Consider the following 57671-nt stretch of genomic DNA (forward strand, 5'->3'; position numbering starts at 1 on the left):
TGTTCTAGCAGTTACTTCAGCCGTGAAAAACTCTAATAGCCTTCGCTGTGCTTTTTTACTTAGTTTACAACGGGTTATCTTCATAAAAGTAGTCTAGCATAGTGCTTATCTACTACAGCCCCAAAATATTTTTCCAAAAAACAAACCAACCATAAAAAAACCGGATACCAAAAACGATAAATATGTATAAACCGTTGATGTATAAATTCTCGAACCATGCTTCTTGATCTATCAAGCCCAACGTAAACCAAGTGGTATTGGTCAAGAACCCCCACATACCAATCGCCATAAAAAATGCAAAAATAAGCGACCAAGCACAACTACGTAAAAAAGACATGACACTGTGAATATTTCTAGGATCAATCTGCTGCATTCCTAGCCATTTCAGCGGCTTCCACAATACAATCGACAATGCCGCTAAGATAGGAACAAACATCATCACTCGGATAAAGTGGTAAAACATTGCGGCATCACCAAATGGAGAAGCCAAAAATGCCCATTCATCTCCAAAATACTCTTTCAATACTGTGTCATTGTGACCATCATCGAACCATAAATTAAAAATCTGTCTGTCTTCGCTAATTGGAGGCATCGATAGGTTATTATGTACCCAACCAATGCAGGCATTGACCCAGTCAGGCTGCCACACTAGGCTCAGATCTCTTATCCAGCAGCGGGTATACAATATATCGAAGAGTATGAATGCAAATAAAAATGCCAGTGATAGCGTTTCTAGTCGGTTAGGGGGCAACTTGCCATTGCTAGTAATCTGCTTATGTACCTGCTCTTTTTGTTTAATATCCTCTATGCTGTCTAGCGTTTCATACACTTTGGCAGTGGCTTGAAACAATTGGCCATGACGCCCTTTTATCAAAAAATACCAAAATTTGGGGACGCTTAATGCGACACATAGGATTAAAAACCATACCGTATTAAATGCTAGATTTTGCAAATCGTTAAATACAGGTATGCGTATACCGATAGAAAACAAACCAACGAAAAACCAAAATAGGCAGATGAGTAAATAAAAGAAGAGATACTCTTCATGGAGACGGTTTGATGTCATCCATTCTTGGACGGATTCGTTATCGGAGAACTTTTTCATTAATTATTCTATCTATATACTTATCTAAAAATTCGGTTATATTCTACATTCTTTTAATAAACAAAATACGACTAGTTCATAATTGACTATGTACCCAATGATATTCTTTTATCAGCATAAATCACTTCCTCAGATCACCAATTTATTAGCAGGCCATGCCCTTAAAATGTTATATTAACCCTCTATTTTAATAACACTATGCTTATGGATTTACCTACTTTGCCAACCAATAGATCAGATAGCCTAGATAACGGCGACCCGTCTTCAACACTCAATGACAATGCCCAAATGTCTGGATCAAATGTCCCTGTGCCTGATAGTACTGACTTAGAGCAACTTAGTACTGAGCCTGACAATAGTACTCAAACCATCGATCCGAACGCTATCATATTAGCAGAAGCATTGACTGATAAAGCCATCAGCTGGCAGATACACAATTGTAAAATTATAAAGAAGACTGTCACGCAAGATTTGCCATTGCCTTTTTTGTATCACTATGACAGTTTAGATGATGCGATCAAACAAACGCACCCGCTCACTCCTGAGCTACTGATTCAGTTCAATACACCTATGTCGGCTCATGAAGCTACCAAATTAATTGGCATTGACGAAGAGCTGCTGACCAGTCCTTGGCATGTGAAAATTATCGGCTCGTTGGTAGTATTTAGTGAGGCATTGCAATTGGCCGTAAGGCTACATTGGACCAATACGGGTAAAGAGACGCAGCAGGTATATACCAAGGATGCTGCCGACGCTATTATTGCCGCTTTTAAAGACTGGCAGTTTTTTGGTCGTGTAGACGTCCTTTATAAAAATAATAAGCAAATATTAATTAGTATTGACGAGCAAAACCCCAATACGCAAGCACTACCTGCCGAATCATTGCTGACGATTGAAGCTAGTGGCGATTATCAACAGCTACTGGCTACTCATGCGCTTGCAGCCATTGTAAAACTAGAAGCAGACAAAGCCGATCTTCCTTGGTTTGACAAAGCCATATTAGAACGTATTGAATAGCTATTTTGAATAACTGTTTTTTCGCTCATCGCTTGTGATTATTAATTCACTGTTATTAGCATATTGTTTTTAGTTATTCATATCTAATGGTATGGTAACGAATTAGTATTATTCACTAGTACTCACTCTCTATAAAAAGCACACTATCCCTATTAAAACTGAGGGTGCACATTTTTATAACCCCGCCTATTTGTAAGGAATATCACATGGATTATCGCTCAAAAACCTCTACCGGCGGTCGTAATATGGCAGGCGCGCGCGCATTATGGCGTGCAACCGGCATGACTGACGGCGACTTTGGCAAGCCAATCATTGCGATTGCTAACTCTTTTACCCAGTTTGTACCCGGCCATGTGCATCTAAAAGACCTTGGACAACTGGTCGCCCGTGAGATTGAGCAAGCAGGCGGCGTTGCAAAAGAGTTCAATACCATTGCGGTCGATGATGGTATTGCGATGGGCCATAGCGGTATGTTGTACTCGCTACCAAGCCGTGATTTGATCGCTGATTCTGTCGAATATATGGTCAATGCTCATTGTGCAGATGCGCTAGTTTGTATTTCTAACTGTGACAAAATCACTCCGGGTATGTTGATGGCCGCCATGCGCCTTAACATACCAGTGGTTTTTATCTCAGGTGGCCCAATGGAAGCGGGCAAAATCTTAGCCAGTACCGTTGGTAAGAGCCACAATACCGATAGTAGTGACAGCAGTGCTGTTCGCAAACTTGACCTTGTCGATGCGATGATGGACGCTGCTGATGATAGCATCAGTGATGAAGACGTCGCTGCTATCGAAGCCTCAGCCTGCCCTACTTGTGGCTCATGCTCTGGTATGTTTACAGCCAACTCGATGAACTGCTTGACCGAAGCTTTAGGCTTAGCCTTACCAGGTAATGGCTCACTACTAGCTACTCATTCATTGCGCCGCGAGCTATTCTTAGAAGCGGGTCGTACGATCGTCTCATTAGCCAAGCGTCGTTATGAGCAAGATGATGACTCTGTACTACCACGCTCTATCGCTACCAAAGCTGCTTTTGAAAACGCCATGAGCTTAGATATCGCCATGGGTGGTTCTACCAATACCATCTTGCATCTACTTGCTGCGGCCAATGAAGCAGAGATTGAATTTAAGATGGCTGACATTGACCGTCTAAGTCGCGGTGTACCTTGTCTGGCAAAAGTAGCCCCTGCCTCACAGAAATACCATATGGAAGATGTGCATCGTGCTGGCGGTGTCTTTGCATTACTTGCTGAACTTGATCGCGCCGAGTTACTAAAAACTGATGTACCGACTATCCATAGCGCAACGATGAAAGAAGCGATCGGTAAGTGGGACATCATGAACCCTGACAACCATGAAGCTCGCGCACGCTTCCTTGCAGCACCTGGTGGCGTACGTACCACGGAAGCATTCTCACAATCAAAAGAGTGGTCAAACCTCGACGTCAACCGTGAGTCAGGCTGTATCCGTAGTGCCAAACACGCCTACTCTACAGATGGCGGCTTAGCCGTACTATATGGTAATATCGCTGAGCGCGGCTGTGTGGTCAAAACCGCAGGCGTCGACGAAAGCATCTTGACCTTTACTGGTCGCGCGCGTCTATTTGAATCACAAGATGATGCGGTTGCTGCGGTATTGGCTGATCAAATCGTTGCAGGCGATGTGGTCATCATTCGCTACGAAGGCCCTAAAGGCGGCCCTGGTATGCAAGAGATGCTATACCCAACGACTTATCTGAAGTCAAAAGGATTGGGTAAAGAATGCGCCCTACTGACTGATGGTCGCTTCTCTGGTGGTACATCAGGTCTATCAATTGGCCATGCTAGCCCAGAAGCTGCTGAAGGCGGGGCGATTGGTTTGGTCGAAGAAGGCGATAGTATTCATATCGATATCCCAAACCGTACCATCAACATGCAAGTGAGTGATGCAGACTTAGCCGCTCGCCGAGAAGCCATGGAAGCGCGTGGACGTGATGCATGGAAACCTGTCAACCGTGATCGTCATGTCTCGCCGGCATTACGTGCTTATGCTGCTATGACTACCAGTGCTGATACTGGTGCCGTACGTGACGTGAGCCAAGTCGAGCGCTAGTCTGTAAACTAAATGCTCCAGACATACTGATAAGAATATTAAGCCTGCGCAAAGCAGGCTTTTTTTTCACCAAAAAACAACGTAGCTGTCGTTTTGATAACTATTTTTTGCGGTAATTATTTTATTTTGACGTCATGATAAAGGGTATCAGTGACTGACTATCAACTATTGCTGTGAATTGTCATCAATATCTAAAATTATCCTCATAAAATCGACCCTTAAAATATAACGACGTGCGTAAACCTTATGATTGAAAAATATAACTTATTCTTATTAATCTGCGGGATTGCCTTTTTACTCGGGGCCTTGTTTCCTGTTATTTTTAAGCGCACCTCTATCTCTTTACCGATGCTCCAAGTCAGCTTCGGTCTGATGATGGGCTACTGGTGGACGTCTTTATCCTTTTTAGACCCACTTGATAACGGCTTACTCATCGAGAAACTGACTGAAATTGTTGTATTGGTCTCATTGGTTGGTGCTGGTATTAAAATCGATACAGAGTTGTCTTGGCGATTGTGGCGACCAACAGTAAGACTGCTACTCATTACCATGCCTATTGGTATTTTTGCGATGGCAGTCTTGGGGTATTACGCGTTTGGTTTGAGCCTTGGTGCAGCTATTTTGTTAGGTGCAGTGTTAGCGCCTACTGATCCAGTGTTAGCTTCGAGCATTCAGGTGGGACCTCCCAATACAGGAGGAGAAGACACACCACGCTTTACTTTAACGTCAGAGGCAGGATTGAACGATGGTCTGGCTTTTCCGTTTGTGTATCTAGCGATTAAAATTGCGGAAGCATTCAGTGAAGGCAAAGCCTTTACTTACGAGATGCTGTGGTCGTGGTTTACTCATGACGTCTTGTGGAAGATTGGCGCAGGTGTAGTGGTAGGTGTATTGGTTGGTAAAGTATTGGCTAAAGTCGTGTTTTCTAAACATACCCGTGAGACTACCATCTCGCAAGGCTATGTGGTTATTGCATTGACGCTACTAGCCTATGGACTTGCAGAGTATGTACACAGTTATGGCTTTATCGCTGTATTCGTGGCCGCATTTGCGTTTCGTCGCTCAGAGTGTGAGCATACTTATCATCAAAAACTGCATGATTTCGCTGAGCAATCAGAAGGCTTACTGATGTCATTGGTGCTCGTTATCTTCGGTATGTTCCTTGGTCAAGGGTTGCAGGCAGGTGTCGAGTTGACATGGCGCGTCTATATCGTCAGCTTTACCTTCTTACTACTTATACGTCCGATTGGTGGATTTATTGCCTTATCAGGATTGAACTTACCTCATACCGAAAAATATGCGATATCGGCTTTGGGTATTCGCGGTATCGGTACCCTATATTATCTTTCCTATGCGCTCAATCAAGGTTTCTTCGCGGATGAAGATGCGCTTAAATTGTGGATTGTTTGTTCGATTGTTATTTTGACTTCTATCTTTATCCATGGTCTTAGCGCATCAAGATTGCTTAAAATGACACCAAAAAAGTAGCATTAAAATTAATGCTGCTTATGTTTGAAACAGAATCAATTCGCGATTGAAGTTGGCGTTATTAAAGTATCTCTTCTACCCAGCTCAAGACGGCTTCTGTCAGCGCAAACTGACGAACGTCATTGAGCATAGTGGTATCAAAATTATGAATAAAAGCAAATGACAGTTGGCGCTCAGGGTCGCACCAAGCAACCGATCCGTTATATCCCATATGCCCAAATCCTGATAAATCAGAACTCATTCTCTTATCCGTATCATCGTTGTTAGCATACAAGCTAAATAATCTATGGTAGCCCAATCGCCATTTCATAGCCGCTGGCATAACCGCATCTAAACCCTCAACCTGCGGAGTAGATAACTGCTCAAAAGTAGCACTATCGATCAGTGTTTTCCCTTGCCATACACCGCCATTAGCAAGCATTGCATAAATCGTTGCCAGTGCTTTAGCGGAAGCGACACCATTTGCCGCTGGAATGACAGCTTGTAGCGTCTGGCGCTTATGATAATCAAGGGCATGTTTGCCAGCAGGTATCAGCGCCGCCTTATAGTTCTTTAGATTAAGCTGACTGGTATTGAAATATAAGCTATTAATACGCGCCGTATTCAAGATAGGTTGTATGCTGTCAGTATCAGGGTTATTTAGATTTTCATCAAGGCTGTTATCAAGGCTACTTTGCGTCTCAGCTGCACGCTTGTCATTTAGCATTTTCTGTTGCCAGTAATGATAACTAGGTAAGCTTGTATAAGTACGTAAAGTCTCTTGAGAGTCTACTTTTAAGGTTGGTTTTTGGCGTCTTGATTTTAATTGGGAGCTTATATCTTCTGTTTCTTCAAAATCTTTGGCCAATTTCGCCACCTGATCTACTTTGCTATCTGGCACACCAAAATAGCAGCTGTCGGCAATGCCCAGAGGCTCTGTTAGATACTGGCGCAGTGCTTCAGCGAATGATAAGTTCGTAACCGCCTCTACTAAGCCGCCCAATATCCAACCGTAGACTAATGCACTATAAGCGCTGTCATACTTGGGCGCATCTTCGGGAGAAGTAATAGGCATCGCTGCAATGTGGCGCAGCATTGTATCCCAATCAAGTACCGTCTCGCTATCGACCTCGATACTTTGGATCGAAAACAAGTCGGCCTGATGTGACATGACTTGTCGCAACGTAATTTGGTCTTTGCCGTTTGCAGCAAATTCTGGCCAATAATGGGCAATAGGTTTGTCATATTCGATCAGTTGCTGCGAAACCAGCACATGAACCAATGTTGCCAATACCCCTTTACCGGTAGAAAAATTAATAGCCAACGTATCAGGCTGCCACGACATATCAGAGCGTGCCATACCTGTACTGGCTTGTGCTATACACTGACCTGCTTGATACACGGCCACAGCCCCGCCAGCAGGTGCATCATCAAGCTGTAAATCTGTCAGTAATTGCTGTAATTTTTTTTGAAAGTCAGCGTTTATGGGTGTATTAGAATTTTCTGTATTATGATCCATTATTATTACCTTGCTCCAGTGATATAAATTATTCTAGTTTTAAGATGATAGTAATACATAAGCTATAGTCAAAGAAGTCTAAAACGCATACAAGGTAGCCGATTACAGATTGCACAAGTATTTCTTTGATTATATAAAATACTTGAACCAGTATAAATGAATTGTGAGCCAATAAAAAAGGCCACCTATTGGTCGCCTTTTTTATTATTTATTCCGATAACATTTTTAAATTTTGCTAACGTCTAAGACAGCAATAATATTCAATGCCACAAATCTAGTTAACGCGGTACTAGCAAACGATTATGAACTTCTTGTTCAAGCTTGGTCAAACCATAACTGCGACCACGTTCCATAGCCGTATCCATCTTACGTCCACGCAACCATCCTGCCCGCAGCGCTATTGCAGCTCCTACTCTATTACCCGACCCACAATGCATAGCGACTTTTTTGCCATGGTGCTGGCGCAATACATTATCAAATGCCAATATCTTAAGCTGCTTTAGCTCTTTAGCACCGCTGATAGGCAGCTGTTCGTAGTGCATACCTGCTTGCTCAACTGCTGATGCCTCATCAAAGATCAACTCGTCGTCAGGCTGCAAGTTGATGACCAGCTCGACGCCTGCTTTCGCTAAAGCCGCAACTTTTCCGTCATCTAATGCACCGCACACGATAGTGTTTGCATCTGGACGAAAATAAGGCTCAAAGATATCGGCCAAATCAATGCCATTATCGGCACTAATATGCATGTTAGCGCCGCTATCATTAGCGGCGACCGTATCGGTTGCTATCGAGCTCTCTGTTTGATCTATGGCTATCGCGTTTTCTTCTGAAGGCATGTTTTGTGAAGTCATAATAATAAATATGTACGTTAAATATGGCTGTTAAAATAGAAGCTTTATGATACTTACTCTACTTGCTGTCGCTCTTTAGGGCCATAACACCCGCTAAATGCGGTTTATTGTTTTTAGAGCTATACAGTCCAAACTCACAAGTATCATCTATGTTTGTAAGTTGGGCTACTGGCTCAGCAATCAGCTCTACTTCAGCTGGCAAAAAGATAGGCAGCTTAAATGAGACGTCAATTGTATAAGCATCAGGCAAGTCACCCATTAGAGCAAGGCACTTAGCCTTTGACCACATACCGTGTGCAATCGCTTTAGGGAAACCAAACGCGCGTGCTGATAGTGGATGCAAATGAATCAAATTAAAGTCGCCTGAGACAAAGGCATAACGACGACCGATATCTTCTGGCACTTCAAAGATGCTATGAACACCTTCTTCGTTTACTCCAGGCTTGACCATGACCGGACGCGGTGCGCTCTTTTTATCTTTACTACTAGGTTTTTTGCTACGTGATAAATAAGTCGACGTACCTTCCCAGATGACTTCATCTTCTGACTTTACGATAGTGACAAAGTCAAACTGCTGACCTTGGGCATGATCGCGCAGGTTATCAAAAGTGACCGACATTGCTACCGTTTCACGCTCTCCAATCGGACGATACTGGGTAACACTATTATCAACGTGAACAAGACCTAGCATGGCAAATGGGAATGGCTCTTTGACCATCATGTTCATCTGCAGCGTCTGTGACAATACCGAGAAGTAAGTCGCTGGCACTTTGCCATCATCAGCAAAACCGCAAATTTTGCGATAGTCGTCTAGGTTTTCTTGATCGATATGCAAGTCATCTACATAGTAAGTAGATTGTGGCAACTGGTCTCTACTGACCTTGCCACCATTACCGATAGGCAATAAGCTTTTGACAATATTGGCGTAAGTGGTGTGCGCTTTTGGCAACGCATCATAATGTTTGTCTGACATAAGTACATCCTAAGTGTGGCTTGAACCAGTTCTTTAACGTTTATAAAGACAATCTGCAGTCATTGACTAAAGCCTACTATTAAATCATCTAATAAGCATTAAATTTAATCAACCTCATGAGTATCTTTAATAGCAAAAAATAGTTTGGCTATTGGTTCTTGTGTTTTTATCATAAAAAAGCCACCCTTGGGCAGCTTTATTACACTTTATCAGAGATTATTTCGTAAGCATATGTGATACAAACGAGGAATAATAGCTCATATGATACAACTACTGTCTCTATCTGTACCTTATTTCTCACATATACCTGTCAATTAATCAACATTATGCACCAAGTAAGCTTTGACCACAGACGCGAACCGTGTTGCCATTTAGACCGCCAGACGCAGGTGACGCGAACCATGCGATAGTCTCAGCCACATCTACTGGTAAGCCGCCTTGGCTCATTGAGTTCATGCGGCGACCAGCTTCACGAATAGCAAATGGAATGGCTTCTGTCATTTGGGTTTCGATGAAACCAGGAGCGACTGCATTGATCGTCATGCCTTTAGCATTGTCTTCTAATTGCTTGGCAGTTGCGTTAACCAAACCAATTACCCCAGCTTTAGAAGTGGCATAGTTGGTCTGACCCATGTTGCCCGCGATACCTGAAATTGACGACACACATACGATACGTGCGTTTTCTTTCAGTACGTCATTGTCCAACAAGTAGCGGTTCAATCTAGCGATACTGCCTAAGTTGATATCAATGACCATGTTCCATTTTTTCTCATCCATCTTAGCCAACGTCTTATCACGAGTCACGCCAGCATTATGGATGATTGAATCTAGACCACCACGTTTTTGAGCAGCGTCAGCGATTTCTGCACCAGCGTCTTCACTAGTGATATCTACTGTCAAAGCAGAACCACTGATTTCGCTAGCAACTTTTTGTAGGTCAGCTTGCTGCTGTGGTACATCTAGACAGATAACATGAGCCCCTTCACGAGCCAATACACGAGCGATAGCTTCGCCAATACCGCGACTTGCGCCAGTCACTAGCATCGTCTTGCCGCCCAAAGGCTGGTTCCAATCAACATCGACTGAGCTGCCTTTACTGACACGTACTACTTGTCCTGATACGTAAGCTGAACGAGCTGAGGTAAAAAAGCGTAAGGTTGAATCTAGGTTTTGCTCTGCGCCTTCTTCAACATAAATCAGCTGCGCTGTGATACCGCGCTTAAACTCTTTACCCACTGACTTCACAAAACCTTCAAGCGAGCGTTGAGCCATTGCTGTTTCAATATCAGTGATGTTCTCTGGCGTACGACCAACCACAACCACACGGCCTGATTTTTCTACGCGGCGTGCAACTGTATGGAAAAACTCATAAAGCTCTTTTAGCTGTTCAGCATTGCTGATATTACTGGCATCAAAAAGCAGTACTTTGAATTGATCATCGCCGCCCGTGTTGGCTTTTGCCTCTACGCCTGCATCAGCAAGTGCGTCTTTGATATCATCGCTGCTATTTACATATACTTCGGCATGGACGTCTGACAGGATACGGGCAACAGACTCACTGACACTCTTGTCATCACCAGTAGCACGGCCAACCAATACGCTACCACGCACTAGACGCTCGCCACTTTCGAAACGATCAAGCGTCGTTGGCATTGGCAAACCTAAGTTTTTTGCTACTTTTTTGCCAATAGAAGATTGAACAAAATCACCGTAACGGTCTGACATAATATAATCCTTATAATTAATGATTCGTATAATAATAAAAAATGCAATGAATCTATTATATAGAGACATTGACATCGTAATTATTTAAATTTAGTAAATCGCCTCAAAACTAGCCTAACTATACACTTCCCTTATAAACAAGTCCAAAAACAGATAATGTCTACAACAATCTGTAAACAAGTCAGTATACAAGCCAGTCGTTTTTAGCAGCGTTAAGCGCCACTATAACATGTTAAAATCTGACCTATAGGTTATGGCATACTTAATTATTGATAACAATATATTATCAAACGTACTGTTATGCAATGCTAATATTTCTTACTAGCCAGTCTATTAGAGCGATGCGTCATGGTCATGAATCTACTACCGACCTCATACAAGCGTCACATAGTTTGCTAAAGAGATACATTAAGTGAATAAAAACGCCTTATGATAAACAGCTGTACTGCGTAATAAATGATAATATTTGCTTGTATAAAATAACTTAACTATTTTTTATTATTACCTATCACTTTTTACTTCTACCCATACTTTTTAAGGATAATATTATGAGTAATAAAAACAATCATCCAGATAGCCCTGTTGTTGAAAGTACAGTTGTTAAAGCAACGGATACAAAATCAGATACAGCAAAAAAAGAAAACGCTGCAAAAAGCACCTCGACTAAAGACACCAGCGCTAAAGATACTAGCGCTAAAGAAACTGCTAGCAAAAAAGCGGTCGATGAAAAAGTGGAAACCACTGCTGCTAAAAAACCTGCTCCAGCTAAAAAAGCCAGCGCGAGCAAACCAGCTTCAAACCTAAACCGTGTTGCTATTTTAGGTGGTAACCGTATTCCATTCGCGCGCTCAAATGGATCATACGCTGATGTTAGCAACACAGATATGCTAACAGCTGCATTGGACGGTTTAGTTGAGCGTTATAACCTGCAAGGCGAAACCGTAGGTGAAGTGGTATCTGGCGCAGTCATGAAACTTAGCCGTGATATCAACCTTACTCGTGAAGCCACATTAAATACCGCGCTAAACCCACATACGCCAACATATGATATCTCACAAGCTTGCGGTACTGGCTTACAAGCGACATTTGCTTCTGCTAACAAGATTGCACTTGGTCTGATCGATTCGGCAATCACTGGTGGTGTAGATACTACTTCTGACGCTCCTATCGCTGTCGGCGATGGCTTACGTAAAGTACTGATCAAACTTGGTGCAGCAAAAGACAATAAACAACGTCTAAAAGCGTTAATGGGTCTAAATCCAAAAGACTTAATCGATTCACCGCAAAACGGTGAGCCGCGCACTGGTTTATCAATGGGCGATCATCAAGCGATTACCACGCTTGAGTGGAATATCAGCCGTGAAGCGCAGGATGAGCTTGCATTTAACAGCCATCAAAACCTAGCACGCGCTTATGACGAAGGCTTCTTTGACGACTTGATCACGCCATACAAAGGCTTAACTCGTGATAACAACTTGCGTCCAGATACTACATTAGAAAAACTGGGTAAATTAAAGCCAGTATTTGGTAGAAAAAATGCCAATCCAACGATGACAGCTGCCAACTCTACGCCGCTTACTGACGGTGCTTCTTGTGTGCTATTGGGTACTGATGAGTGGGCAAAAGAGCACGGGCTAAAACCACTTGCTTATATTGTCCATCAAGAAACCGCAGCGGTAGACTTCATCGGTAAATCTGGCACGACAGAAGGCTTACTAATGGCACCAGCTTATGCGGTACCACGTATGCTTGAACGCGCTGGTCTGACTCTACAAGACTTTGACTTTTATGAGATTCATGAAGCCTTTGCTTCACAAGTACTATCAACCTTAGCTGCTTGGGAAGATGAGAAATTCTGTGAAGAACGCCTAGGCTTAGATGCCCCATTAGGGTCTATCGATCGTAGCAAATTAAACGTAAACGGTTCATCACTAGCGGCAGGTCATCCATTTGCGGCAACTGGTGGTCGTATTCTAGCTACTGCTGCTAAATTATTGGATCAAAAAGGTTCGGGCCGTGCACTTATCTCTATCTGCGCAGCAGGTGGTCAAGGTGTGACTTGTATCCTAGAAAAATAAGCTTGGTCACTTTTAAGTGAAAAAGATACGCTGACTTATTATTCTAATCAGTACATATCTATCAATAAAAAATGCCCTTTAATTTATTTAAAGGGCATTTTTTATTGTCTGTACTTTGCTATGATAGAAACGACCTAGATAGTAGCCTCTTAAAAAAGCCGATACGCAAAACAAAGGTAATATTTATGGGTAAGACAAAAATTTTATTAAGAAAAATGAGGCAAGTCATTTTTGGCTCTGAAAAACTGGTGATGACAGAACCGCTTACAACCGCTGATTTTCAATCTCTAACGACTGAGGAGGATGTAGATCGGTACCATCAGGAACAAGCCATTCTTACTGAACGCATCGAAAAAGACATTCTTGATGATGATTTACGTCGAAAAATGCACCAAGACTTAATCGATACATATGATGAAGAACTAGAAAATGAAATAGATGACTATGCACGTGACTTTCGTTTTAACGGACGTGAGATGAGCGAGCAAGAAAAACTGGATCGACGCACCTACTTTCAAGAGTTGGTACGACTACAGCGAGAACTGATAAAACTACAAGATTGGGTAGTTGATCGCGGTGAGCGTATCGTCGTTATTTTTGAAGGGCGGGATTCTGCTGGTAAAGGTGGCGCCATTAAACGCATTACCCAACGATTAAACCCACGCGTTTGCAGGGTAGCTGCCCTGCCGGCTCCCACTGAGCGCGAGCAAACGCAGTGGTACTTCCAACGTTACGTGGCCCACTTGCCTGCAGCAGGCGAAATCGTATTGTTTGACCGTAGTTGGTACAACCGCGGAGGCGTTGAGCGTGTCATGGGGTTTTGTACTGACGCGCAATATGAGGAATTTTTTCAATCAGTACCAGAGTTTGAGCGTATGCTCGTACGCTCAGGCATTCGTTTGGTGAAATACTGGTTTTCTATCACTGATGATGAGCAACATGCACGATTTATGAGCCGAATATATGATCCGCTTAAGCAGTGGAAACTCTCACCAATGGATCTACAGTCGCGCCGACGCTGGGAAGATTACACCAAAGCAAAAGAAACTATGTTTGAGCGTACTCATATTCCTGAAGCACCCTGGTGGGTTGTCGAAGGCAATAATAAAAAACGTGCTAGACTGAACTGTATTGCCCATCTGCTCGACCAAATCCCTTACAAAGAAGTGCCTCGTGACGAAATTGAGTTACCCAATCGCAAACGCGATGATGAATATTACCGCGAACCTATTCCCGATGATATGTATGTACCGCCTCGTTATTAAGCGACTAGCGCCTACTACTATAAAAATCTAAAGAAACTTGATCGAAAAAAGCAGCCTTACTAATTAATAAGGCTGCTTTTTTATATTAATAAGTTCAAAACCACAGCCAAACTCATCAAAGATACATGTGTGATTTCTAGATACTACCTAGTTATTACCTAGATACTACATAGTATAAGTCGATTGCAAACTATCGATTTTTCCAGCTAATAAGCGCTCAACTTCATTCTTGATTCTTTGGCCAGAGACATCACTACCAATTTGCACAGCAAACCCTGCTGGGCGACTACCTTGACTCTTAGAGTTAATCCAAACCACCTTACCATTCATTGGTAGGCGTTCACTAGAGTTGGGTAGCGTGATAGCGATAAACACTTCATCACCCAATTGCTGAAGTTTGTCCGACGGTACAAACAAAGCGCCATTACTGACAAATGACAAATAGCTGGCATATAACATTTCGATACTTTCATAATGACAGGTTAAAATCCCGCCACGTCCTGGCATTGCCATAGTCAGCTTCCTTCCTCAACTGGGTTTAATATGTTTATATAAATAATCGATAGTATATAGTTAAGAACAATTGCAAATTTTCGAACAACAATTAAGCGCTCAAGCATGGCTCTATAAGCTTGCCAATTCTTGCATTAGCTTATCATAGGCAAATTTTTCTTGCACATTTTGTTGCAGCGCAATTTTGGTCTGCTGTACGCTGTTGGCAAATGCCTCTAACCCGCTATCAGTAGGCTGATAAGTCGCCAATATCGTTGATAGATTGACATCCTTTTGTAGTTCAACAAGGCCCAAACAGACACGGCGTATATCAAGGAGCATCAGCTCAGATAACTGTATAAATTCTTTAATATTGAGCTGACTTTGCCAATAATCACTCGCCGCCACACCACTACGTTTACCGCTACGTAGCGCCTGCCATGTGGTCAACCATAGGCTGCGCTTGCTATACCATGGTGCTTGTGCCAAAGCTATAGCAGCTAACGGCGCACCATTGGCCAGTTGTATCAACTGCTCAATCGCAGCGGTACCGACGGCTTCGCGGTTAATCGTATGACCTAGCGCCTGCGTCACATAATCGACAGCAACAGTCGGCTCAATTGTCTGTAATGCTAACTGTTGCACACGACTCTTAATCGTTGGCAATAGTTGAGCAGGCGTATCACTAATCAAAAACAGATGCACCTGCGCTTGCGGTTCTTCCAATGTCTTAAGCAGCGCATTAGCAGCGGCCACCGTCATTTTTTCAGCGTGATCTAATACACAGATGCGCATCCCTTGCCCGCCTTGATAAATAAAAGGCTGCAAAGCACGAATATCATCTACTTTGATCTTAAGTGCACTATTGCTAGTAGCTTTAGCGCCTTTTTTATCTTTTGTACTGCTTGATTTTTCTTGAAGCGCATCGCTTTCGGCACTGATAGGCATACTAACGAGTGGTAATACTTGCAAGCTCGGATGAGTTCCCGACTTGAGCCATTGACAGCTCTCACATACTTCACAAGCACCTAATGGGTGTGTACCACGCTCACGGCATAATAGCCAAGCGACCAACCGCCATACAAAGGCGCGTTTGCCCATACCTTGCATACCAGCAGCGAGCAATGCATGCGGCAAAGACTGCTGCTTAAGTACGCGCTCGGTCAACTGTAACCACAGTACTTTTTGCCATGGCAATAGTGGCGCAAAATATATACGGTCTATGTTATCTAGTGCGTCCATATTTCCTGTCAAATTATTCATGGTTATGGCTCTATCACATTGATTAGGTACTTTAGGTATAGCCACGACAACGATACTTTAGCGTTGTATGAAGCTTATAATCGCACGCAACTTTGCTCAGACTATTACTTAGTAGGGTTCTGAAAGCTATCTAAGCTCATCGCGTTTAGACGGTCTAAATCTTCTTGTGTATCCACACCAGCTGGTAACTGACAGGCAGCTTCCGCGATAGCGATATGCTGACCGTTTTCTAAAACACGTAATTGCTCTAAGCTTTCGAGTATCTCAAGTGGCGTTTGTGGCCAGTTTACGAACTGCTGTAATAGACTGACACGATAAGCATATAAACCCAAATGGCGATAGGCGTTCTTCGGTGGTTGCATCTGGTTATTATCAGCTAATACAACGTCACGATCACAAGGAATCGGTGCGCGGCTAAAATAGAGCGCACGCTGTAAGTTATTAGCAAATTGGCTGACCACTTTTACTACCGATGGCCGCTGGAACGTATCATAGTCATCGATAGGCTCACAGAGTGTGGCCATCACGCTATCCTCATCCGCTACCAAAAGCACCTGTACTTGCTCCAAAAGCAATGGCGGTACAAGGGGCTCATCGCCTTGCATATTCACCACAATATCGTGGTCAGCCCAACCTTTGATAGCTGCTACCTCTGCCAAACGATCCGTACCTGAAGCATGCTCGCTACTGGTCATAACCACATCAAAACCTGCATCGATACAAACTTTTGCGATTTGCTCATCATCGGTCGCTATACACATGTCATCAGCAAAACTTGCTGTCTGCGCTTTTTCTGCTACCCAAAGTATCATCGGCTTACCATGAATAGTTAGCAATGGCTTACCAGGTAAACGCGTACTCTTAAAACGTGCAGGAATCACGATATGGGTTTTAGCGGGCGTGGTGGCGAACGACATGGCGTATTCCTATAAAAGTGGTACGGAGATTTAAAATATTGGCTGATGTTTACAATAAGGCTGACGTGTTCATATCATGGTCGTTACGAATCCCTAGCGCCTTTAGTTGCTCATCTAGATTATGGTAACTATTCTCAGATAATACAGCCGTCACTGGCAATACCCATAGTCTACTGACAAGTTTTACATACTCATCACTGAGTGCTTGTGTCGCTGTATAGTCCGCCAATAATGCGCTAATTTTCACTGCATCTTTACTGGTCACGATGATAGGATAATCACTATATTGTAAAAGCTCAGCCAAACTAAAATCATAGTGATCAGGGTAAGGATGCCCTATGACCTCAAAGCCAATAGATTCTAAGGTATCAAAAAATCGCTGTGGATAACCGATACCACTAACAGCATGAACTCGGCTGTTAGTGGTAGGCTTCACACTATTAAGTTGAGCTGCACTCGATGTATGATTCCATAGGCGCTGTAACTCAGCTGGTTGCAAATGCATGGTCAAACGGTCAGTAGACTGTATCTTATTACCACTTCTAGAAGTCCGAGTTAAATCTGTACTTGGCTTTTCATGATAGATAACATTTGCACCCTCTAACCGTGACACTGGCTCACGCAAAAAACCTGTTGGTAATAGCTGCTTATTGCCAAACCCACGAGCGGCATCTACCACAATCCATTCGATATCACGCTGTAGTGCATAATGCTGCAAACCATCATCTGCAATAATCAATTGCAAATTAGGATCTGCCTTTAACAGAGTAGCAATCGCTTGTTGGCGATTGGGACACACTGCCATAGCAGCGCCTGTCATATGAGCAATCAAACACGGCTCATCTCCGACTATATGAGGTAAACTGGTAGCACTAACCAATACAGGCATTTGACTCGTATCACCGCCATACCCGCGACTGATTACCCCTACTTTTACGCCTTTTTTCTGTAAGTAGCTGACCAGAGCAATAATCAGCGGCGTCTTACCACTACCGCCCACACTGATATTACCAATGACCATCACGGGAATAGGTGCTCGATAGCTTGATAGTAGGCCAGCCTTATAAGCTTGACGACGCAAGAAGGTGATGAAACCGTACAACCAGCTGATAGGCAGCAACAACCACAACCAAACAGCTTGACGTTGCCATGCGCGGGTGACTGTCGTCTCAATACTCATTAATCAATATCGCTTATCTTATTGGTTCATGGCTGCATAAAAATTGGCTAAAAACTTCTAAACTGACTACTCGAAATCTCGAGCATACATTTGCGCATAGTGGCCTTGTAGCTGCATTAACTCATGATGCGTTCCTAATTCAACAATCTGGCCGCCATCCATTACAGCAATACGATCCGCCGATTCGATAGTTGTCAATCGATGGGCAATGACCAGTGTGGTGCGGTCTTTCATCACATTATCGAGCGCTTGCTGGATATAATACTCAGACTCATTATCAAGTGCGCTAGTGGCTTCATCTAAAATTAGAATCGGTGCATCTTTTAGTAGCGCACGAGCAATAGATAAACGCTGACGCTGACCACCAGATAGTTGCAACCCTTCGGCACCAATTTCGCTTTGATAAGCGTTTGGCATTTTCATAATAAAGTCATGAGCGAAGGCATCTTTTGCGGCTTGTTCAACCTCAGCTTGAGTCTTGTCAGCTAGGCTGCCGTAAGCAATATTATTAAGTACGGTAGTATTAAACAATACTACTTGTTGGTTCACCATTGCAATCTGGGCACGCAAACTCTCTAACTTAATATCTTCAATAGGCATACCATCCAATGTGATTTGCCCTGAAGACGTCTCTAGAGTACGTGTTAATAAATTGACTAGTGAGGACTTGCCCGCGCCACTTCGCCCTACTAGTGCAACTGTCTCGCCTGCTTTAATATTCAAGGTAAAGTCACGTAGAGCCACCGTCGAATCTGGATATACCAAGCTGATATTATCTAACGACATTTGCCCTGATAGCGCTTTGCTGATTGTGCCCGTGTCTTCTTCTTCTGGCTCATCAAGTAGCGCAAAAATCGACTCACCGGCAGCCAGACCTTTTTGCAGCTTCTGATTAATATCGGTTAGTGAACGTACTGGCTTACTCAATAAACCTGCTGCTGCAATGTAAGAGATGAACTCACCTGCTGAAATATCATCTATTACTGCAGGTCGCAACGCAAGCCAGACGACAACGGCCATCGCAACCGCCATCAACAGCTGTACGGCTGGCGTATTAATACTATTGGTAACAACCACCTTCATACCTTGGCGTAAGTTTTTCTTGGATGTTTTGTCAAAACGTGCTGACTCGTATGATTGACCACCGTAGTTTTTGACCACTTGATAGCCGCCGATGACTTCATTGGTAATGTGACTGACATTACCCATCGTCTCTTGGATACCTTTTGAGAGCTTAAGATAGCGCTTTGATGCAATGCGCACCAGCCATAGTATTGGTGGCAGTACCACAAATAGAATAAGCGTTAGACGCCAATTGCTATAAAACAAAAAACCAATCAACGCGACAACGGTCAAACCATCACGCAGCAAGGTCTTCATTGAGTCTGTACTGGCAGCCGTGACTTGCTCAACATCAAATATCAATTTCGATGAAATCGTACCGGCTGGATTGGCCAAATAAAATGAACTAGGCAAGCGCAGTAATTTATTGAAAACTTCTACACGTAGCTCATAGACTAAGTTGCGTGAGACCAATGCAGAGTAATAGTTACCCAAAAAACTACCAACCCCGCGCACAAAGAATAGCAATATAATCAATAGTGGAAATAAGGTTTGTTTGCTTCGATCATTCTGATTGATAGCATCAGTAATATATTGCAGAAGCTTGGCAGTCCAAATCTCTGTCCCTGCATTAATCGCAAAACCTAAAGCCGTCAATAGCAATGCCCACCAGTAAGGCTTTAAATACCTTAACAAGCGTAATAACGTCTTACTCTTAGGCGTAATGGGCGATACTGCCGATGCATTTTTAGCAGAAGATTTTTTAGAGTCAGGTAAATAAGCTTGGCTCATAAAAGCCTCAATTTGGGTATCATGGTATGAATGGGCTGTGTGTCACACAGTTTTATGATGATAAGACTATATCTGTTATTGCGGCAGCGTTTGGCCAAGTGGTACCACTGTACTAATGTTTAAATTCAAAAACCCGAGCTTTCCAGCGATATCCATCACTCGTACCACAGACTGATGAGTCGCATTGGCATCCGCTGCAATGACAAATAGCATATCGCGATTGCTGCCCGCCTCTTGCTGCAACATACTAGTCAGTTCAGCCTCATTGCTACTAGCAAGTGTAATGCCGTTGACCAAATAGCTACCATCTTCTTGCACAGCTACTTCGATACTATTGTTTTGTTCTGTCAGTGCAACACCTTCCGCTTCAGGAAGGATAATATTTAAACGACTAAAGTGATTAAATGAGGTAGCAAGTAATAAAAACACAATCAAAAACAGTAAACAATCAATCATCGGTGTTAGATTAATTTCAAGCGATTCAACCGTTGGTTTTCTAAAACGCATATCAATCTCTTTAATTCATCTACCATTTATAGGCTCAAGACTTCTATTCTTCAAAACCGCATTGACTACACTGCCGCTATGCTAGTTTTATCCGAATCCAACCCACCGAATGAACGTTCTTGTGCAATACTATCTTCTATTGACATACGGCTAGAAGGTGTAGATGCCTGCGCACTAGCAAGCAAGTGATAGTCATACAACTCTTGAATCATAAGACCTGCTTGAGTCTCAAACTGAGCATTAATATCAATGATACGGCGCTGAAAATAACGATAAGCAACCAGCGCAGGGATAGCAACAATCATACCAGCAGCGGTAGTGATTAGTGCCTGTGACACGCCAGCGGCTAGCATCGTCGGATCTTGCATGGCACCATCGGTAATCGCCAAAAATGACGAGATGATTCCTAATACGGTACCTAATAGGCCAAGCAACGGAGCTATCGCACCGATAGTACCTAGCATATTGATGTTTTTTTCTAACTGATGAACTTGGACGCTGGCACGATTTTGCATGTGCATTGTCATCGATTCTAGCCCATACTGACGATATAGCAAACCCGTTGCCAAGATATCGCCAAGCGCCGTCTTTTCTTTTACATTCATCAATTGTGTGCGGCCAATATCGCCATTTTCACGTAAACGAGTTATTAGCTGTTCGCGCAACCTGCTAGGAGCGACTTTGTTAAACTGTAGCGTATGGCTACGTTCAATAATGATGACTAATGCCAATATAGAACAGACCACGATAGGTGTCATTAGCCAGCCACCTGCTTTTACCAACTCCCACATACCTACTCTCTTCCATATTTTTGCAAAAATAAATGTTCAGAGGCGACTTAGCAATTGGATAGATACGGCTAACTCGCAAACGTTCTTAAGCTTGAGCTTCTATATGTTTAATCAACGCAGCTAATTGGTCTTGATTGTGGAAAAATATCTCAACACTACCTTGACCATCTTTTTTATGCTTTAGTTTGACTTCAGCACCAAGCATGTCTGTCAATCTTTGGGTCAAACGCTCTACATCACGAGATTGCGCTTGTTCAGCACGATTGATTTTGGGCGCTGGCTGCAAAATCGATTTGACCAATTTTTCAGCCTCTCGCACGGTCATACCGCCATCAATAATTTTTTGCGCGATGATAGGTTGTTGTTCAGAGGACAATGCTAAAAGTGTACGAGCATGACCCATATCTAGCGCACTGTTGGCTAAATGGTCTTTTACTGTATCATGCAGCTGATTTAAACGAAGTAGATTCGATACTGTCGTACGCGCCTTGCCAACGACTTCAGCGATCATGGCATGACTCATACCAAATTCCGTATGAAAGCGCTGCAATGCTGCCGCCTGCTCAATCACTGACAAGTCTTCACGCTGAATATTTTCAATCAGTGCTAATGCAATTGCCAACTCATCAGATAAGGCACGCTCAATCGCAGGGATAACCGCTTTTCCTGCCATTTTTGCTGCGCGCCAGCGGCGTTCACCAGCGATAATTTCGTGAGTGACAAATGCTTCACTCTTATCTTCGTTTGCCAACAGTGGACGGATAACGATAGGCTGCATCACGCCATGCTGCTCGATAGAAGACGCCAATTCTGCAAGTGCTGTCTCACTCATATCACGACGAGGCTGATACTTACCTGCTTGCAAGCGTGTGACATCGATTTGTACAAGGCTAATCTGATCTTCGGTTGCGCTCGTATCTGCACTATTGCCACGCGATTTGTTGAGCGACGCCTTGCTGGTAGCACGAGGTGAACGTGGCGCGCGAGTACTACTCTCACTAGCAGCATCATTATCAGTAGTCTTCGCAGATGATTTTTTACTGGCTTTTGTCGGAGCGATATCAGGCGCTATATCTGTGGACACAGTATCTACAGGAACATTAGCATCTGGCGCAGCATTTTCACGCGCCACCATGTCGTCTTGCAAGGCAGAGGCGGTAATTTGCTTTTCTTTTTTGATTGACCCTAATAAGGCATCTAAGCCCCGATTAGCAGCCAACCCTCTTTTCTTCGCCATGATTACCTATCCTCTAACGCTAAAATAAAAGCCAATCGATTACTAATGCGGCTTACTAAATACAATGTTAAGTGTTCTATATTTATGCTATTCATTCACTGTGCTGATCAGTGACACTTTTTATCTAAAAATTCTTTGTAAGAACTTTAGATAATAACTAGCTACTTTGTTTCATCACTTCAGCGGCAAGCTTTTGATACGCGCGTGCACCTTTTGACCATCTCTCATACGCAATAACTGGTAAGCCGTGCGCAGGGGCTTCTGCCAAGCGAATATTTCTTGGAATATGAGTCTTGTACATGATATCGCCAAAATGCGCTTCTAGCTCAGTAGATACATCACGAGCAAGCGTATTACGCGCATCAAATAGCGTTCTGACCACACCGCGAATATATAGCTTAGGGTTCAACTCTGTAAGGCGTTCAATCGTTTGCGATAAGTCGGCCAATCCTTCTAGTGCATAGTACTCACACTGCATAGGAATAATCACACTGTCCGTAGCCACCAACGCATTAATCGTCAGTAGATTCAAACTAGGCGCACAATCGATAATCACATAATCGTATGGCTGTTTTTGTGTGGATACCTGATCGTTAACCAATTCAGCCATGGCGGTTTTGAACAGCTCATGACTATCTGTCTTACTCATTAAGGTAATGTCCATACCAGCCAAATCGCGATTGGCACCGATGACATCGAACCCTGCAGGACTAGTAACAATTGCTTCAGACAACGCGACACCATCTAGCAAAACGTCCGCTATGGTAAGATCCAACTCGTTTTTGTCAACACCTGTGCCACTGGTCGCATTACCTTGTGGGTCTAAGTCAATCAGCAGTACATGCTTGCGTTTAGCAGCCAAGCTGGCGGTCAAATTTACTGCCGTTGTGGTTTTACCCACACCGCCTTTTTGATTCGCAATGGCTATGATTTCCATACACTCACTCAATTTTATTAGGGTCTATTACTTTTGACTCGGTTGGTACGATTATTTTTTTATTCAATCTTGTACAGCGACACTTACTCAGTATTTAAAAATAAGCAATTTTTGGTCTAAAATACTCAGTTTGCGGTCGAGCATTTTAAATGCTTTTAAATACTATGTCATTTAGATACAGACGTAAACTGTGTTTCACAAAAAACTGTACCTGTTTCATGACTGCGAAGTGTTTATGCCTTAGCTGTCTTTGGCAGACATTTCAATTAAATGACGACTGTCGTGCAAACGTGGCACCGTCAGTTTAATAGTTTTGATATGCCAATCACTATCGAGTGCTTGCAGCTCTTCCTCACTCGGCACTTTACCTTTCATAGCACATAAGAAGCCGCCATCTGCCAATCTTGGCTGCGCTACTTCTACAAAATCTATCAAACTGGCAAACGCTCGTGATGTCACCACAGCATAACTTGCTTCATGCGCTTCAATACGCGATGCGATCGGCTGCATATTACTCAAACCAAGCTCGCTGCTGATTTGCTTAATAAAGCGGACTTTCTTCTGATTGCTATCAAGCGCCGTACACTGGCGCTCAGGCTGACAAATGGCAATAATCACTGCTGGTAATCCTGCTCCCGTGCCGATATCTAGCAACGATCCGGCGGGTAAATGCGTTATAATAGACAGACAATCTATCACATGCTTGATCAGCGCTTCTTCTGGATCAGTGATCGCGGTCAGATTATACGCTTTATTCCATAGTAAAAGCTGGTCTAAGTACAATAATAACGTACGCTGCTGCGTTTCACTTAACGGCAGACCCAGCTCATTTATCGCTTGCGCCAAGATATTAGCCAGCTTTGGCAATTGCGAACCAAGCTTTACGAAACCAGCCGGATCAATATTGATATTACCCATACTAGCAGACGATGAAGAGTTTTTAGCGGAAGCTGACATACAACGAGTTATCCAGTTTTGACTTGTGAACCGTTTATTTTATCATGCAGTCTGCCCATTGAATAGTTGCAGATTGCGCCAATGTGGGACATCTTATACTATCTACGCTGATCATGAGGCGTTATTCTGCTTTGATTGCCTCCAATTCGCTGATTAAGTCATTCGTTTTTTACCAGTTTTACTCAATCATTTGTCTAAATATGATACAAAACTGCGCTTAATGACTTCGCTAATAGGTGACTATATCTTGTAAGATGTCATGATTGATTATAAAAAACTCAGAATACGCATGACTAGATAAAACCAATCACTTCTCATATTCCTTTAATACTTTTTAAGATGATTTTTCAAACGCCTATGACAGAACAACCCTACACCCCTATATCGCAAGTATCAAAAGACGCTAACAATATGGTAGTACCTGCTACCGATACAAAAAACACTAAGCAAACAGCACCTGATACCCCAAACCCTATCTTCATAGAAGTTCAGCAAAATTGTCGCATTTCCGCTGAGCAATTAAAACGCTATAGCGACCCTGATGAATTACCTACAGATACACGTACTGCGCCTGACTTAGATGTTGGTTTCGGCCAACAACGCGCGCTTAAAGCACTACATACAGCACTGGATATTAAAGCCAGTGGTTACCATGTGTTTGCCGCTGGTGAGAACGGTTTGGGTAAGCGTACTGTCATTAGTCGCCTATTAACGCGTATTGCCGCCGACGCACCGACGCCAGATGATTGGGTATATGTGCATAATTTCACCGATCCACGCACACCATTGGCGCTGCGTCTACCAGCTGGTCAAGCCTCGCTATTACAGCCGCAAGTTAATAACTTATGGCAGCAAGCAAAAAAGCGTTTAAGCCAACGCTTTCGTAGCGATCAATACCAAAGCAAAATTGAAGCCATCAAAAACAGTACTCATCAAAAAGAAAGTCATGCCTATGACGCGCTTAATGCTGAAGGCAAACAATATGACCTAGCATTGACGTTTCGCTCGTTTGATAATAAAGCTGTATTTGTTCATCCTAGTCAGCTGCCTACAGAAAGCAACAGCGATGATGACAAGCAAATAAAAACACCTAACAATCAAAAAAATTCAGAAAAGCTCGATGATAGCGAAAAAGTTAACATTTTGAGCAAAAAAAGTAATGAGAGTAAAGAAAACCAAGACTCTATATATAGCAATAATGAGTATGAAGCTGAGCTGAATAACTTTGTACAAAAGAACCATATGCAAAAGCGTCTGAGTCAATTGACTATCGCTTTAGAGCAACTAGAAGATGAAGCCAACGATGAGATAGAGGCATTACATCGTAGTATTGCCCAACGTGCTCTACAGCCATTGTTTGAACCTATCTATAAGCAGTTTGCGACTCATCCACTTGTCGTGGCATATCTCAAGGCTGTATTTGATGACATGGTCACTCACGTAGAGCGTATCGTCAATGGCGATGATGAGGAGTTTGTGACGGCAGTTTTGGCTACGACGCCTAGTCGTTATGCAGTCAATGTTATTGTCAGTCATACACCTGACAGTGGCGCGCCCGTGGTTTTTGAGGATTTGCCAACCCATCTCAATTTATTGGGACATGTCGAGCAGATCACCCAATTAGGCACAGTAACCACTGACGTAAGTATGATTCGTGCAGGCGCTCTACATCGCGCTAATGGCGGCTATTTATTGTTAGAAGCCAGCCACGTCCTTGAGCATCCTTATGCATGGCAAGGCTTGAAGCGCGCATTACAATCACGAAAAATCAAACTGTCTAGTCTAGAGCAAATGCTAACGCTAACAGGCAGCTTGTCTCTCTCACCAGCGCCTATTGATTTAGATATCAAAGTTATCTTGTTAGGTGAAGCAGATTTATATTATGAGTTACTAGAGCTTGAGCCTGAATTTGATGCGGTATTTAAAGTCCGAGCTGACTTTCATGACGATGTGCCTCGTACCATTGAGCATGAATTGGCATTGGTCGCAAAAATGGCTGATATCATCGATTATGCCGACCTTTACCCATTTGATAGCAGTGCGCAAGCTACGCTACTTGAGCACTTAAGCCTGCAAGCTGAAGAACAAGATCGCTTAAGCCTACACAGTGACTTATTGATCAAACTATTGCATGAATCAAACCGTCATGCTCGCTTAAATAATGAGGCTATGGTAACGGCAGATCATGTCACTCAAGCAATCGATGACATGGATGAGCGTTCAGGATATTTACGCGATCTGTACTGGGATGAGCTGAAAAATGGCCAGCAGCTGATCCAAACGCAAGGCGACGCTATCGGACAAGTTAATGCATTAACCGTGGTCAGTTATGCCGATAGTGAGTTTGGCATGCCAACACGGCTTACTGCGGTCATTCAGCCAAACATTGGCACAGGTGAAATTCTTGATATTGAGCGTGATGTAGACTTGGGCGGTAGTTTACACGCCAAAGGCATGCTGATTATGACCAGCTATTTGCGAGCGTTATTTAGTCAGCATCATGCACTGAATTTTAGTGCCTCACTGGCGTTCGAGCAAAGCTACGCACAAATCGATGGCGATAGTGCTACTGTGAGCGAAGGCTGTGCATTGCTATCCGCATTAGCAAACGTCCCCATCAATCAGTCTCTCGCGATTACTGGATCTATGAACCAGCTAGGCGAAGTACAAGCAGTTGGTGGCATCAATGCCAAAATCGCAGGTTTCTTCGACGCTTGCCGCGAGCAAGAGCTAACAGGCGATCAAGGCGTTGTCATTCCGATGGCCAATGTCAAACAACTGATGCTACGTGACGACATTATCGATGCGGTAAATAGAGGCAAATTTCATATCTATGGCGTCTATACTCTAAGTGAGGCCCTGACGCTGATGACTGGCTTGCCCATCGACACCATGAATAAGAAAGGCCGTTATCGTAAAGATACTTTATTTGGCAAAGTATTAAGCCGTCTGATGCTGTGGGATGAAAACCAGGAAAACACTGATGACATCGATGATGAAAAGTCCAAAAAGAAAGCGAAGAAAAAGCGTAAAGAAAAACGTCAAAAGAAAGAAGGTAAGAGAATAAAAGAAAAGCGTAAAGATGAGAGAAGTAATGAGAAATGCAGCGAGGAAAGTAACAAGCAAAGCGATGCTAAGCCTATTGATGACACCCTAAACGATAGCGAGACAACAGCTGTCGATGAGGATGGCAATTAAAATTTAAACGGTACTACCGATACGTACGCACATTGCTGTTCGACTAGATTCATTGTTATATCTATGGCTAGATCGAACAGTAACCATCGAATAGCAACCTTCAAATAAACATACGCATGCATGAACGTCGCTAGACGCTACGCTGCTTTTCTGCGATGATTAACGGTTCCTGATCGAGCAATATCGTGCCAGAAACCGACTTGTAACTTCATAAAGGGTATCTCTTAATGACTGTACATCCTACTGATGCTGATAACATCCAAGCTCAGTCCAATCCTAGTGAGCAGGCAGGTGCGCTTGCAGCTGTAGACACTGGTACCTCAAAAGAGGCCAATGCCGCCAATATTAGTGACAATCGACATGGTGCGGCAACGACTGCTCGGCAATGGCAGGTACTATCACAGCTACAGCGCAATCGTTGGGTAGGCACTACGCATATTTATGAGCAGCTGATGATGGCAGGCTTTGATATCAGCCTACGTACTGTCCAACGTGATTTGAACGCCCTTGCCAAACGATTCCCTATCGAAAAAAACAATGCCAATCCTCAAGGTTGGCGCTGGAAAGAAGACGCCCCATTACAAAGCTTGCCGCATATGAACTTATCACAAGCGGTTGCTTTTAATATGGTCGAGGCCAATCTGACCCAGTTACTGCCGCCTGTTATCTTAGATGAATTATTTCCTTGGTTTGACTTAGCACGGCGACAGCTCAAAAACAGCAAAGTGACCCACTCTTGGATAGACAGAGTGCGTATCGAGCCTGCCACGCAGCCGCTTATTGCACCAGATATAGATTTGGATAGTAAAGATAATATTTACCACGCGCTATTTTATCAACTACAGATTCATGCTTGTTATACTCGTAGCAACAAATTACAAGCCAGCGAATACATCCTAAATCCAATCGCAATTATCCAGCGTGGCGTGATTATCTATCTACTGGCAACTCGTACCGACGACCCAGAAGCCACCATTCGCACCTTTGCCTTACATCGTTTTGATAGTGTTGAGATTCTCGAAACTGCTGCAAAAACGCCAGAGAATTTTCAACTCGATACGTATTTGGATGAAGGCAGCATGGGCTTTAGTCACCCACTGTTTGGTGAATTGGACGAGCGTGGCAAGAATACTGCTGTTGAGCTTAGGTTCACTAGGCAAGCAGGTAAGAGCCTGACCGAGAGTAAGCTTAATGACGATCAAACCGTGACGCTAAATGAGGATAATACTCTTACAGTAAAGGCTACTGTTAATTTAACCTCACAGCTGGTCTGGTGGCTACGTGGATTTGGTAGTGGGTTATTAGAGGCTAAGCCTGAGCTGCTCTATCAAGCAGTATTAGATAAGTCTTCGACAGCAATCAGTGAGTGACATCACTGACCTGAGATAGGCTTACCTCAGCACGCCTTATGTAAGCAAGCACCAGATCTAGATAACGGTTAAAAACTAAGAATAAAAAAGGAAAGTTATGTCGACCACTACCCCATCACCACTGTTGTCAGATAGTTTACGAGGACTAGGACTAGACGCAGGGACTTTATTCTTTGCGCTCAATTATGAATTTACCAAAATTGAGCCAAAAGGCATGTTTAAGCGCTTCAAAAAAAATCAAAGCGCGATGGATATTGATTTGGCTTGTGTGTTATATGATGACAATTGCGTCATCAGTGACATCGTTTGGTTTAAACAATTACGAGATAAAGCTGAGTCGGTCAAGCATCAAGGTGACAGCTTAAATGGTAAGGATCGCGGTGAACAAGCCATGTATCTTGCCCCGCTTGATCAAGAGCAAATCAGATTGGAACTCGAAAAAATTCCTGCTCATATTACTCATATTGGTTTAATCGCCAACTCATACCACGGTCATTCGTTCTCTAGGGTGAAAAAAGGCGAAATTCATCTGAGTGACGATGAAGGAAACCGTTGTTTTGAGGTAAACCTTAAGCAGCTCCCACGCGACTGCACGACGTTATGGGTAGCGCATTTGCGTCGATCTGTTGACGACTGGCATTTAACGTTGCAAAACTTACCACTCACTGCAGAAAGTCTAGCAGCTGCAGCACAAGAAGTGGCTCATGAGTTAGCACGTGCATTGCCTATTCCTCAGGGGATCTAACAGCAACTGCTAATCGCATATAAAAGAGGTCTTGTGCTATGCAAACACAAGACCTCTTGTTATGGTCAAAAAATTAATTAGTCAATAAATACCTATTTGTCATAAATCATTTCATACTTGCCTATAAAACTTCACCGCAATGCGGACAGAAGTTCTTTTGGCGCGTCTCAACTTCTTTCTCACGCCGTTCAAGCTCTTGCTCTCGAAGTACCTGTAAGACGATATTTTGTGCCTGCTCTTTATCTAAACCCAGCTCTCTACGAATTTTATCAATCATCATCTGATTCTGTACCAAATCAAAGTCGCTATCAATGAGCTGCTCCCGAAAATGCTGTTCAAGCTCTTCGCGGCGCTGAGCCAACTCATTCGCTAGTCCTGTCGCTAGAATACCAGCCGGCAGTGCTGCGAGACCTACGCCCAATATCGTAATGACCGCACCCAATATTTTGCCAGCATTAGTAATTGGCGTGACATCTCCATAGCCTACGGTTGTCAGTGTCACCACAGCCCACCACATCGCTTTAGGTATGGACTCAAACTCGTCTGGCTGTGCGTGATTCTCTACCAGATATATACCGCTAGAGGCGGTCACAATCATAATGATAAGAATAAAGATAACAGCCTGAAATGAGCCTCTCTCTTTACTAATCACGACTAGCAAAATACGCATTGACGCAAAATAACGCGTCAATTTTAGGATTCGAAACAAGCGTAAAATGCGTAAGAAACGCAAATCAATGTTGACAAAGAAATTCAAAAAGGCGGGCACGATGGCTACTAAATCAATCAACGCTGATGGGCTTCTAAGCCAATCCCAACGCTGTTTCCACGTAGTATTGTCAGGCTTGGTTTCAGCAACACTCCACAAACGCAATAAGTACTCAACAGAAAAAACAACGATAGAAAAGTTTTCAAATAAGGTGAAGTAATCTTGATAAGGGTAATACCATTGATCGACAGACTCCGCTATCACAGCGGCTACGTTAGTCATAATCAAAAATATGAGAAAGTAATCGACGTAACGGCTAAATAACGTGTCATGTTCTTCATTTTGTAAAATATCATAAACAAAATGACGCAAGCGCCGTATAGATTGGAATAACATGCCAGCCCTATATAGTGATATAACGATTTAGTATTAATAAAATTAAGCAACTATCATAAACTACTTGCAAGGCTTATTCACAATAATCCGCATTCTCACTTAATAGATTTTCTGATAAACACTGGTGTGTTGGGTATTGATATTATCAGCTAACTAAACAAAATATAAATAATAAATATAGATTGATACCAACAGTATAAACACAATCAATAACATAGAGAACCTCAAGAATTGCTCGTAACTACGAAGCTGCTGACTTATATCTTGAGCTGGTATTAAATGTAAGTGACATTTCGGACAACAAGAATCCACTTGGTTCAACAACTTTGTATTGCGCGCATTTTGACAGCGTAGAGGCGAATTACTGCAATAACCAAGCATTATATATTGCACCTCTCGTCAGATCATAAATAAGAGATACTAACTCACGTCAATACATCTTACTTAGATAGCCATTTTACTTCGTTTAAACATCAACTTTAGTAAATTATGACGGATACCAATGTAACTTATTGCAGGAGCATTGCTACTTTATTATTAAAACCTTACCAATAATAATGATTTTCGTACTATAATAGAGACTAAATGTTACAGATTAAACATTAATCAGGACATTGTGTATCAGTAGCTAATGCCATCCCTCATTAGAACACTGCTGATAATTTTCTATTACGTTAAGGAATTAAATGATGAAACTACAATCCCTAGTTTTAGCAACTGCTGCTGCACTTACAATGACAACTGCTTTTGCTGTCCCAGCTGGTACTTGGTCTGTTGCTGCTGGTGCACACTATGTTGATCCTAAAAGCAACAACGGTACTCTAGATAACGGTTTAACTGTTGATGTTGATGGCGATGTACGTCCAACTATCAGTGGTGAGTATTTCATCGCTAACAACGTTGGTGTTGAACTGCTAGCTGCTATTCCATTCCATCATGACATCACTCTGAAAACTGGTGATACTACTATTGATGCAGAAACTCAGCACCTACCACCTACTCTATCTGTACAGTATCACTTCGATGGCTATGATCTGCCTATGAATGTGAAGCCTTTTGTTGGTGTTGGTGTGAACTACACGACTTTCTTCAAAGAAAGAATCTACCTTGGTAATGGTAATGATTTAGAGCTTGATGATAGCGTTGGTGTAGCTGGCCATGTTGGTCTTGATATTCCTTTTGCTCCTACCGAAGCTTTCCGTATTGATGCCCGTTATATGGACATCAAAACAGATGCAAGCCTAAACGGTACTGATATCGGCGAAGTTGATATCAGCCCTTGGGTATATGGCGTAGCATTCGTTAAACAGTTCTAAATTAGTAAAGTTACCATGCGTAATAAAAGCCAGCTTGATAGCTGGCTTTTTTGTGCCTATTAACTATGGTTACTACCGTCTGTCTACACCAGCTACTAGGCAATTATTTATAAAAATAGATAATAACCTGTAAGAACAAATAATCTCCATAAAAAAAGACCACCCGTAGGCAGTCTTTTCTAATTGCTAGCTAGCTTTAGATCAAGATACGACGTGGGTCTGCTAATAGCGTTGCGATATAACGAGTAAATACAGCAGCGTCTGCGCCATTAATCACACGGTGGTCATAAGACAAAGACAGTGGCAGCATCAAACGTGGCTCAAAGCTTTGTTTTTTAGCATCCCAACGTGGCTGCATACTTGCTTCAGAGACACCTAAAATACCAACCTGTGGCCAGTTAACTAATGGCGTAAATGCCGTACCACCCAAGTTACCTTGGCTCGATATGGTAAAGCTTGCCCCTTGCAAATCTTTGGTACTGAGCTTCTTATCACGAGCTTTTACAGCAAGCTCGCCGATCTCAATCGCAATTTGCTTCAGACCTTTATCTTGTACGTTTTTGATAACCGGTACGATAAGACCATCATCTGTTGCCACAGCAATACCCATATTGACACTTTTACGCAATATGACCTGAGTATTGTCATCACTCAAGTGACTGTTGAATCGTGGGTGCTGGGTCAATGCGTAAGCAGTTGCTTTAACCACAAAGGCCAAGATAGTAAAGCCAATACCTTCAGCTTTCATGCCACCTTTTAGCTCACCGCGTAGTTTTTCGGTCTCAGTGATATCAGACAGATCGAACTGCGTTACTTGCGGTAGCAAAGTATTGTAGTTGAGCTGTGGTATCGAGACTTTCTGCAAGCGGCTGAGGTCTTGTGTTTCTGTCTCACCCCAGATCTCAGCGTTACTCATGTCAGGCAGCTTCGGTAGACCTGAGCTAACAGGATTACTGCTCACAGGTGCCGCTTTCTGCTTGGTTAGACTGTTTTTAACATGTGCAAACAAGTCTTCTTTTAGAATGCGATCGTTTAGAGCTGAACCATTCACTTGTGTGATATCCACACCTAACTGACGCGCTAGTTTACGGACGGCAGGACCTGCATACACATCAACCAATTTTTCATTGACCTGTGCTTCAGTTAACTTACCCTCTGTTTTGCTAGCAGCTGTATCAGTATTGGTCGGTTTGGCAGCTTGTTTTGGCTCGCCAGTAGTTTTAGCAGCTGGTTTATCTTCTGTTTTGGCTGGTGCTGACTCTTGTGGCTTAGGAGCTTCAGATTCACTATCACTAGCATCATCTGTACTACTTTCCATGATGACGATAAAGTCCTGACCATTAGCAACCATATCACCTGCTTCGACCAAGATTTTCTCAATCTTGCCGGCAACTGGCGCTGGCACTTCAACTGAAGCTTTATCTGATTCGATTAGCAAAATGGACTGCTCAGCGCTAACAGTATCACCAACGCTCACCATGATTTCAGAAACTTGTGCCTCGTCAACACCTAAATCAGGTAATGCATGAGTAGTTGCTTTACCAGCATTAGCGGCTGGCTTGGCAGCAGACTCTGATTGCTTTGACTCAGTTGTAGCAGGTTCAGGTTTTGATTCTGGTTTAACATCGTCTGTGCTGTTCGCTTCTTGCTCTTCAGCAGCATTTTCATCGTTGCTTTCTGCGCTATCATCTGCGCTTTCAAGCTCAATCAGCACCATACCTTCGCTGACTTGATCACCGATAGCAACGCTAATCTTAGTCACTTTACCAGCAGCAGAGCTTGGTACTTCAACCGATGCTTTGTCAGATTCTAATAATACAATGTTGTCGTCTTTTGCAATGACATCACCAACTTCTACCATAATCTCGCTGACTTCGGCGCTATCCACACCTAAATCGGGGGCTTTAATGTCCATGATTTATTTCCTCGTCTTATGGTTATTATTATTTGACATCTTTATCATCAAGTACGTTTGCATCTGCTTGATCTTCAGCACGGCCTTCATTACTGATTTCATCATCGTCTTCAGCGATAAATTCAGGTACAGGATTTGGATTTACGTTACCTGGCGCTGGTGCATCTGGAGACTGATCATAGTAAGACTGCTGTTGCCATGCAGGTGGATGATCCACATCGATACCTAAGCTTGAAATCGCGTCTTTAACCAAACGCATCTCAACTTCACCTTCATCGGCTAGACGTTTAAGCGTTGCCACAACGATATGCGCAGCATCAACGTTGAAGAAACTACGTAGGTTTTCGCGCGTATCAGAACGGCCATAACCATCGGTACCCAGAGTCGTATAAGGACGGTTATCTGGTAACCAAGCACGGATTTGCTCTGAATAGTTACGCATATAATCTGTTGCTGCCACTACGATACCTTCGTGCGGTGCTAATTGCTCAGTAACCCAAGGCACTTTCTCTTCATCCATTGGATGTAGACGGTTGTAATCGTCACAAACCATACCATCACGAGTCAACTCATTAAAGCTGGTTACACTCCAAACGTTAGACGTAATATTGAACTCGTCTTTTAGTATCTGTGATGCCTTCTGTACTTCACGCAAGATAACGCCAGAACCTAATAGCTGTACTTGTGTTGAACCATTGTCCTCTAACAAGTACATACCACGTTTGATACCTTCCTCGGCACCTTCTGGCATAGCAGGTTGTTCGTAGTTTTCATTCATCAACGTCAAGTAATAGTAAACGCGCTCGCCTTCACCATACATACGGCGTAAACCATCATGCATGACCACAGCTAGCTCATAACCGAAGCAAGGATCATAGCTGACGCAGTTTGGCACGACATTGAACAGAATCTGTGAATGACCATCTTGATGCTGTAAGCCTTCGCCATTAAGCGTCGTACGACCAGCAGTTGCGCCTAACAAGAAGCCTTGTGCTTGACAATCACCTGCCGCCCAAGCCAAATCACCTACACGTTGGAAACCAAACATTGAGTAGTAGATGTACATCGGAATCATCGGTAGCGCGTTCACAGAGTAACTGGTTGCCAATGCAATCCAAGTGCTCATTGCGCCTGCTTCGTTGATACCTTCTTCTAACATGTGACCATCGATGGCTTCTTTATAGCCCATCAACGCTTCACTGTCTTCTGGTGTATATTTTTGGCCAACAGCCGAGTAAATACCCAACTGACGGAACATACCTTCTAGACCAAACGTACGCGCTTCGTCAGGTACGATTGGTACGACGCGATCTTGGATGTCTTTGTTTTTAAGCATTGCAGATAGCAAGCGCACAAATACCATTGTTGTAGATTGCTCTTTACCATTGCTGCCTTTTAATACCCGATCGAACATTGATAGTTCAGGGATATTTAGTGGAATATGACCACTACGGCGGTTTGGTAAATGACCACCTAACGACTCACGACGACCTTTTAGATACTTCATTTCCGCCGAACCTTCTTCAGGGCGGTAGAATGGTAGGGTCTCTAACTGCTCATCAGTAAATGGTAAATCAAAACGATCACGGAAATACATCAACGCTTCTTGATCAAGCTTCTTCACCTGATGCGATTTGTTGACTGCTTGCGTTTGGGCAGACAAGCCATAACCTTTAACAGTTTTAACCAAAATAACCGTCGGTTGGCCTTTGGTTTTCATAGCTTCGCTAAAGGCAGCATAAACTTTAACTGGATCATGGCCACCACGGTTCAGACGCGAGATTTCTTCGTCAGTCAACGCATCTGCCATCTCTTCTAGCTCTGGATATTTACCAAAGAACTCTTTGCGAGTAAATTCAGGCGTACGCGCTTCATATAGCTGATACTCACCATCCACCACTTCTTCCATACGTTGTTTAAGGACACCCGTATGATCTTTACCAAGTAATGAATCCCAGTTACCGCCCCAAATGACTTTGATGACTCGCCAGCCTGCGCCGCGGAATACTGATTCTAGCTCTTGAATGATTTTGCCATTACCACGGACTGGACCATCAAGACGCTGCAAGTTACAGTTGACTACCCAGATTAGGTTGTCCAGCTTCTCACGACCAGCAAGAGAAATAGCCCCTAAGCTTTCTGGCTCATCAGTCTCACCATCACCTAAGAATGTCCAAATCTTACGACCTTCTTTTTCTAGCAAGCCACGATTTTCCATATAGCGATGTACATGGGCGTGATAGATAGACATGATTGGGCCAAGTCCCATCGATACCGTTGGGAACTGCCAGTAATCCGGCATTAGATATGGATGCGGATAGCTTGATAGACCTTTACCACCTACTTCACGACGGAAATTATCAAGCTGATCTTCGGTCAAACGACCTTCTAAATAAGAGCGTGCATAGATACCTGGTGCTGAGTGACCTTGATAATAGATCATGTCACCACCGAAGTGATCGCTAGCGGCACGGAAGAAATGGTTAAAACCCGTTTCATAAAGTGTCGCACTAGAGGCAAATGTCGCTAAGTGACCACCCAAATCGTCGTCGTTTTTATTGGCACGCATGACCATAGCAAGTGCGTTGTAACGAATTAGCGCACGTATCTTACGCTCCATGCCTAGATCGCCTGGGTACATTGGCTCATCTTCAACAGCAATACTATTGACATACGCAGTGTCTAGTCTGTTGAACGGGAGGCCTTCTTGAACTGCCATATTGTATAAGGCTTTTAGGAGAAACTGAGCACGGTCCTTGTCTGCGTGTTTAACCACAGACTCAAAGGCTGCCAGCCATTCCTGAGTTTCGGTGCTATCAGCATCCTTATAATAATTCATTCTTGTTAATCCTTTTATATCAGTCATACCTACCTAATGGCAGGGCTTCATTGAAAAATGCATGATGAGAGATTGGTTTACTTATGACATCCTTGCTACGTCCAAGCATTCCCTTGTTTTGTGCGATGACATACTGCTAGATTATAAAAATAGTATTACTCATATCGAAAAATGCATCAAATCAACACATCTGCCAAACCGTCATAATGCTATAGCTATTCGTTTAATCATTATTTGACTATGACATTCCATTATAAGCCTTTACGGCTAAGTTGTTTATGGCTGTAGAGAAATGATGAAATAACAAGTATTTTTTAAATAAATAATGATTAGTTTTTTTTAAAATGACGATAGCAGTCATCTGTTTCTTTGCACAAGAGATCGTTATGTATAGCTAAATGGGTAAACTATGCTTTCTATCATATTAAATCAACCACTGGTAACTTTATACTGGATGTAAGATCAATTACTCATTAATATCTCATACTAATATATTTGTATAAATATGGTTAGCTACCGTATTAGTTGGGCAATCTCGATTCTTAGGAATAGCGACATGTATAAAGCTAGAAAGTTCTCAAATATGATGAATACTTTTTCATTTAGTAACTATCAATCTCAAATATTGAGTTTGATAGGCCTTATGATATTGTCGTTGATAAGTATCTCATCTCATGCGCTTGTAGCAAATCCAGGTGCAACTTGTCAAGGCATTACAGGTGCATCTCAAGGTAGCTTGACTACTACTGACTATAGAAATCTAATGTCTGATATCGGCAAGTATGTCACTGTAGCTGGTAACGCCTCAGGTAGTATCCCATTACAAGTAAAAATTACTAAAGATGAATCGAGTAGTGGCAATGTGGAAAGTGCGTTTGAAGCTTTCACGAATTCTAATAAAACAGTCATCAACATCAAACGTAAATTTCCTACAGTATCAGACTATACAGATATTACATTTGAATTTCGTAACAGTATAACTTTAGAACCTATATTTTTAAACAACGTTGCATTCAGTGCATTCGATATAGACTATTCTAATAACGATAGTAACAAATTTTACGATTATGTTAAGTTTAGTGGTGTCGCTGCGAGTGGTGAAATTAATAGCGTTCAACAAACATCTACTGAACTGAACGGTAACACTTCTTTTATTACTAATTACCAGCAGGCAGGTTTGTTTACTGGTGGCAGTGATGGTCGTGCCTTTAACTGTACTGCAAAGAACTTAGGTACAGAATGTCAGGGTTCTATACAATTTCCAGAAGCAGTAAAATCAGTTAAAGTTCGTTATACCAATACTGGAACCTTGATACGTTCGTCACCAACAACTCAAGAAGTAGACATTAGCCTCGATAACTACTGCTACGTTCCTCAGTACATTTTCTCTGGTACTGTATTTGATGACAATGGTGGCATTCCTGCAGGCAGCGCTAACAAAGACAACGCTGATATCACTTCCTCTAATAGTGTTTATACTAATAAACCCAAATTTTTTAATGGTATATACGACCTTACTGCATCTGAAACTGGTATCTCAGGAAGTACAGTACAGCTTGCTAACTGTTCCAATACATCTACAATTTATCCAACACAATCAGTAACTAGAACAACGAGTCCTCTCTCAGTTGGCGAGTATCAAATTAGCATTCCCAAAACGACACTGGCTAATAATACAAACCTGTGTTTAGTAGAGAGCCGTACCGGCACTAGTTACCCTATTCGTACTAGCAATGAAAGTAAAAGTGTAGGGTTTTCTGCGACAACGTACAATTATCCGAACAATGATTTTGGCAGAGTGATTGCTGAGAATGCGGCACTAGTACTCAGAAAAGCTCAGTACGTTAATAACTGTCCTTCTACCATCCTTTATACTGATCCTGATCTCAATCGTGTAGGTGAAACAGACCTTAGAAATGGCTTTAGCGAAAGTGCTAATAATGGAAATGCCCTTACCCCTGTTCAGTGTATTGCTTATCGCATTACCGCCACCAATCGCGCTAATGTCCCCATCACAAACTTTGTGATGCAGGATAAACTGCGAAGCAAAAGTGATGGCGCAGCGGTTACCTCAACCTTAGCCAATCCAGTAGCCAGTACAACCGACTATGCTTCTAATAGTGTGTCTATCGGTAATAACGGTACAGTAATAACCAATCCCTTTACCATAAACGCCAGATCAAACCGCAACTTTTATTTTAATACCAAATATGGGACTACTGTGAACGCTCAGTAGCTATTATTTCTTGCAACTTTAAAATATTACTATTCTTCTTTCTAATCAAAAAAGGCCCTGTCTACCCAGACAGGGCTTTTTACCGTTTAGCTACCTCGAATTACCATTTGTCGTCTTTATAGTGAATCTTTGTATCGGTTACGTGACAATAGCTCAATGGGAAATATAGGCATTTTGCAGACAATACTCATATGAAACTGTAGATAGTTTTATTATGACCCAAAACATTAATAGCCCAATGATAGCAACGGTATAAGAAAGGATTTTATATGAAACGTTTCAAGATTCTACGCAATGTTCTATTGGCCACTATAGCTTCTAGCTCTTTACTAAATATAGCGCATGCTGAAGACGCCCTAAAAATGGAACTAACAGCTAATCAAGTTATAAAGAATGCGGAAGGTAAAACGGTCTATACACCAGTACGTACTGCACCAGCAGGTACTGTGATTCAGTATAAAGCGAATTATACCAATACTGTTAATAAAGATATTAATGATTTGATGGTAACCCTACCTATCCCTGCCAACATGACATTTACTGGTGATGCGATGCCTATAAGCGCACAAGCCAGCACTGATGGTAAAAACTATGCTGATATGCCGCTAATGCGTAAAGTTGATGGCAAGATGGTCAAGATTCCATATTCTGAATACCGTACGCTACGCTGGAATATTAAGTTACTACCAGCTAAGAAGTCTGCTGCCGTTGCTCTCAATACCACCGTTAATTAATTCGATAGACATTAAACCTTTACTCTTTTGACGTTTCAACCTTTAATCTTAATTCTGGAGCATTACATGAAATCAAATACTTTTAACTATAGCTTGCTTGCCGTCGGTGTCGCTACAGTAATGGGAATTAATACTGCACATGCTGCTACAGCTAGTACTAATGGTGTTACTGGTACTGCTGCTCCTATTGACAACGTAGCAACCGCAAGCTATAGCGTCGGTACTGTTGCTCAGCCGAAGGTTACTTCTAATACGGTTACCATTAATGTTAAAGAAACGGCTAATTTTTCATTAATAGCAACTAATGGTAATACTATCGATACAAATGCAAATAGAGCAGTTACTCTTGGTGGTAAGAATACTTTTGTTCACTCCTTAAGCAATACTGGTAACGTAACTGATACTTATACAGTTACTGCTAAAGCTGTAAACGACACTACTCTTAACACAGTAGCAAGTCCAAATTATCTTTTCAAAGCTGACAGCGATACTATTAGCTTTGTTATTAAGCGTACTTCAGATGGTACCGCTTTAACCTTAGCTGAAGGACAAGCATTAGGACTCACAGTGGTAGCTGGAAACATAGCCAGTGGTGACACTATTAAATTGGCACCGGGTTTAACTGCAGAGTTAACTTATCAAGCATCTTTACCTAGTGCAAATCAAATTGGCGGTAATACAGGTGTAGGTATTTTGACAGCTTCAAGTGCTTTCATTGGTGTTGGAACTGTACTGACCAATGAAAACCAGAGCATTGTTAAACTTCCTGTATTCAGTATTGTTAAGAGAGTTACGAAAACATTGAATCTTAGCGATTTGACTGATGAAGCGACTTATACCATTACAGTCAAAAACAACAAGGATTCTGCTTACGCTGCTGATGCTACTAATATAAAAATTATTGATAGCTTACCAGCAGGTCTAAAGCTAGTAGCAGGTTCAATAGTTACTACTGTTGACAATTCAGGGTTGCTAGTTTCAAGTGGCACAAAGGGAACAATAGGTAATGCTGCTATTACAAGCAGTAAAGGTACAAGTAGCGCCATTGATAGCTTTGAGATTGGTAATGTAAATCTACCAGTTGGTGCAGTCGTTACTGTTACTTTCAGAGTTTTACAAGATGCAGATGAGACACTTGTTTTACCTACAATCAACCATGCTCGTGTAGAGGCCCCTGTAGGCAATGTTACTATCATTGATAGTACTGATAATACAGATCCAAATGAAAATACTGCTACCTATTATCCTGCAAATGATGATATAGAAAACACTAATGGTACTACTCCAACTGGTACAGGTGGTGATTCTACGCAGCCTCTATCTACGGTTAAGCGTGCAATAGCAATAAGTAGTCCAACGACAAGAGAAATTGCACCTGCATCAGGTACTGCTAGTCAAGTTACGCACACTGCTATTATTACTAATACTGGTCGAGACGCTGAAGGTACTGCTGCTAACCCTTTAAACTTCACTATTCTAGACGACAGTGCAAATGCAAATGTCAGACCTGTCGTCGGTCCTGTCAATATAACTTATACACCCGCTGGTTCAACAAATTCAATTACAAGAAGCGTTTCACCTACCACTACTGACGGTAACACATACACTCTTAACAATACTACTTTACCTGCTGGCGGTATTCCTAATGGTGGTACGTTTACGATTAGTTATAACGTTTCATCAGGTAATGTAACTAATCCTACGGATGTTACTAAGGTTGCAGCTGTTGGTAGCACTGAAACTACTATCGTAACTTTAACACCTACTGGTACTGGTGCTCCTGCGGTAACTACGATTAATGATACAACTAATGTCAAAGGACTAACACTACTCAAACAAGCTGCAGTACAAGTTGATTGTTCTGGAACAATACCTCCTTATCAAGGAGAACTTAAAGCTGATGGTAGTGCAACTATTCTTACTACTAGTGCAAAACCTGGTGATTGTATCTACTACAAAATCACAGCGAACAATACTTTTACTTCTATTAGTGGTACAAGCCTAGCTGGTGTTACTCTATCGGATTTAACCAATCAGTGGAAGTCAAGATCAACATACCAAAGTGGTACAGCTACTGGTGGTACAGGTGATGGTTCTGTCACAATAGCAAATTCTGGTAACGCGTCTACCGAGGCGGTTACTACTAACTTAGGCACTTTGGCTAACGGCGCTACAGGAAGTATGACATTCTTTATCAAAGTTAACCCTTAATATGATTACTTAATCATCTTAAAACCTACAAGCAGCAATAGTTGCTTATAGATAGACCCTCTAGCTTGAAATGTGCACATATTATTCAAGCTAGAGACTTATTACACCCTTTGTGTTTTATTGGATAAGCGACCTATTATGACATCTACTGTAATCAATACGTCTAAAAGCATCACATTGTGTACAGCGAAAATCTCAGCGCTGTCATTTGCAATGTTGCTTATGCAATCAAATACCGCATCTGCTGCAACTGATACATTGGTACAGCTGATCAATAATACTGCTCAGGCCAGCTATAACATTGACAGTGAGACCAGCACGACTATCAGTACTGACTCAAACCAAGTACAAGTAAAAGCCTCCAATTTACCTGAATATGGTATCAGTTTGACTCAACATGCTTTACGCACAGTCATGCCTAATACACAGGTAAGTTGGGTCAACGTACTAAGTAACACCAGCTATAGTGATCAGACTGTTGAATTGACACTTGCTATATCACCAACTGTCTCTAATTTAAAGGTCTATCAAGACCTTAATAATAATGGTGAGGTCGATTCAGAAGATCGACAAATCATGCTCGATAACCTGAGCGCTCAGATTAAACTTGGTCAGAGTGAGAGTATTCAGCTTATCGTACAGGCTCTATCAGATGCCAACGGTGAAGATGGCGATACTGCCGACATAAAAATTGGCGCTATCATATTAGAAGATCCATCAATAGCAGCTGTCGAAGCAATCGATAGACTGCTTATCATCGAGCCTGAAATTAAATTTACTACCCCTCAATTTGATGGTACCAAAGCCGACTCGCAAATCGGTGACAACGTTTATATTGATGCCAGTTATGCGCAGTGTAATGTGCAATCTGATAAACCTGATCAAGTATGGATTACCGTTAAGTCTCCTGCAACAGGTGACACCTACTCTCTTAAAGGAATTGAAACTGGTAATAATACAGGAAAATATCGTCTAACTGCACCGACACAAAACAACGCCAATGCTATTGACGATAAAATGATTCAGACATTGGTCGATGATACGTTGACTGCTGATTTCACAGCTTGTATCGATCCTTCTGTTGGCACAGGTGCTGATCAGCTACCAAATGATAGCGATCTTACTACACGTATCGATAATCTGAGCTCTCAAGTAAATATCATTGATAATAATGCAAGCCTAGTCGTCACTAAAGAAAGCGATGTCAAAACTGCAGAGCTTGGTGATTATGTCAGCTATACCATCGATATTACCAATAACGGCAAATCGACTGCTTACGATGTACAACTAAAAGACGCTTTACCGCGTGGTTTTGACTACGTTGAGAACAGTGTACGTGTTAGTCCAATGACTGATATTGATATCAATCAAGCACAGACCACCGAGTTTAAAGCTGATGGTAAATATCAGGTATTGAGCTTAGGCAACATGGCAGTTAACGAAAGTAAAAAAGTTACTTATCGTGTGCTCATCGGTGCGTCATCGCTAGGCGGCGATGGTATCAACCGCGCCACCGCAGTTGCTAGAAATGACCAAGGTCAAAGCGTCGGCTCAAGAGAAGCTCAGTGGAAGATTGATGTTGAGCGCGGCGTGATGAATACTGATGGTATTATCGTCGGTAAGGTCTATCATGATATCAACCGCGATGGTATTCAGCAAAAAGAAGACGGCGAACTTGGTGTCGCTGGTGTACGTATCTATATGGAGAACGGCAACTTCATCGTGACTGATCCTGAAGGTAAATATAACTTCTATGGTATCAGTGCAAAAACACACGTACTAAAGGTCGATCGTACTACTATACCTAGAGAAACTGAGCTGGTTACCCAGAGCAATCGCAATGCGGGTGATGCCGGTAGTCGTTTTGTTGATTTGAAATATGGCGAATTACATCGTGCGGACTTTGCAATCGTTGGTGGCATGGCAGATAGCACTGAACGCTTAAACGCTGAGCTAATTGCTCGTAGCAAGTCAGTAGAAGCTAAAAACGACACATTAGAGCAAGCGGTAAAAACCGAGCTGACTTTAGATCCTGACTATGATACCGATAACACTGACAATGTAGATGCTAGTGGTTGTAACATCAATGGTGACTTAGACCTTGGTAATAGCTGTGATTCGGCTATCGTTAATGACATGGTCAATCCAACAGATAGCCATGTTGGTATGACGGTAACCACTGTTGCTCCGCCAGTAGAAAAAGAGCTCGAAGAATACTTAAAAGAAGTGGCGAGTAACAGTGTTGCCTTCATCAACCTAAACGAAGGTCAGCAGCTTAGCACTTATAAACAAATGGTACAGGTTCAGGCACCGCTTGGGTCTGTGTTCACACTATATGCCAACGGCAAAGCTGTATCAGAACAAAAAATAGGTAAAACTGCTGAGCAAGAAAAACAGAATGTAACGGCTTTCGATTACTATGCTGTTGATTTACAGCGCGGCAAAAACACATTACGCGGTGTTGCAACGGACATAAATGGTAAAGTGATCTCTGAGCAAACTATTAAGGTATTAACCCCTGATAGCCTACAAGCTATCGACTATCGAACTCAGGAAAATCTAGTACCAGCAGATGGTATTAGTCAATATCAAGTGGTTATTAGCCTAAAAGATCGTGATGGTCGTCCATATATTGCATCAACTCCGATTACTATCGATACCAATATTGGTCGTATTAACCTTAATGACAGCAGTAAAGACCAATCTGGTACTCAAGTAATCGTATCCGGTGGTGAGCTACTAATACCCGTAACTGCACCTAGCGTACCAGGTAAGGGCGAGCTAGTAATTGACACTGGTAGCAGCAAACAAATCATTCCATTACAGTTCACCGCTCAACTACGTCCACTACTTGCTGTTGGTATTGTAGAAGGTGCTATTTCACTAAAAGACTTTGATGGTAGCAGCATTACCGATGCTCAAGGTGCATTTGAGCAAGAGCTAAATGACTTTGCTGGTAATGATGATTACACAGCTTCTGGTCGTGCCGCAATGTTCCTAAAAGGAAAAGTACGCGGCGACTATCTGCTAACGCTTGCATATGATAGCGATAAAAAAGGCGAGCGTTTGTTCCGTGATATCGAGCCTGGCGAATACTATCCTGTCTATGGCGACTCATCAGCCAAAGGCTTCGATGCGCAGTCTACTAGCAAGCTTTACGTGCGCCTTGATAAAGGTCGCTCGTTCGCTATGTATGGTGATTTAAAAACGCAAATTGATAACGATGAAGGTATCAAGCTTGGTCAATACAACCGTACATTAACTGGTCTAAAAGCTCAATTTGAAGATAGCAACACTCGTGTTACTGCCTTTTTAGCAGAAACCAGTACTAGCCAACGGGTAAATGAGACTCGCGGTTTGGGCATTTCAGGCCCATATCCATTGGCTGAGAACTTCGATGCGGTATTAGAAAACTCTGAAACGGTTGAAGTTATTACTCGTGACGCCAACAACCCTGGGCTTATTATCAATCGTGAGACGCTTACTCGCTTTGCTGATTATGAGATTGACCCCATCAGCCGTAGCTTATTCTTGACGGCACCGATTGCTAGTCAAGATATCGAAGGCAATCCTATCTATATCCGTGTCACTGTAGAAGTTGATGAAGGTGGTGAAGATTATTTGGTCGGTGGTATTGCAGCGAAGCAGCAACTAACGAATAAAGTCGCCATCGGTGGTAGCTATGTGAATAGCGATGACCCACTGAACAAAGAAGAGTTGGCTAGTGTTAATAGTGTTGTTAAATTCAATGATAAGCTAAAGCTAGTCGCTGAATATGCGATGAACAAAGCTGAGAACCCAAATTTTCAGTCAAGTAATCAAATCAATGCGAAAGAACTGACTGATAGTGATGCTGAAGGTAACGCACTACGTATTGAGCTGGATTTTGATAATAAGAAAAATACGCTTGCCAAAGCTTATTATAATGATGCTGATGAAGGTTTTGTCACTGGTGCATCACCGCTTACTGCTGGACGTACTGAATCTGGTGTAGAGGTTACTCATACTCTAAATGATAAGAAAACTGCTCTTAAGTTAGAAGGTATACGCACAGAAGAGCATACTACTGACGCTAGCCGCGAAGGCGTGCAAGCGAGCATTGAGCATCGTTTAAGCGAAAACATCGTTGGTGAAATTGGGGTTCGTTATTACAAACAAGATGCGACTGCTGCCTCACGTAATACTCAAGCCGCGACAGACGTTGTAGATATTACAGACGACACTTTGTTTAATGATGACATTATCAATCAGTCAGCGTTAAGCAGTGTTAGTAACGCTGAAGAAGATATTGAAGGCACGACTGTTCGTGCTCGTATTACCTCTCGTCTACCTAAGTTGAATGATAGCTTGGTATTTGCAGAGTATGAGCAAGATATCGAAAACAGCTCACGTAATGCGACTTCTATTGGTGGTGAGACACCGCTCGGAAATCTAGGACGACTATACGCACGTCATGATTTGATTAATAGCCTATCTGGCACTTATGGTCTTGATGATACAGATGAGCGTCAACGTACCACTGTTGGTTTTGACGCGACTTACATGAAAGATGGTAAGGTTTATAGCGAATACCGTATGCGCGATGCCATCAGTGCACGCGAAGCAGAAGCAGCCATTGGTCTAAAAAACAAGTGGTATGTTCAAGAAGGTTTAACTTTAAACACTTTATTTGAGCGTGTTGAATCTCTGGAAGGTGAAGAAAGTAACACTGCGACAGCGGCAGGTATCGGTGTTGAATATCTTGCCAAAGAGAATTATAAAGCATCAGGACGTTTTGAAAAACGTTGGGGTGAAACAAGTGATACGCTACTTGGTAGTGCTGGTATCGCCTATCGCTATACTGATGAGATTACCTTCTTAGCTAAAGACATCTACTCACGCACTGACTATAGTGATGGCGATCGCACTATCAATCGTTTTCAGCTAGGTGCTGCGTATCGTGACTACGATAGCAATCAGTTAGATATGCTTGCAAAATTCGAATATCGTTTGGATGATAATAATACTGGCGATGACGCTTATCAAAAAGACACTATGGTTTGGTCGTGGAATGGTAATTACCATCCTACGCGTCCGTTGACGTTGTCTGGACGTTATGCTGGTAAGTATACAGAATACGAAGCAGATAGCTTAACCAGCGATAACACGGCTCATGCTGTTTATGGCCGCGGTCTTTATGATATCAGTGAGCGTTGGGATATTGGTTTACAAGCAGGTACTTACTGGAATAATCAGGCAAATGACTTAGCTTATATGCTTGGTGCAGAAGTGGGTTATAGCCCAATGACCAACCTTTGGTTATCACTTGGTTATAACTTCATGGGCTTTGAAGATGAAGATATTGCTTATGATGACAGTACTCAGCAAGGTGCTTACTTTAGATTGCGCTTTAAATTTGATGAAGATTTATTCAAACGTGAAGACCCACGTAAGAACCAACGTCTAAGCAGCAATTCTGCATTTTAATTGTTTGATACTAATGATACTGTCGTAAGTACATCTTTAAGACAGTATCATGATTGTCTTATGGCAAATTATTTTGTCATTCAATAAACAACTAAGTCAGCCCTAGTAATGGTAAATAATACCAACGTTTATTACCTTAATATAAGGTTTACACCATGTTTGATTCATCCATCAATGCAGCACCTTTCAAGCGCTCAATATGCGTTACACTATCAGCTTTATCTTCGTTAACCTTTATGCAGCCAGCTTTAGCTAAGAGTGAGACTGTCCAAGTAGCTAACTCAACTAGCATGGCTAAATACTGCCGTGATGATAGTCAGACTCAAGCACGCTCTTATAGATATCAAAGCGAACAACAGCGCCTGTTAAATTGTATGGTCACGCAGTTAAAACCCTATCAACAAAAAGACAAGACAGCCGCTCAACAGTATTTCGCTTATAAAGCGCAAGCGTGGTTGAACTATGCCATTCATCAAGACAGTATGAATAGCCGCTCATCCGCTGGTCAAGTTGCGTTAGAAATGGCAGAGCCTATATTGCAAGCGCTAGATAATGATACGGTACAAGCCTTGAGCCTGTATCAAGATATTCCGTCTACCTCTGCTTTAATGCGTCCTGATCTATGGGCAACTTTAAGCGCGCTTAAAGACGGCGATGGCATAACATCAGCACCACGTGAGATGGCATTTAGTGAAGTGGCTTTAATTTGGGCAGCAACCAATCAATGTGCGCGAGGCTGGCGCGAATCTGGTATGCATTTTCGTATGGCCGATCGCTGGCTTGAACAAGCCCGCGAAGCTTACGTCAATGCAAATGACTCACAGACCAATGTAGCGCTAGAGAAGTCAATAGTCAGTTATCATAAGCAGTACTCGCCTTTAGATGCGAGCGATGATACTTGCCGTGGACAAGATTTGACGTCTAACCGTTAGAATAGTCGCTGTTTTATTAGAGATATTAATCTGTATTATTTCCAGTCCTATACTAAAAACTAAACATAAAAAAGCCGACCTATTTGTCGGCTTTTTTATGTTTAAAGTAAGCTCAATTAGCGGTTTTTACGTGGCAACTTTTCTGGTAGGTAACAACGTAAATAAGCAATAAATGCTGTATTTGCTTCTTGGATATACTCTTCAGTAATACTCTGATGACGGCGATAAGACAACGTAAAGATAGCATTTACGATGCTATAAGCAATCAACAAGGTATCTTGGATATCGTGGAAGTTTGGCATCTCATAACGCTCTGACAAACGCTTATAGACCAGATCAACGATTTGATGATCCATATCTTCACCAAAGCTGTCACCTTCAAAATCAGGTGTATTGGTGTCATAGATAAGCTTGGCTTTTGTCTCATCGTTATGGAATATCGTAATACAATGATCGATAAGCGCCGTTAAATACCCTTGCCATCTATCATAGTTGCCAATATCGACCGTCTCTACCATCTCTAATATTTCAATCGCATTCAAAAAACGCAATGCTAAAAATATTGCTTCAATATTGGGGAAAAAATGGTAAGCAGAAGCTCTTGGTATGCCCGCTTCTTCACACACAGCCGCTAACGTAATATCGTTAATAGCATGTGTTTCGCTCAACTTTTTGGCACCAGCCAATAGTTTTTGACGACGTGCACGACCTTGCTGGCTAGTAAACTTAAACTTATTAGGTACAAGCTTCTTTGCCAATTCCGAATCTACCAACACATCTTCGATCTTTTCGTCTTTGTTATCACTCATTGTAAATCTCTTAATGTTACGCCCTATTTTATAAATATAACTTTCATCGAATAGTAATTATCCTCAAATCAAGGATAGTTGCCTGTTGGCTAAAATATAAAGCCTATATGGTCACTACTATATTCAATGCAGAGGCATCATAAACGCTTGTATAGCATCAAGCAAGGGACATGAATAGGTTAAAAACAATAATACGCTCAGCAATTTAATAGAGCTAACCGTCTAATTTTATAAAGTTAATCTTTGAGTTTTATTTTCGCCCTTATAATACCATGATCGGTCACTCTATCGTCATAGTCCCATTTCAAATGATCATTAAAATAATCGACTCGTTCAACATGACCAAGTGAAAACTTACTATCAGGCAAAAACTCTTCAGAGACAAATAGCTGATCGATAACTTCTGGCATACCTTGATATATATGGGTGTATGCGACATCTTTCATCCAACCATACCGTGCTTGAATACGAGCAGCATCAAAAAGTGCGACATCACGCATACTTTTGTCGTAGTTAACTTCACCAGTTTCCGTCATCAACTGAGTAGTCACGCTTCCTGTGACATCATTCATATCACCCAATAGAATCAATGGCTCACGGGTATGTTGCAATCGCTCTATGACAGACATACGGATAGAGGCTGCTTCTGCCGCACGCATACATAGGCTACGAAGCTTGGCACGAACTCGAATATTCGGATCGTCCATATCCTCTAATAGGTTACCGTTTTCGTCTCGTAAGAAAAAAGCACGTTTGCTTTTTAGATGTGCTGTGATGACGGTAATAGGTTGCCCGTATGCGTCAATACGTAGCACCAGTGGAGGACGATTGAAGCGTTGATAAGGACCGATATCAGGTACATCAATAATGGCCTTTGGTGCTATATCTTTTAGCAAACTGGTTTCTAACTGCTCAAATCGGCTGATAATACCGACAGCAGGTGTATTCTGTGCACCCATGCCTTTGGTGTATATACTGGCGCTATCATTACTAGCAAGTGGAATGACCGCATGCTCGGGCTTGAAACCTAGTGAAACAGCCAGCGCTTCTAATGCATCACTATCCCAAACCTCTTGTACTGCGATAATGTCAGCATGCGCTTTAGCCAATAAATCTGTAAGACCTCGCAGCTTATGTTCATAGGCTTTATCGTTATAAGCTGGCGCATTTTCATAATAAGTTCGATTAGGGTTCGCAAAGTTCAGCAAGTTTGCCGTTGCGATATAAAACTGTTTATTGCCTTCAGTGTTATTACTCATATATTCCCCATCGTTCTCATTATTATAGTACATAATATTCACGTATGTGTATACGCTGCAAATTTTATGCCTAAAAAAACTCCCAAAGTTAAGCCTTGGAAGTTTTAAAATAGCATAAATGTTGATAAGTAGATTTACTAATAGAACTAGACATACAATCAATCTATTTTAGGTAATGGTATAGCAACCTCTAATGTTAGCTAATTACTAAATGCATTGGCTGCCAAGATGTTTGCCTAACCATTCTATTAGTTACCTAAAATTTCTTATGATACGCGGTTCCATGCATCACGTGATGCTTGACGCGCTTCGTTCCATTCCATACGAGACTCGCCTTTTACTTCGTGCCATGAACGCTCTAAATCTGCTTCATGATCTTCAAAACGAGCATCTACTGGATAACGAGCACGGTTCGCATAACCAACTGCATATGCTGGATGCAAGTCACGGTCGAAATCGTATTCTTCTCTATGATAATCTGCATTTGCGTACTCTGCACGCCAGTACGCTTCTTCGTGAGTTGGATCAATGGCTTCCGCTGCTGCATGACCTGCGCCGCCACCAACGATAGCACCGATAGCACCACCAATTAGCGTACCTAGTGGACCTGCCATTGTGCCGATAGCTGCACCTGCTGCTGCACCGCCTACACCGCCGATACCTGTACCTACTGGATGCGAGCCTGGCTCACCGGTAATAATGTCTGCGTTTAAATCTTCTTTTGTCTCTTTTGACATATGTTTTACTTCACTGCGATCGATAGCATCATGGTTACTCATAGTATTGTCCTTAAATTATTTATTATTTATTGAATTATTTATCTGCTAAAAACTAGCGGTCTTACTAAATCCAATTGAAGTATAAAAATTTATAGGTAAAGACAGATAGGCCGATTTTGTAAACTGTGTCCGTATTGCGATTATCTTGCGTTACAGCCTGTATCTTTATCACACTTGTGTACGGCAGCCTCATACTTTGAGTAATTATAAATGTACGATCACAATAAATTTACTAAGTAAATCAATCTTATAACGGCATCAGGGACCTTTTGATAGCCTGTTGCCATTTAACAAGATGTCGCTCACGAGTATCAGTCGACATACTTGGTTCAAACACGCGATCTACCTGCCATGAAGCTTTCATGGTCGATTCGTCATATAGCCCAGTTTTCAGTCCTGCGAGGAGTGCTGCACCCTTTGCCGTAATCTCTGTATCTCTAGGACGTAATACTGGAACACCTAACAAATCTGCTTGGAACTGCATGAGTAAATCATTATTTGCAGCGCCGCCATCTACTCTCAGCTCAGTCAAAGGATGAGGGCTGTCCTTTTGCATAGCGATAAGCACATCATAGGTTTGATAAGCAACGGCCTCCAATGCAGCGCGTGCAATATGTGCCTTAGTAGTGCCACGGCTCATACCAGTGATGCTAGCGCTAATATCCGAACGCCAGTAAGGCGCGCCCAATCCAGTAAAAGCAGGTAATAGAACGACATCTTCGCTACTGTTTACTTGACGGGCTAAGTCTTCGACGTCACTACTCTGCTGAATCATACCCAAATTATCACGCAGCCATTGAACGATAGCCCCTGCCATAAAGACACTGCCCTCTAGGGCATAAGTGACTTCCTTTTTAGGTGGCTGTAGCATGCGTTTGCCTGACTGTACGATTTGGTCAAATGATAAATTGTCCGGACGAATTGGTGACGTTTTACGTTGCCACGCGATGGTGGTTAGCAGCTTATGCTCACTCAGTTTTGGCTGTTGGCCAATATTCATTAGCATAAAGCAGCCTGTACCATAAGTGTTTTTGGCCATGCCTGCATCAAGACAACCTTGTCCAAAGAGCGCTGCTTGCTGATCACCCAATACCGCTTGAATGGGTATTTGCTTTGCAAACAGGCCTTTTTTGGTTTTGCCAAAATCGCCGTCGGACGGTAGTACTTTAGGCAATATATGCATAGGTATAGCAAAACGGTCACAAAGTGTCTCTGACCATGCCAGCTTATGGATATCAAATAGCAATGTACGAGAAGCATTGGTCACATCAATGACATGTTCACCGCCTGTGAGCTTATAAATCAGCCAACTATCAATCGTGCCGACCGCTATCTCACCTCTGCTGGCTCGTACACTCAGCTTCGGGTTGTTTTCGAGTAACCAAGCAATCTTACTGGCACTAAAATACGGATCTAAACGCAGACCTGTAATACGCTGTACTTCATGTGCCATATTGACACTATCAATGCTCTGATGCACAGGGTCATTCATGCTATTGGTAGCGCTTTCAGCAGCAAGCGTCTTACAGTAATTTGCGGTACGCCTGTCTTGCCAAATGATGGCAGGAGCCAGTGGCTTGCCAGTTTGCTTATCCCACATCACAATCGACTCACGCTGATTGGTAATCGCGATACTGGTAACGTCAGTGGCAAGCAACCCTGCCCGATTAATAACATCATGTGCACAGCTAATCTGAGTTTGCCAGATCTGCTGTGCATCTTGTTCAACGAATCCAGCTCTTGGTGTTTGCAGCGTCGTTGGCTGTTGTACCATTTTGATAGGACGCGCATGATCATCGTACAATATCGCTCGACTCGATGTGGTCCCTTGATCCAACGCTAAAATATACCCTGCCATGACACATCCTCTGCTAATATTGTTTATTCTGTTTGATAGCCATTTAGTGACTATTCATTGACTGATTGACTGATTGACTGATTGACTGATTGACTGATTGACTGATGCTTATTGAGCATTTTCTATTTGTTAATTACTGCCTAAATTTTTCATAATGAGATTAAAAACAAAATCTAACTAAAAATAAATTGCTTGAATTGAAAACGCCTTGTTGGCTATGTTGTTACTTATAAACAGATATTTAAAAATTAAATCAATCCTCTATCATACCGCTACTGGTCGCACAATAGAAAACGGCAAAATACTGAGCATTGACCCGTCACCATTGTGGCTCTACAGTGTACCTCTTATGACGAATGACCGCTTGTTAGCACTTTTAATATAGACGTATTTTTATATTAGAATATGAATGATTTATTTAAGCATCATTCTTTCGCTAGCTAGCAAATAGTCTATAATAGTTCAGCAACTTTATATCCTGAGCAATGAGATCTATCGGGGCTGTTCCTTATTTTATAATACCTTACATTCTAATTAATGGCTTATGTGACTTATGAAATTCATTTTATCAGCGCTACCGACTGCTATGATGACAGTTGCAGTCATGAGTGTGCCTGTCATGACTTACGCGAGCACTGACGCTGACAGTATAGAAGCGTCAGATGATGTTACACCAGTGGCTGTGACACAAATCATAGATACTGATAGTCCGACTGATAATGATAAACCAGCTGTAGCGCCTTTTCATACACTACCAAACCCTCAACACGTTGAGTCGCAGGCACTGTCTACGCTTGTTGACCCTATTACACATAAAGCCGTCGATAACAGCTACGCATTAGACGTCTCAAGCTTTTTGAGCTTAGAGCAAGCGCAGAAGCTGCTGGTACAAGTCTCACCTAAAATCGCTGCCAATCAAGCAGCGATTGCCGCTAGTGAATACCAAACTGACGCGCTCAGAACTATCGACAATCCGCTCGTATTTGCTCGAGTATCTGCCAGTGCCTATCATTTAGATGAGGATATAGATTTATCTTCTCTCAGAAGCGGTATCGTCAACGAAGTAAACAATGGCGTAGATAACATAGTCCCTCCTACAGCAGACCTACCAGACTTTGGTGAGCTGGTCGGTGAGCGTATTCCCGACTCCTATAACCTCAAGCGCTCAGGCTCTACATCAGGCGCAGGTCTTGGAGTCGTTTGGCCTATTTATACTGCTGGACGTACAGACGCATTGACTGGCGCCTCGGATGCACGTACACAAGAAGCGATGGCTGATAGCGTACTGGATAAAAATGAGCTTTATAATACGTTAATTGAGCGTTATTTTAAGGCACAGTTAGCGATTATCGCCGCTTACTTGCGAGAAGACGCTTACGATACATTGCAGCAAACCGACCATATGGCCGAGCGTTTGTTTGAAGAAGGTTTTATCTCACGTGTCGATAGACTAGAAGCACAGTCGGCGCTTGCCGATGCCAAAAGCGAATCCGTCAATGCGAATAATGACGCGCGCTTAGCTATGATTGCGTTACAGCGTCTACTACGTACCGACTACCGTATTAAACCAACCACACCTTTGTTTGTCTCTAGTCGTCCCCTGCCAGATGTGAGCTACTTTCAGGACTTGGCACTAAACAACCATCCCGGACTGCAAAAAGTTGCAGCCAAGCGGGCACAGGCTCAGCAGTTACATGCGCTATCAGATACGGGCTACAAGCCTACGGTATTATTATACGGTTATGGTCAGGTAGAGAAAGATCCAAGCTGGGTCGCTGGTATATCTGCCAGTTGGAAACTATGGGGCGGACTCGATAAAGCAGCATCATTAGCATCCAGTAGTGCCAAAATACGTCAGGCCGATCTCTCTGAGATTGAAGTTAGTGACAATTTATTGCTACTGGTAGAAAAAAACTGGCACGATGTCAATAATGCTCAATCACGCTATCAGGCATTGCAAAGTAATGTTGATTTGGCAGCAGAAGTATTGCGACTACGACGCTTAGGATTACAAGAAGGTGTAAATACCACCGTTGACGTGGTGCAAGCACAAACGCAATCGCTCAAAGCACGTACCGAGCAAGCACAGGCTGCTAATGACTATGTACAGTCACTGGCTGCCCTCATGCAAAGCTGTGGTACGCCACTTGCTTTTAATGCTTATCTCAATGCCGCTGACATTCAATTGCCTACTTTATATACTGAGCAATGATGTGATGTGAGAAGCCATAAGTCGTGCTGATAAATGCTTTGTATTACCATGAAGCCGACATCGAAATTACTATTACCAACCCTATTACGAACAGCTGCTTTTATGAAAAAATTGACCTCTAAATCGATAAAAAACTGGCTACAGACGTTACTAGAAACGTGGCGTATTGCCAACAACTCTAACGTTTGGGCGCATTGCGCAAGTGTAGGTTTCTTTGGATTCTTATCAATTTTTCCAGTGATGGCTGTGTTTGTACTGCTTTATGGTCTTGCGTTTTCTCCTACCGAGATGCAAGAGCAAATCTCGCTTCTGAGTCAATTTATACCTGATACAGTATATGAAGTGCTCAACTCCCGTCTGAGCGAGTTGGTTTCTACAACTACGTCTGCTCTGACTTTCAGCCTGCTTATATCGTCCTTGCTCGCACTTTATGCGGGTTCTAAAGGTATCAAATCTTTAATTATTCTTATTAATCTTGCGTTTCATATCACTCAAGAGCGTAGTTTTGTACAAAGCACGATCCGCGCAGTTGGTCTGACCTTTGCAGCAGTAGTCGTATTGATTATCGCAGTCTCTTCTATCGCGATTATTCCTTTGGGAGCCGCCTACTTCCCTTTCCCTCAGATAGCAAAGACAATTGCGCTTTGGAGCAGGTGGCCAGTGTTGACGGGTATCATATTCTTAAGCTTTTTGGGTCTTTATCGTCTAGCCCCAAATCGTGATGCCGTCGCCCTCAAAAAATTAATGCCAGGCGCTGCGTTAGCAACAGTTTTATGGATTATATTGTCCATCTTATTTTCAATTTATGTGCAAAATTTTAATAACTATAGTGCTGAGTTTGGCGCGCTTTCAGCTGCTGTGGTCATTATGCTATGGCTCTATTATTCAGCATTTATCGTCGCTCTTGGTGCTATTTTTAATTCTGAAACTATAGACAACGCCAAACCTTATGCGTTTCGAGTGTACTAGTAATAAACCCTTTATTTTCAACTTTGTTGCTTTAGGAATCTCATTGTCATGACAGAATTACCACGCGAATCAGACGACTCAAATAAATCAGCTGATGCAACCGAGTCAGTGACCTCTCAAGATACACAAAATTCAGTCGATCCTGTAGAAAACGTGTCTGATATTGAACCAGAGCAACCGACAGCTGCTTATAATCGTGATGCCTCTAAAACTGATAAATCTGCGCGTATAAAAAAAGCATTACTTGCACTATTCATACTGATTGTCCTTGGTACGATTGCGTATGGCCTATACAAAAGTAATGCGCATAGCGAGCCAGAAGTTATTACGCTGCAGGGTCAAATGCAAATGCAGCAAACGTCGATCGCTGCAAAAGTACCAGGGCGTATTGCCCAAATTATGGTAACAGAGGGTGATACGGTAACAGCAGGTCAGCAATTGGTTGAGATGGATTCGCCTGAGATTAATGCCAAGATTAATCAAGCACGTGCTGGTAAGCAAATCGCGCAAAGCCAATTAGATAAAGCAGAAAATGGTGCGCGTCCGCAAGAAATCGCCCAAGCAAAAGCCGCTTGGCAAGCCAATAAAGCCGCGTCTGACTTGGCAGAAAATACCTATCAGCGTGTCAATCGCCTTTACGAAGAAGGACTGATGGCGCGACAAAAGCGCGATGAGGCATATGCTCAATATCTTGCTACTCAAGACCAAACCGAAGCAGCCCGCTTACAATATGATCTGGCCTTAGAAGGTGCACGTACTGAAGATAAGTCAGCGGCCACTGCACAAGTTGCACAGGTCGATGCAAAACTCGATGAAGCGCTAGTAGCAAAAGAGGAAGCGAACCTAAGAAGTCCTATCGCTGGTATCGTCGATAATGTCATCGTGAGTACTGGAGAAGTCATCGGTCAAGGAGTTCCGCTCCTGACATTGGTGGATACCAATGACCAATGGGTGGTACTTAACGTCACTGAGTCTTATTTAAATCAATTTGCTATTGGTCAGACATTTACCGGTACTATCCCAGCGCTGTCATCAGCGGATAAGTCTTATACGAAACAGTTTACCGTCTATGCGACATCGACCTTATCAGACTTTGCCACTTGGCGTCCGACCAATAACGATGATGGTTTTGATGTGCGTACTTTTGAGGTAAAGGCCCGACCATCTAAACCCGATGCTCGTATCCGCTCGGGTATGAGTGTGGTTGTACGTATCAACCCTACTCCTGTCAATCAGAACCAAGAGTAAGCCATGCACTTGACTAAGTTAAGTGAGGCTTTTTTACGCAGTGCAGCCTACGAGCGCCGTTTTTTGGCAAAAAATCATTGGGACTTTAGCATGGTGGTATGGATACCACTGGCAACGGTGCTGTTAATATGGTGGATATTCTCACAGACTCAAATTACTGATTTGCCTATCGGAGTCATCGATCAAGACAACAGCGCTGTTGCCAATACTGCTGTACGTTACTTAGAAGCAAGTCCTACTTT

The 57671-nt window shown here is 42.5% G+C and carries 40 protein-coding genes and 1 pseudogene (1 of these 41 running past the window's edge); 18 read left to right on the plus strand and 23 right to left on the minus strand.

The window, feature by feature from the left end; translation table 11 throughout:
* Positions 1 to 84, minus strand: a pseudogene (locus tag JMX63_RS08800) (IS1595 family transposase); the annotation flags it as partial.
* A 28-nt stretch (positions 85 to 112) separates the two neighbouring features.
* Complete coding sequence (locus tag JMX63_RS08805) at positions 113 to 1105, minus strand: hypothetical protein (protein WP_201572070.1); 993 nt, start codon at positions 1103 to 1105, stop codon at positions 113 to 115.
* Positions 1106 to 1309: 204 nt separating this feature from the next.
* Here JMX63_RS08805 and JMX63_RS08810 point away from each other — a divergent pair, with 204 nt between their 5' ends.
* From JMX63_RS08810 to JMX63_RS08820, 3 genes are all read left to right on the plus strand, one after another.
* On the plus strand, positions 1310 to 2122 hold the full coding sequence (locus tag JMX63_RS08810; protein ID WP_201572071.1) for a hypothetical protein: 813 nt from the start codon (positions 1310 to 1312) through the stop codon (positions 2120 to 2122).
* A 206-nt stretch (positions 2123 to 2328) separates the two neighbouring features.
* Complete coding sequence (gene ilvD, locus JMX63_RS08815) at positions 2329 to 4215, plus strand: dihydroxy-acid dehydratase (protein ID WP_201572072.1); 1887 nt, start codon at positions 2329 to 2331, stop codon at positions 4213 to 4215.
* A 246-nt stretch (positions 4216 to 4461) separates the two neighbouring features.
* Positions 4462 to 5703, plus strand: a complete 1242-nt coding sequence (locus tag JMX63_RS08820) for a cation:proton antiporter (protein ID WP_160020873.1) — start codon at positions 4462 to 4464, stop codon at positions 5701 to 5703.
* A 61-nt stretch (positions 5704 to 5764) separates the two neighbouring features.
* Here the strand turns inward: JMX63_RS08820 and JMX63_RS08825 are convergent, their stop codons facing one another.
* The 4 genes from JMX63_RS08825 to JMX63_RS08840 form a co-directional block, all read right to left on the minus strand.
* Entirely contained in the window at positions 5765 to 7201 is a 1437-nt protein-coding gene (locus tag JMX63_RS08825; protein ID WP_201572073.1) for a serine hydrolase domain-containing protein, read from the minus strand.
* A gap of 278 nt (positions 7202 to 7479) precedes the next feature.
* Complete coding sequence (locus JMX63_RS08830; protein ID WP_406947840.1) at positions 7480 to 7947, minus strand: serine/threonine protein phosphatase; 468 nt, start codon at positions 7945 to 7947, stop codon at positions 7480 to 7482.
* A 163-nt stretch (positions 7948 to 8110) separates the two neighbouring features.
* Positions 8111 to 9025, minus strand: a complete 915-nt coding sequence (locus tag JMX63_RS08835) for a MaoC family dehydratase (RefSeq protein WP_201572075.1) — start codon at positions 9023 to 9025, stop codon at positions 8111 to 8113.
* 324 nt (positions 9026 to 9349) lie between these two features.
* Positions 9350 to 10750, minus strand: a complete 1401-nt coding sequence (locus tag JMX63_RS08840; RefSeq protein WP_101205406.1) for a 3-oxoacyl-ACP reductase — start codon at positions 10748 to 10750, stop codon at positions 9350 to 9352.
* 548 nt (positions 10751 to 11298) lie between these two features.
* Here JMX63_RS08840 and JMX63_RS08845 point away from each other — a divergent pair.
* Both JMX63_RS08845 and ppk2 read left to right on the plus strand, forming a co-directional pair.
* A complete protein-coding gene (locus tag JMX63_RS08845) occupies positions 11299 to 12828 on the plus strand; it encodes an acetyl-CoA C-acetyltransferase (RefSeq protein WP_201572077.1) in 1530 nt (509 codons plus the stop codon).
* A 185-nt stretch (positions 12829 to 13013) separates the two neighbouring features.
* Positions 13014 to 14093 carry a polyphosphate kinase 2 gene (ppk2, locus tag JMX63_RS08850; RefSeq protein ID WP_264757029.1) on the plus strand — a complete coding sequence of 360 codons (1080 nt, stop codon included), beginning with the start codon at positions 13014 to 13016 and terminating at the stop codon, positions 14091 to 14093.
* 165 nt (positions 14094 to 14258) lie between these two features.
* On the opposite strand, the gene JMX63_RS08855 is transcribed toward ppk2, so the two are convergent.
* The 10 genes from JMX63_RS08855 to rsmG form a co-directional block, all read right to left on the minus strand.
* Positions 14259 to 14606 carry a PilZ domain-containing protein gene (locus JMX63_RS08855; protein WP_201572079.1) on the minus strand — a complete coding sequence of 116 codons (348 nt, stop codon included), beginning with the start codon at positions 14604 to 14606 and terminating at the stop codon, positions 14259 to 14261.
* 111 nt (positions 14607 to 14717) lie between these two features.
* Entirely contained in the window at positions 14718 to 15848 is a 1131-nt protein-coding gene (locus JMX63_RS08860; protein ID WP_201572080.1) for a DNA polymerase III subunit delta', read from the minus strand.
* A gap of 104 nt (positions 15849 to 15952) precedes the next feature.
* A complete protein-coding gene (gene kdsB / locus JMX63_RS08865) occupies positions 15953 to 16765 on the minus strand; it encodes a 3-deoxy-manno-octulosonate cytidylyltransferase (protein ID WP_201572081.1) in 813 nt (270 codons plus the stop codon).
* A gap of 49 nt (positions 16766 to 16814) precedes the next feature.
* A complete protein-coding gene (gene lpxK / locus JMX63_RS08870) occupies positions 16815 to 17945 on the minus strand; it encodes a tetraacyldisaccharide 4'-kinase (RefSeq protein ID WP_201572082.1) in 1131 nt (376 codons plus the stop codon).
* Positions 17946 to 18011: 66 nt separating this feature from the next.
* Positions 18012 to 19733 (minus strand): lipid A export permease/ATP-binding protein MsbA, encoded by a 1722-nt coding sequence (gene msbA, locus JMX63_RS08875; RefSeq protein WP_201572112.1) that lies wholly within the window; start codon positions 19731 to 19733, stop codon positions 18012 to 18014.
* A 141-nt stretch (positions 19734 to 19874) separates the two neighbouring features.
* The gene (locus JMX63_RS08880; RefSeq protein WP_201572083.1) at positions 19875 to 20306 is read right to left on the minus strand and encodes an ExbD/TolR family protein; all 432 of its coding nucleotides are present in this window, start codon (positions 20304 to 20306) and stop codon (positions 19875 to 19877) included.
* A gap of 65 nt (positions 20307 to 20371) precedes the next feature.
* Positions 20372 to 21097, minus strand: a complete 726-nt coding sequence (locus JMX63_RS08885) for a MotA/TolQ/ExbB proton channel family protein (protein ID WP_227673297.1) — start codon at positions 21095 to 21097, stop codon at positions 20372 to 20374.
* A gap of 85 nt (positions 21098 to 21182) precedes the next feature.
* The gene (locus tag JMX63_RS08890; protein WP_201572084.1) at positions 21183 to 22334 is read right to left on the minus strand and encodes a ParB/RepB/Spo0J family partition protein; all 1152 of its coding nucleotides are present in this window, start codon (positions 22332 to 22334) and stop codon (positions 21183 to 21185) included.
* Positions 22335 to 22491: 157 nt separating this feature from the next.
* The gene (locus tag JMX63_RS08895; protein WP_102078567.1) at positions 22492 to 23271 is read right to left on the minus strand and encodes a ParA family protein; all 780 of its coding nucleotides are present in this window, start codon (positions 23269 to 23271) and stop codon (positions 22492 to 22494) included.
* A gap of 240 nt (positions 23272 to 23511) precedes the next feature.
* Positions 23512 to 24228, minus strand: coding sequence for a 16S rRNA (guanine(527)-N(7))-methyltransferase RsmG (gene rsmG / locus JMX63_RS08900; protein WP_201572085.1), 717 nt, complete (start codon positions 24226 to 24228; stop codon positions 23512 to 23514).
* Positions 24229 to 24585: 357 nt separating this feature from the next.
* On the opposite strand from rsmG, the gene JMX63_RS08905 reads away from it, so the two are divergent.
* The 3 genes from JMX63_RS08905 to JMX63_RS08915 all read left to right on the plus strand — a co-directional run bounded on the left by JMX63_RS08905 (position 24586) and on the right by JMX63_RS08915 (position 29541).
* Positions 24586 to 27426 (plus strand): ATP-binding protein, encoded by a 2841-nt coding sequence (locus JMX63_RS08905; RefSeq protein WP_201572086.1) that lies wholly within the window; start codon positions 24586 to 24588, stop codon positions 27424 to 27426.
* A 227-nt stretch (positions 27427 to 27653) separates the two neighbouring features.
* Positions 27654 to 28796 carry a helix-turn-helix transcriptional regulator gene (locus JMX63_RS08910; protein WP_201572088.1) on the plus strand — a complete coding sequence of 381 codons (1143 nt, stop codon included), beginning with the start codon at positions 27654 to 27656 and terminating at the stop codon, positions 28794 to 28796.
* A gap of 97 nt (positions 28797 to 28893) precedes the next feature.
* On the plus strand, positions 28894 to 29541 hold the full coding sequence (locus JMX63_RS08915) for a TerD family protein (protein ID WP_201572089.1): 648 nt from the start codon (positions 28894 to 28896) through the stop codon (positions 29539 to 29541).
* 121 nt (positions 29542 to 29662) lie between these two features.
* Here the strand turns inward: JMX63_RS08915 and JMX63_RS08920 are convergent, their stop codons facing one another.
* Complete coding sequence (locus JMX63_RS08920) at positions 29663 to 30646, minus strand: ion transporter (RefSeq protein WP_201572090.1); 984 nt, start codon at positions 30644 to 30646, stop codon at positions 29663 to 29665.
* Between the two features lie 689 nt (positions 30647 to 31335).
* Here JMX63_RS08920 and JMX63_RS08925 point away from each other — a divergent pair.
* On the plus strand, positions 31336 to 31962 hold the full coding sequence (locus tag JMX63_RS08925) for an OmpW/AlkL family protein (protein WP_134292533.1): 627 nt from the start codon (positions 31336 to 31338) through the stop codon (positions 31960 to 31962).
* A 196-nt stretch (positions 31963 to 32158) separates the two neighbouring features.
* On the opposite strand, the gene JMX63_RS08930 is transcribed toward JMX63_RS08925, so the two are convergent.
* Together JMX63_RS08930 and aceE are read right to left on the minus strand one after the other, a co-directional pair.
* Positions 32159 to 33877: a 2-oxo acid dehydrogenase subunit E2 gene (locus JMX63_RS08930; RefSeq protein ID WP_201572091.1), complete on the minus strand. Its 1719-nt coding sequence runs from the start codon at positions 33875 to 33877 to the stop codon at positions 32159 to 32161.
* Between the two features lie 28 nt (positions 33878 to 33905).
* Positions 33906 to 36716, minus strand: coding sequence for a pyruvate dehydrogenase (acetyl-transferring), homodimeric type (aceE, locus tag JMX63_RS08935; RefSeq protein WP_191115074.1), 2811 nt, complete (start codon positions 36714 to 36716; stop codon positions 33906 to 33908).
* 556 nt (positions 36717 to 37272) lie between these two features.
* On the opposite strand from aceE, the gene JMX63_RS08940 reads away from it, so the two are divergent.
* The 5 genes from JMX63_RS08940 to JMX63_RS08960 all read left to right on the plus strand — a co-directional run bounded on the left by JMX63_RS08940 (position 37273) and on the right by JMX63_RS08960 (position 48295).
* Positions 37273 to 38952 (plus strand): hypothetical protein, encoded by a 1680-nt coding sequence (locus JMX63_RS08940; protein WP_201572092.1) that lies wholly within the window; start codon positions 37273 to 37275, stop codon positions 38950 to 38952.
* Positions 38953 to 39221: 269 nt separating this feature from the next.
* Entirely contained in the window at positions 39222 to 39686 is a 465-nt protein-coding gene (locus JMX63_RS08945; RefSeq protein ID WP_160020952.1) for a hypothetical protein, read from the plus strand.
* Between the two features lie 66 nt (positions 39687 to 39752).
* A complete protein-coding gene (locus tag JMX63_RS08950; protein WP_201572093.1) occupies positions 39753 to 41897 on the plus strand; it encodes a beta strand repeat-containing protein in 2145 nt (714 codons plus the stop codon).
* A 138-nt stretch (positions 41898 to 42035) separates the two neighbouring features.
* On the plus strand, positions 42036 to 47363 hold the full coding sequence (locus JMX63_RS08955; RefSeq protein WP_201572094.1) for a DUF11 domain-containing protein: 5328 nt from the start codon (positions 42036 to 42038) through the stop codon (positions 47361 to 47363).
* Between the two features lie 155 nt (positions 47364 to 47518).
* Positions 47519 to 48295, plus strand: coding sequence for a hypothetical protein (locus tag JMX63_RS08960; protein WP_201572095.1), 777 nt, complete (start codon positions 47519 to 47521; stop codon positions 48293 to 48295).
* A 116-nt stretch (positions 48296 to 48411) separates the two neighbouring features.
* Here the strand turns inward: JMX63_RS08960 and JMX63_RS08965 are convergent, their stop codons facing one another.
* From JMX63_RS08965 to glpK, 4 genes are all read right to left on the minus strand, one after another.
* Positions 48412 to 49104, minus strand: coding sequence for a TetR/AcrR family transcriptional regulator (locus JMX63_RS08965; protein WP_101205430.1), 693 nt, complete (start codon positions 49102 to 49104; stop codon positions 48412 to 48414).
* A gap of 236 nt (positions 49105 to 49340) precedes the next feature.
* Positions 49341 to 50363, minus strand: coding sequence for an endonuclease/exonuclease/phosphatase family protein (locus JMX63_RS08970; protein WP_201572113.1), 1023 nt, complete (start codon positions 50361 to 50363; stop codon positions 49341 to 49343).
* A 266-nt stretch (positions 50364 to 50629) separates the two neighbouring features.
* Positions 50630 to 51142 (minus strand): hypothetical protein, encoded by a 513-nt coding sequence (locus tag JMX63_RS08975; protein ID WP_057759401.1) that lies wholly within the window; start codon positions 51140 to 51142, stop codon positions 50630 to 50632.
* A 247-nt stretch (positions 51143 to 51389) separates the two neighbouring features.
* A complete protein-coding gene (gene glpK, locus JMX63_RS08980; protein ID WP_201572096.1) occupies positions 51390 to 53000 on the minus strand; it encodes a glycerol kinase GlpK in 1611 nt (536 codons plus the stop codon).
* A gap of 553 nt (positions 53001 to 53553) precedes the next feature.
* Between glpK and JMX63_RS08985 the strand changes: the two genes are divergently transcribed.
* From JMX63_RS08985 to JMX63_RS09000, 4 genes are all read left to right on the plus strand, one after another.
* Entirely contained in the window at positions 53554 to 55212 is a 1659-nt protein-coding gene (locus tag JMX63_RS08985; protein WP_201572098.1) for a TolC family protein, read from the plus strand.
* 102 nt (positions 55213 to 55314) lie between these two features.
* Entirely contained in the window at positions 55315 to 56181 is an 867-nt protein-coding gene (locus JMX63_RS08990; protein ID WP_201572100.1) for a YihY/virulence factor BrkB family protein, read from the plus strand.
* Between the two features lie 48 nt (positions 56182 to 56229).
* The gene (locus JMX63_RS08995) at positions 56230 to 57429 is read left to right on the plus strand and encodes an HlyD family secretion protein (RefSeq protein ID WP_201572102.1); all 1200 of its coding nucleotides are present in this window, start codon (positions 56230 to 56232) and stop codon (positions 57427 to 57429) included.
* Between the two features lie 3 nt (positions 57430 to 57432).
* A protein-coding gene (locus tag JMX63_RS09000; protein WP_201572103.1) for an ABC transporter permease crosses the window boundary here: on the plus strand, positions 57433 to 57671 show its start. It continues 1072 nt past the right edge of the window; the window shows 239 of its 1311 coding nt (coding positions 1-239); its start codon is at positions 57433 to 57435; its stop codon lies off the right edge, out of view.

It is taken from the genome of Psychrobacter nivimaris, from assembly GCF_904846365.1.
Lineage (GTDB): Bacteria > Pseudomonadota > Gammaproteobacteria > Pseudomonadales > Moraxellaceae > Psychrobacter > Psychrobacter nivimaris_B.

Excerpts from the sequence above, each read along its gene's own strand:
- JMX63_RS08805 (WP_201572070.1), bottom strand. The coding sequence starts at position 1,105 with ATGAAAAAGTTCTCCGATAACGAATCCGTCCAAGAATGGATGACATCA.
- JMX63_RS08810 (WP_201572071.1), top strand. The coding sequence starts at position 1,310 with ATGGATTTACCTACTTTGCCAACCAATAGATCAGATAGCCTAGATAAC.
- ilvD (WP_201572072.1), top strand. The coding sequence starts at position 2,329 with ATGGATTATCGCTCAAAAACCTCTACCGGCGGTCGTAATATGGCAGGC.
- JMX63_RS08820 (WP_160020873.1), top strand. The coding sequence starts at position 4,462 with ATGATTGAAAAATATAACTTATTCTTATTAATCTGCGGGATTGCCTTT.
- JMX63_RS08825 (WP_201572073.1), bottom strand. The coding sequence starts at position 7,201 with ATGGATCATAATACAGAAAATTCTAATACACCCATAAACGCTGACTTT.
- JMX63_RS08830 (WP_406947840.1), bottom strand. The coding sequence starts at position 7,947 with ATGCATATTAGTGCCGATAATGGCATTGATTTGGCCGATATCTTTGAG.
- JMX63_RS08835 (WP_201572075.1), bottom strand. The coding sequence starts at position 9,025 with ATGTCAGACAAACATTATGATGCGTTGCCAAAAGCGCACACCACTTAC.
- JMX63_RS08840 (WP_101205406.1), bottom strand. The coding sequence starts at position 10,750 with ATGTCAGACCGTTACGGTGATTTTGTTCAATCTTCTATTGGCAAAAAA.
- JMX63_RS08845 (WP_201572077.1), top strand. The coding sequence starts at position 11,299 with ATGAGTAATAAAAACAATCATCCAGATAGCCCTGTTGTTGAAAGTACA.
- ppk2 (WP_264757029.1), top strand. The coding sequence starts at position 13,014 with ATGGGTAAGACAAAAATTTTATTAAGAAAAATGAGGCAAGTCATTTTT.
- JMX63_RS08855 (WP_201572079.1), bottom strand. The coding sequence starts at position 14,606 with ATGGCAATGCCAGGACGTGGCGGGATTTTAACCTGTCATTATGAAAGT.
- JMX63_RS08860 (WP_201572080.1), bottom strand. The coding sequence starts at position 15,848 with ATGAATAATTTGACAGGAAATATGGACGCACTAGATAACATAGACCGT.
- kdsB (WP_201572081.1), bottom strand. The coding sequence starts at position 16,765 with ATGTCGTTCGCCACCACGCCCGCTAAAACCCATATCGTGATTCCTGCA.
- lpxK (WP_201572082.1), bottom strand. The coding sequence starts at position 17,945 with ATGAGTATTGAGACGACAGTCACCCGCGCATGGCAACGTCAAGCTGTT.
- JMX63_RS08880 (WP_201572083.1), bottom strand. The coding sequence starts at position 20,306 with ATGCGTTTTAGAAAACCAACGGTTGAATCGCTTGAAATTAATCTAACA.
- JMX63_RS08885 (WP_227673297.1), bottom strand. The coding sequence starts at position 21,097 with ATGTGGGAGTTGGTAAAAGCAGGTGGCTGGCTAATGACACCTATCGTG.
- JMX63_RS08890 (WP_201572084.1), bottom strand. The coding sequence starts at position 22,334 with ATGGCGAAGAAAAGAGGGTTGGCTGCTAATCGGGGCTTAGATGCCTTA.
- JMX63_RS08895 (WP_102078567.1), bottom strand. The coding sequence starts at position 23,271 with ATGGAAATCATAGCCATTGCGAATCAAAAAGGCGGTGTGGGTAAAACC.
- rsmG (WP_201572085.1), bottom strand. The coding sequence starts at position 24,228 with ATGTCAGCTTCCGCTAAAAACTCTTCATCGTCTGCTAGTATGGGTAAT.
- JMX63_RS08905 (WP_201572086.1), top strand. The coding sequence starts at position 24,586 with ATGACAGAACAACCCTACACCCCTATATCGCAAGTATCAAAAGACGCT.
- JMX63_RS08910 (WP_201572088.1), top strand. The coding sequence starts at position 27,654 with ATGACTGTACATCCTACTGATGCTGATAACATCCAAGCTCAGTCCAAT.
- JMX63_RS08915 (WP_201572089.1), top strand. The coding sequence starts at position 28,894 with ATGTCGACCACTACCCCATCACCACTGTTGTCAGATAGTTTACGAGGA.
- JMX63_RS08920 (WP_201572090.1), bottom strand. The coding sequence starts at position 30,646 with ATGTTATTCCAATCTATACGGCGCTTGCGTCATTTTGTTTATGATATT.
- JMX63_RS08925 (WP_134292533.1), top strand. The coding sequence starts at position 31,336 with ATGAAACTACAATCCCTAGTTTTAGCAACTGCTGCTGCACTTACAATG.
- JMX63_RS08930 (WP_201572091.1), bottom strand. The coding sequence starts at position 33,877 with ATGGACATTAAAGCCCCCGATTTAGGTGTGGATAGCGCCGAAGTCAGC.
- aceE (WP_191115074.1), bottom strand. The coding sequence starts at position 36,716 with ATGAATTATTATAAGGATGCTGATAGCACCGAAACTCAGGAATGGCTG.
- JMX63_RS08940 (WP_201572092.1), top strand. The coding sequence starts at position 37,273 with ATGTATAAAGCTAGAAAGTTCTCAAATATGATGAATACTTTTTCATTT.
- JMX63_RS08945 (WP_160020952.1), top strand. The coding sequence starts at position 39,222 with ATGAAACGTTTCAAGATTCTACGCAATGTTCTATTGGCCACTATAGCT.
- JMX63_RS08950 (WP_201572093.1), top strand. The coding sequence starts at position 39,753 with ATGAAATCAAATACTTTTAACTATAGCTTGCTTGCCGTCGGTGTCGCT.
- JMX63_RS08955 (WP_201572094.1), top strand. The coding sequence starts at position 42,036 with ATGACATCTACTGTAATCAATACGTCTAAAAGCATCACATTGTGTACA.
- JMX63_RS08960 (WP_201572095.1), top strand. The coding sequence starts at position 47,519 with ATGTTTGATTCATCCATCAATGCAGCACCTTTCAAGCGCTCAATATGC.
- JMX63_RS08965 (WP_101205430.1), bottom strand. The coding sequence starts at position 49,104 with ATGAGTGATAACAAAGACGAAAAGATCGAAGATGTGTTGGTAGATTCG.
- JMX63_RS08970 (WP_201572113.1), bottom strand. The coding sequence starts at position 50,363 with ATGAGTAATAACACTGAAGGCAATAAACAGTTTTATATCGCAACGGCA.
- JMX63_RS08975 (WP_057759401.1), bottom strand. The coding sequence starts at position 51,142 with ATGAGTAACCATGATGCTATCGATCGCAGTGAAGTAAAACATATGTCA.
- glpK (WP_201572096.1), bottom strand. The coding sequence starts at position 53,000 with ATGGCAGGGTATATTTTAGCGTTGGATCAAGGGACCACATCGAGTCGA.
- JMX63_RS08985 (WP_201572098.1), top strand. The coding sequence starts at position 53,554 with ATGAAATTCATTTTATCAGCGCTACCGACTGCTATGATGACAGTTGCA.
- JMX63_RS08990 (WP_201572100.1), top strand. The coding sequence starts at position 55,315 with ATGAAAAAATTGACCTCTAAATCGATAAAAAACTGGCTACAGACGTTA.
- JMX63_RS08995 (WP_201572102.1), top strand. The coding sequence starts at position 56,230 with ATGACAGAATTACCACGCGAATCAGACGACTCAAATAAATCAGCTGAT.